The organism is Actinopolymorpha sp. B9G3 (assembly GCF_040120725.1).
Taxonomy (GTDB): domain Bacteria; phylum Actinomycetota; class Actinomycetes; order Propionibacteriales; family Actinopolymorphaceae; genus Thermasporomyces.
The window spans coordinates 225,069-282,739 of the sequence record NZ_JBEEAB010000003.1 but is presented as its reverse complement, the minus strand read 5'-3'; the positions used below and the strand labels follow the sequence as shown (position 1 = coordinate 282,739).

Here is a 57,671-nt window from a genome sequence, read left to right as displayed (position 1 = left end):
CCTCGCCGCGCTGGCGATCAACCTGGCGATTCTCGCGTTCGTCAATTACGTACTCGCTCTCCACGACCCGGTGTCGAACACGGTCGCCAACCTGGTCGGCATCGGACTCGGCACGCTCGCGAGGTTCTGGTCCTACCGCCGCTTCGTCTTCCGGGCAGCCCTTGCCGGAGCCACGCCCGCTCCACCGCCGGCCTCCGATCCCGATCCGGACGACCGGGTGTCCACCGCGGCCTGAGCTGGAGCTTCCGTACTCTTCTCGCCCGGCACGAAGACGGCGAACACGGCAGGGCGGCGCGAGATCAGCTCGAGGCGACCGCCGCCTGCCTCGGCGAGGTCGCGGGCCAGGGCGAGTCCGAGCCCGGTGCCGCTGCGCCCGCTCACGGCGCGTTCGAAGATCCGCTGGCCGAGCTCAGCGGGTACACCTGGACCTTCGTCGGCCACCTCGACCACGACCGAGCCGCCGGGCTGACTGCCGACCGATCCGCCGGATGGGCTGCCGGTCGTACGCCGGCGTACGACGACCGTGCCTCCCCCGTGATGCAGGGCGTTCTCCAGCAGGGTGGCGAGGACGTGGCCGAGCATGCCGGGCGTCGCCGCGACCGAGAGGCCGTCGTCGCCGGTGACCTCGACCCGGCGGTTCGCGCTGTCGAAGGCGGGCCGCCACTCGGCGACCTGTTGGCGTACGACCTGGTCGACGTCCACCAGCGTGTGCCGGGCGACGTGGGAGTCGCGGCTCTGGGAGAGCAACCGGTCGACGACATGCGAGAGTCGTTCGACCTGGCCGAGGGCGATCGCCGCCTCCTCGCGCACAACGGCGGAGTTCTTCGTGGCGAGGATCTCCTCCAGGCGCATCGACAGGGCCGTGAGCGGCGAACGCAACTGGTGCGAGGCATCCTGGGACAGTTGACGCTCGGCCGCCAGCATCTCCGCGATCCGGCGGGCGCTCGTGTCGAGGGCGTCGGCGACCCGGTCCAACTCGGGCAGGCCGTAACGGTGGCGGTGACCGCGCGGGTCACCTGAACCCAGCCGTTCGGCCGCTTCGGCGAGTTCGACGAGCGACCGCGACAGCCGGCGCGCCTGCCAGACACCGATCGCGACGGCGACCAGCACCGCGACCATGCCGAAGCCGAGCAGTGCGAGGCGTTCGGTCCACCCACTGCCGAGGTAGTGCCAGCTGAAGACGAGGATCGGCAGGGCGAAGAGGGTCGCGGTGACGAGGGCGATCACGACCGTGGTGACGACGAGGCGGGTACGCATGAGGTCCGGCCCGCCTCACTCGCGCTCGAACCGGAAGCCGACGCCACGAACCGTCGTGATGAAGCGTGGCTGGGAGGCGTCGTCGCCCAGCTTGCGGCGCAGCCAGGAGATGTGCATGTCGAGCGTCTTCGTCGAGGACCACCAGGTGGTCTCCCACACCTCGCGCATGAGCTGGTCACGCGTGACGACGCGCCCGACCTCGCGGAAGAGTACCCGCAGCAGGTCGAACTCCTTCGCGGTGAGGTGGAGTTCCGCACCGTCGAGGAACGCCTGCCGCGACTCGATGTCGATGCGTACGCCCTCGTCCGGAGAACCCGTCGGCTGGTCCGTCCGGGCATCCGGCGTACCCCGTCGCAGCAGCGCACGCACCCTCGCCAACAGCTCCGCCAGGCGGAACGGCTTCGCCACGTAGTCGTCAGCGCCGGCGTCGAGCCCGACTACCGTGTCCACCTCGTCGGCGCGGGCGGTGAGGACGAGGACGGGTACGTTGTCGCCGTCCTGACGGATCCGCCGGCAGATCTCCAAGCCGTCGACGTCGGGCAGTCCGAGATCGAGGACCAGGAGGTCGAAGCCGCCCCGGTCGAGACTGCTGAGCGCGTCCGCCCCGGCCGCGGTCACCTCGACGGTGTAGCCCTCGCGGCGCAGCGCCCGGGCAAGCGGATCGGAGATGGCCGGGTCGTCTTCGGCGAGCAGGATCGCGTGATGCTCACGCTCCGCGGTTCGCTCGCTCGACGTCATGGCCACTGATGGTAAGCCGCGATGCCGACAACGTCCCGCCCACCTGGTCGGGCGGTCTGGCCGCCGGCAACTGGCCGGCGGCTGCCGGGCCCGATCGTTTGTTCGACCGGAAGAGACCGGTTGCCCGCAGCCGCCGATGGGTAACTTCTCATCGGCACGAGAACGGCGAGCGCCGGTCCGCGGGGCCGGCCACGGGGGAGGTCGTTGCGTCGTGGGAAAGTCCTGCCCGCTTCGGGCGTCGGTCCGGCTGGGCGGCGTTGCCGTCGCGCTGGCCGCCATGATCATCGGGTGCACCGGCGGGGGAGCCGACAAAAATGACGACGGAGTGGCTGTGACCAAACCGGCCGTCCGGGTGGTCAACGCACCTGAGATCGGCAAGATCGTGGCCGACGCCAAGGGCATGCCGCTCTATGTCAATGACCTCGATACCGGGCGCAAGATCGCCTGCGGGGGAGAGTGCGCGATGACGTGGCGGCCGTTCGCCGTCGCGAGCGCGGCCGTCCCGCTGAAGCTTCGCGGCGTCAACGGCAGCTTCGGTACCGTGAAGCGGTCCAACGGCACCTTCCAGCTGACGCTGACCGGCCACCCGGTCTATACGTACACCAAGGAAGGGACGCGGGGAACGGCGAAGGGCAACGGCATGACCGACACGTACCAGGGCAGGAAGTTCACCTGGCACGTCGTCACGGCCACCGGGCGCGTGGAGCCCGCGGGCTCCGCGAGCCCGTCCGCAACGCCAGACCGCTGACCGAGCCGCGCCGCGGTGGACCGTTCGGCGCGGCGCGCTTCGGCGCGGTGTTACCGGGCCGCCGGCACGGTACGGCTGCGCGGCCCGGCCCGCAGTACCTGGGACGGGAGCTGACGGCCGACCAGCCGCTCCGCCTGGGCGGCGACGTCGAGCAGCCGATCGAGGTCGACTCCGGTCTCGACGCCCATGTCGGCGAGCATGTGGACGAGCTCCTCGGTGGCGATGTTGCCGCTCGCGCCCGGTGCGTACGGACAGCCGCCCAGTCCGCCGACACTCGCGTCGAATTCGGTGACGCCGATCTGCAGCGCTGCGAGGACGTTGGCGAGCCCCGTCCCCCGCGTGTTGTGGAAGTGCAGCGCCAGCGGAGTGTCGGGCAGGGTGGCGCGGGTGGCCTCGACGAGCCGTTCGACCCGGGTGGGCGTGGCCATGCCGGTGGTGTCGCCGTAGGCCAGGGAGTCCGCTCCCGCGGCGACGGCCGCCCGGGCAACGGACAGCACCTGCTCGAGGAGGATGTCCCCGTCGTACGGACAACCCCACGCGGTGGCGACCACGACCTGGCAGGTCGCTCCGCGTGCGTGGACGAGCGTGACGATCGGGGCGAGGCCCGCGAGGGACTCCTCGGTCGAGCGGTTGAGGTTGGCGCGGTTGTGTCGGTCAGAGGCCGACACCACGACCTCGAGAGAACGTACGCCGGCATCGAGTGCCCGCTCGGCTCCGGTGAGGTTCGGGACCAGGGCGGAGTAATCGATGTCGGGATCCTTGCTGATCCGCTTCCACACCTCCGTTGCGTCCCCCATCGCGGGGATCGCCCGAGGATGGACGAAACTGACCGCCTCGATCCGCTGCAGCCCGGTTCCGGACAGCGCGTCGATGAGCGCGACTTTGCCTTCGGTGGGCACGGGATCCTCGTTCTGCAGGCCGTCCCGTGGTCCGACCTCACGGATCGTCACCCGCTCAGGTAGCCGCATGCTGGCTCACCTCCCGGTACCAGTGTCCCCCGGCCACCTGGTGACTTCTGGCCAACTGGGCGGGCGCTTCTCGTTGAACGCGGCGATGCCCTCTCGCCGGTCGGCCGAGAACGCCGTCTGGCGCCACGCGGCGTCCTCGATCTCCAGCCCTTCGGCGAGCCCGGCGGCCGCACCGAGCCGGAGGGCCCGCTTCGCGCTGCGTACGCCGACCGGGGAGTTGCCGGCGATCTGCCGCGCCAGGTCGACGGCGGTTTCGCGTGCCTGGCCCGGCGGCACGAGGCGGTCGACGAAGCCGAGCCGTTCCCCCTCCGCCGCCTCCACCCGCCGGGCGGTGACGATCAGGTCGAACGCACGGGACCAGCCGATCCGGCGCGCCAGCAGCTGCGTACCGCCGCCGCCAGGCACGAGGCCGACCGACACCTCGGGCAGTCCGAAGATCGCGGTCTGGTCGGCCACGATGAGGTCACCGGCGAGGGCCAGCTCGAACCCGCCGCCCAGCGCGTAACGGTGCACGGCGACGACGACCGGCACCGGGAGGTCCAGCAGCCCGCCGAACGCCGCCCGCATGATCGGCCGCTGCGCCCACAGGTCGGCGTCGGTGAAGTCGCTGCGCTCCTTCAGGTCCGCACCGACGCAGAACGCCTTCTCACAGGCGCTCGACACCACGACCGCCCGGACACGGCGATCTGCGGCGAGGTCGGCGGAAGCGCGCCCGATCGACCGGGCGAGGTTCGTGGAGAGCGCGTTCAGCGCCTCCGGCCGGTCGAGAACGAACTCCGCGACGTTGCCGGCGTCGTCGAGGCGCCGCAGCCGCACACCGTCGTAGGCCGCCTCGTCGTACGTCCGCTCCCCCATGCCGGCAAGTCTCTCAGGTCACCTGCCGCCGCTCGCGGACCTCGTCGTCGTCGGCCTCCCGGGCGAAGACGAGTTCGGACAGGGCGCGCTGGACCTTCTCCACCTGCGGTACGTCGGGCAGGACGACCTTGCCCTGCTCTCCCGCGGACCAGATGACGAGCGTTCCGCAGCCGAGCATGCGGTCGAGGAGCCCGCGCTCGCTGGAGACGTCGTTGACCCGGGTGAGCGGGATGTCGCGGCCGGTACGCGTGATGACGCCGTGCCGGGTGATGATCCGTCGGTCGGTGACGGCGTAGGTGGAGGCGAGCCAGGTGAGCAGTGGCCAGATGGCGTAGACGAGGGCACCGATCACGGCGATGGCGACGAGCCCGATCCGGATCCACTGCTGGTACTCGCCCGCCGGGATGAGCGCGACGACGATCACGGCGGCCACCACCGTGGCGAGCAGGAGAAGCACCGGACCGATCATGATCTTCCAGTGCGTACGCATGCTCATGACGAGTTGCTCGTTCTCCCCGAGCAACTTGGCTGAGATGCCCATCGGTGCTCCTCACAGGTGTCGGCGAAGGTGTCCGCACGGGTGTCGGCAGTGCGTGACGGTCAGGCGAATCATGCCCGACGTCGGCGGGTCAACGCACGTGGACGACGTCGCCCGCGCCGAGCGGCCGGTCACCGGCGGCGGTCTCGACGACGAGCCGACCCTCGGAGTCGACCTCGCGGGCCAGTCCCTCGACCCACCGGTCGGGTCCGATCTGGACGCGCACCTGGCGGCCGATCGTGGCGCAGCGCCGGAGGTAGGCCTGGCGGATTCCGCCGCCGGCTCCCTCCGCGGGGTCGCCGTGGGCGTCCCGCCACGCGCGGTAGAGAGTCTCGAAGGTACGCAGGAGCGCGATCAGCAACGTGGAACGGTCTGTGTCGGCCGCCCCGGCGAGGCGCAGGGAGATGGCATGGTCGTCAGGCAGTTCGTCCGGGGCGCTGGTGACGTTGAGGCCGATCCCGACGACCGCCGCCGGATCTTCGGGGATCTCGATGCGCTCGACCAGGATTCCGCAGAGCTTTCGTTCGGCCAGGAGGACGTCGTTCGGCCACTTCAGCACGGGTCGTACGCCAGAGACCGCGGCGACGGCCTCGACGACCGCACAGCCGGCGAGCAGCGGGAGCCACGGCCAGCGGCGGGGCGGCACGGCGTCGCCGGGACGGAGCAGGATCGAGAACGTCAGACCGGAGCGGGGGGCCGAGGACCAGCCACGGTCGAGGCGTCCGCGCCCGGCACTCTGGTGCTCGGCGACGAAAACGCTGCCCTCCGGGGCGCCGGCGAGAGCACGGGTGCGGAGTTCGGCGTTGGTCGATCCGGTCTCGGTCACGACCTGCAGGTCGCTCACGAACCGGCCCGGTCCGGTGAGGGCACGCCGCAACTTGTCGGCGCGCAGGGACGGCCGGTCGAGGTCGACGTACGGCGAGCCCGAAGCCATGGCACCAGCCTATGGCGTCCGCGCCTCCCCGCAGTGCGGGACTTGTCAGAGGTTTCTCGTCATAGAAGACGAGAAACCTCTGACAAGTCCGCTGACGACCGAAGACGGCACCGCGTGCCGACAGGCGTGGCGGGCACCGCCTCAGGACAGGAACAGCTCCACGACGGGGACGAGTTCGTTCGGGCGCTGGATCGGCAGGTCCAGCGTCACCGTGCCGGCCGGGATACCGCGCAAGGAGGTGTTGCCGTCATCCTCTGAGCCGGCGTACTCCCGCCACCGGACCTCTGAGGCATCGTGGAGCAACTGCGCGTACTTCACCCTCCCTGCCAACCCCGGCAGGTGCACGTGCCGGAACGGCCAGGCGAACAGGTGCAGGTAGAGCCGGTCCCCCCGTTGGGTGTAGCGCGCGTCGGCCGGAGGGGTGAAGTCCGAACGGCCCGCGCCGTAGATCGCCCGCCCGTTGCGCCTGGTCCAGCGCCCGATCTCCTCCAGCGTGGCCAGAGCCCGCTCGTCGAACTCCCCGCGCCCGGTGGGGCCGACGTTCAGCAGCAGGTTGCCGTCCTTCGACACCGAGTCGACCAGCATCCGTACGAGCAGGTCGGGCGACTTCCAGTCGAGGTTGTCCCGGTCGTACCCCCAACTGCCGTTGAGCGTCTGGCACGCCTCCCACGGCACTTCCCGGCCGTCGATGGTCGGCGCGGTGTGCGGTTGGAACTGCTCAGGTGTCGTGAAGTCGCCGGGGTAGTCGAGCCGGTTGTTGATGAGGACGTCCGGCTGCAGGCCGCGGACCAACGTGACGAGCGCCTCGGAGTCCCAGTCCTCGCGGCCCTTGCCGGGCAGGCCGTACGCCTCTCGTCCCGGGTAGGAGAAGTCGAACCACATCACGTCGACGTCGCCGTAGCGGGTGAGCAGTTCCTCGACCTGCCCGTGGAGGTACGCCCGATAGACCGCGATGTCGCGTTTGCCGGGGACGGTCTCGCGGGCGCGGTAGTCGGCGTCCTCGATCCGCGGGTGCATCGTGTCGACGGTGTAGTGCGGGTGGTGCCAGTCGATCACCGAGTGGTAGAAGCCGACGCCGAGATCCTCCGCGCGGAACGCGTCGACGAACGGGCGCAGCAGGTCGCGCCCGGCGGGCGTCTTCGTCGCCTTGTAGTCGGTGAGGTCGGAGTCCCACAGGCAGAAGCCCTCGTGGTGCTTCGTGGTGAGCACGGTGTACTTCATGCCGGCCCCACGCGCCGCCTGCGCCCACACACGCGGGTCGTAGAGATCGGGGTCGAAGTGGTCGAAGTAGGGCTGGTACTGCTCGTCGGTCAGCTGCTCCCGCTTCTTCACCCACTCGTGCCGGGCCGGCAGGGCGTAGAGCCCCCAGTGGACGAACAGCCCGAACCGGCGTTCGCGGAGCTTGTCAATTGACGCTTGCGGTGCCGGCATGGTGGAGACCCTTCTCGCGCAGTGTGTTCTTAGGTCAGATGTCTATCCATATATCCGAGCCGATCGCAAGAGGCGGGGCATTGCCGATGCCGGCACCTCAGCCCTTGGATGAGGGTCACCCTGCGCCGAACCTATGGGCGGAAGGGCACCCTCATGCGAACCGCGACCCCCGAGGGCACCCTCATGCGAACGGCGACTGGGCGCGGCGGCGAATGACCACGCTGAGCATGCCTGTCGGCGCAGGACAGGCGTCGGTGCGCGGCCCGGATACCACAGGCATGCTCAGCGTGGTCATTCGCCACGGGGCGCGCCCTGCGCCGAGCCGCCCTGATTCGCCCGCAGGACCTTGAGCGCTCCCACGGTTGCGTACCCCCGCCACTCGAGGGCGCCGGCCGCGGAGTGGGAGGTGAAGTCGACGATCCACCCGCCGTCGTCCTGCTGGAGACTCGCGAGCCGTCGAAGGTCCGCGGCGATCACGTCGTGGCTCAGCGCGGCGCGGAGCGGACGGCCCGGCAACGGGGAGAAGTCCAGCGGGCGTAGGGCCTCGTCCTCGATGCCACCCTCGACCGGCAACGTTCCGGTGTCCGGAAGTAGCCGGCTCAGGCGGTCCAGCTCGGTCGCGGCCTCCGGGCGTACGTCATGGATCGCGTCGAGGAAGCACAGGACGTACCGGAGCTCGAGCGTGCCGCGCGGACCGTCACGGCTGGTGACGCGCCGCAGGCAGAAGTCGGTGGCACGCGCGAGCCACGGATGGTCGCGGACCGCCGGATCCTGTCGCGCGACGCCGTGGGCGGCAGCGACGACGGCCGCCGTGATGTGCAGCGACGAGGCGGACGGATCGGCCTCGGCCCAGAACGGCGCCGACCCCGCGCGGGCGGTGAGGGGCAGCGCGAACGGCAGTCCCCCGTCGGACAGGGTCACCGACGCCAGCCAGTCACACAGGTGGCTCGCCACCTCGCCCGTCCCGCGCCCCACCTCCTCCAAGACCTCGAAGGCGTGCAGCGCACCCGCCGGTTGGCTCTCCGGCGACCGCAGGTCCGGCTCGAGGCCCCAGCCGAAACCACCGTCGTCGTTCCGGTACGCCGTGACAGCGGCGAGGAGCGCCCCCGCCCTCCCCTGCCCGGTGATCAGGTCGAAGCGCCGGCGGTCGAGCAGCCGGGCATGGGTCGTCATGAAGGCCGCGGCCCGGTCCAGGTCGATGTCGAGATCGATGTCCATGCCCGTCATGCTGCCCGGGGCGGACGGGTTTCCACTTGAACGGATCGGACACGCCGGGCACGGGCAGCGCGGCCCGCGGCGAGGGCACAGCAGGTGCGGCTCAGCCGGTGTTCTGCAGACCGGCGGCCACGCCGTTGACGGTGAGGAGAACCAGCCGGCGAAGGCGCTCCGCCTCGCCCTCCGACAGCGTTTCCGTACGAAGGACTCGGAACGCCCGGAGCTGGAGGTAGGACAACGCGTCCACGTACGGATTGCGCAGCTCCACCGCGCGGCCCAGCACGCGGCGGTTCTCCAGCAGACGTTCGTGGCCGGCGACGGCGAGCACCCAGTGCGTGGTCCGGGCGTGCTCGTCGAGGACCTGCTCGGCGAGATCGGGCCGGCGGCCGAGTTCGAGATAGCGTCGGGCGATCCGGGCGTCGGTCTTCGCAAGCGACATCTCGACGTTGTCCAGCGTCACCGCGAACAGCGGCCACTCGGCGTACGCCTGGCGCAGCGCGTCGAGGTCGCCGACGGCCTCGAGTCCGGCACCCACGCCGTACCACCCGGTGAGGTTGACCCGCGCCTGCGTCCAGGCGAACACCCACGGGATGGCGCGGAGGTCCTCCAGTGAGGAGACCGCGAGGCCGCGCCGCGCCGGCCGCGAGCCGATCGGCAGCTGGCCCAGCTCCTCGACCGGGGTCACGGCGGTGAACCAGTCCGCGAACCCAGGGCTGCGGACCAGCCGGTGGTAGGCCGCCCGCGCCGCGTCGTCCATGGTGCGGGCCAGCCGGGCGAACCTTTCCGCCGCCGTCGCGGTGCGCTTCTCCACGGTCGGGGTCGACGCGAGGAGGGTCGCCGCGGCGACCTGCTCGATGTGCCGGCGCGCGATGACCGGGTCGCCGTAGCGGGCGAAGATGACCTCGCCCTGCTCGGTGAGCTTGAACCGCCCACTGACCGAGCCGGGCGCCTGCGCGAGCACGGCACGGTTGGCTGGTCCGCCACCGCGGCCGAGGGCGCCACCGCGACCGTGGAAAAGGGTCAGCCGAATGGAGTTCCGGTCGGCCCAGGCGGCGATCGCGGCCTGCGCGTCGTAGAGCGCGAGCGTCGCCGACAGCGGACCGGCGTCCTTCGCGGAGTCGGAGTAGCCGAGCATCACCTCGTAGCGGCGCCCGGTCTCGGCGAGTCGCGCCTGGACCGGATCCAGCCCGAGCGCGTCGTCAAGCACAGCCACCGCCCGGCGAAGATCGTCCTCGGTCTCGAAGAGGGGTACGACGTCGAGTGCGAGCGGTCGGTCGTCCATCGCGTACCGCGCCAGCTCATAGACCGCCGCGATGTCCTCGCAGGACTGTGTGAAGGATACGACGTAGCGCCGACACGCGTCGGCTCCGAAGCGCTGCTGGATCTGGGCCATCACCCGGAAGACCGCGAGGACCTCCTCGGTCGCGGCCGAGAGCTCACCACCGGAAGGCAGCGCCCGCAGCTCGGCGAGGGCATGGCTGTGCACCTTCGAGTGCTGGCGTACCTCCAACTCGGCCAGGTGGAAGCCGAACGTCTCGACCTGCCAGATCAGGTGCTGGAGTTCGCCGTACGCCTGCCGCCGGGCGCCCGCCGCCGCCAGCGACGACTGGACGATCCGCAGCTCTGCCAGCAGCTCGCCGGCACTGCCATAGGCGAAGTCGGCGTTGCGCTGCCGGGTCGCGGACAGTTTGCGGGCGGCAAGGAGCATGACCTGCCGGTGCGGCTCACCCGGCGACCGGGTCGCGGCGTCCTCTGCCAGGTCGGGGAAGGCGGCCCGGGCGTCGGCCAGCAGCCGGCGTACGGCAGGGGCGGGCGGGGTGGTCTCGGCGTCGGCGGTGAGCGCGCGGCCGACGCGCTCGCAGACGCGTTCGAGGGCACGGAGCACGTGGTCGGCCTGGATCGCCATCGCCCGCTGCGTGAACGCCGCCGTCACGAACGGGTTGCCGTCGCGGTCTCCGCCGATCCAGGACCCCAGCCGGACGAACGCCGGCACCTTCGGCGGCTGTGTGCCCGCCGCCTCGCCGGCGAGTTGGTCGTCGAGCTGGCGGTAGGTGGCCGGCAGTACCTGGAAGAGCGTGTCGTCGAACACCGTCATCGCCGTGCGCACCTCGTCCAGCGGGCCGGGTTTGGTGGTCCGGATCTGGGAGGTACGCCAGAGCAGGTCGATCTCCTCCAGCAGCCGGCGCCGGTTCTCGACCAGCTCACCGGCGCCCAGCTGGCTGTCGCGTGCGGAGAGCAGGCCCGAGATGCGCCGGATCGCCGACGCCACGGCCCGGCGGCGCGCCTCGGTCGGGTGCGCGGTGAGGACCGGACGGAACTCCAGTCCGTCGAGCAGGGCCAGTGCCTGCTCCTCGCCGTACTGCGCGCTCACCTCGGCGACCGCGGCGGCCATCGAGTCGCGGACCGGTTGGTCGCCGGTGTCATAGGCGCGGAGGGCGCGGACCCGGTGGTACTCCTCGGCGAGGTTGGTCAGATGGAAGTAGCAGGTGAACGCCCGAGCGACATTCTCGGCGCGCTCCAGATCCCAGGACGCGACCAGGTCCTCGCTCGCGGTGGCCGCGTCTTCGGCCGCGGCGTGATCATCATGGTGTGCGGCGATCGTCAGCTCGCGGAGCCGCTCGACGTCGGCGAGGAGGGTGGGGCCGCCGTACTCCTGCAGGACCTGGCCCAGCAGCTCACCGAGCAGGCGGACGTCGGCCCGCAGTGGAGCCGGGACCTCGAAGCGCGCGTGCACGCGGGAAGGCGGAGTGGTGGGCATGTTCGCAAGCGTAGTCCGCCCTCTCCCCCACCCCCGTCCCGCACGGACGCCCCCATCCCGTGATCATGATCGTGATCATGAACGTTTTGGGGGTCTATGGCCCCGATTCTCTTCATGATCACGGAAGGTGGGCGCGTCGCAGGACCGGCGGACGGCCGCATTTCGGGTATCAGGGGAGTAGCCCCGCCACGGCTGTACGTGCCGCCCGGCGGAGTAGGCTCGCTGGCCGGATCGACATGTGTGGGGAGGACCGACGAATGGGACCCGGGCAGCCGGAGACCGCAGCCGGGTCGGCGAGCGAGCCGGGGGACGGTGGGACGAGTCAACCCAGCGACGATCAAAAGGGGGCCGCCGGCCCAGGCACGACCGCCGACGCCGCCAGCCCCGCCGCCGGCCCCGCCGCCGGCAACGACGCCAACGGCCAGGTGGACACCCCCAGCGACATCCACACGACTGCTGGCAAGCTCGCCGACCTCGAACTCCGCCTCGACGAAGCCATCCACGCCGGCTCCGCCCGCGCGATCGAACGCCAGCACGCCCGCGGCAAGCTCACCGCCCGCGAACGGATCGCCCTCCTTCTCGACGAGGGTTCCTTCGTCGAGCTGGACGAGTTGGCCCGCCACCGCTCCACGAACTTCGGCCTGGAACGCAACCGTCCCGCAGGCGACGGCGTGGTCACCGGCTTCGGCACGGTCGCCGGCCGCCAGATCTGCGTCTTCAGCCAGGACGTCACGGTCTTCGGCGGCAGCCTCGGTGAGGTGTACGGCGAGAAGATCGTCAAGGTCATGGACCTCGCCCTCAAGACCGGTTGCCCGATCGTCGGGATCAACGAAGGCAGCGGTGCCCGGATCCAGGAAGGCGTGGTCTCGCTCGGCCTCTACGGCGAGATCTTCCGCCGCAACGTCCTCGCGTCCGGGGTGATCCCGCAGATCTCGCTCATCATGGGCACCTGCGCGGGCGGGCACGTCTACTCCCCCGCGCTCACCGACATCACCGTCATGGTCGACCAGACCTCGCACATGTTCATCACCGGACCAGGCGTGATCAAGACGGTCACCGGGGAGGACGTGTCCTTCGAGGACCTGGGTGGCGCGCTGGCGCACAACTCCAAGAGCGGCAACGCCCACTACATGGCGACCGACGAGCACGACGCCATCGACTGGGTCAAGACGCTGCTCGCCTACCTTCCGCAGAACAATCTCGAGGAGCCGCCCGCCTACGCCGCCGAGGACCCGGCGCCTGCGATCAACGACGAGGACCGCGAGCTCGACACCCTGATCCCGGACTCCGCCAACCAGCCGTACGACATGCACACGGTCATCGAGCACGTCCTCGACGAGGCGGAGTTCCTCGAGGTGCACCCGCTCTTCGCACCCAACATCGTCTGCGGCTTCGGCCGCGTCGACGGGCGCACCATCGGTGTGGTGGGCAACCAGCCGTTGCAGTTCGCCGGCTGCCTCGACATCGACGCCTCGGAGAAAGCCGCGCGGTTCGTCCGTACCTGCGATGCGTTCAACATCCCCATCCTCACGTTCGTCGACGTACCGGGGTTCCTGCCGGGTACCGACCAGGAGTGGAACGGCATCATCCGCCGCGGCGCGAAACTCATCTACGCCTATGCCGAAGCGACAGTCCCGCTGGTGACCGTCATCACCCGCAAGGCCTACGGCGGTGCGTACGACGTCATGGGATCCAAGCATCTCGGCGCCGACGTCAACCTCGCCTGGCCGACCGCCCAGATCGCGGTGATGGGGGCGCAGGGTGCCGTGGAAGTGTTGTACCGCAGGGAAATCGCGGGGACCGAGGATGCGGCCAGCGCCGATGCGGTGCGGAAGAAGCGGATCCAGGAGTACGAAGACGCGTTGGCGAACCCCTATATCGCTGCCGAACGCGGCTACGTCGACGCCGTCATCTTCCCGCACGAGACCAGGGTCGAGGTGGTCCGGGCGCTGCGCCTGTTGCGGAACAAGCGCGAGACCCGGCCGCCACGCAAGCACGGCAACATCCCGCTGTAGGGTCAGATCCACCATGAACGGCGAGGAGCGAGCGATGGCGACGCCCGTCGAAAGCGACGACGAGCCGCTGTTCCAGGTCGTCAAGGGAGACCCGACGCCGGCGGAGTTCGCCGCACTCGTCGCCGTGATCTCGGCGAAGCTCGAGGCCGGCGCGGCGGATCGGCAGCCGCACGACACAGCCACCTGGCACGCCGCCCCCCGCTGGGCGGCGTACTGGCGAAGGACCCGCCAGCCACTGCGGCCCGGTCCGGGCGCCTGGCGGGCGAGCGCCCTTCCCCGCTGAGGCGATCCCGCATCGCGAAGCACCCAGGGCCTATCCGCGGCGACCGCAACGTTTTCGAACACGAGCTGAGCAATTCCGGCCGTCGTCCCTCTTGTCACGACACGTGCAGGAGGACCACTATCTGGTGGGATGCGACGGGTACCGTCGCCCGTCGCCGTGGAACCGCGGAGGCTTGCCATGGCCGAAAGCGTCGAGACCACCGGTACCGCACAGGCCACCCACCCGCTGGGGGTGAGTCGCCCAGATCTCGCAGTCGCCGATCTCCCTACGCCTGAAGAGGTTTTCGGCGTACGCAGGCTCGGTTTTCGGGAGCTCGTCAAGTTCGCGATCGGCCCGAGCCTCATCGCGCTCGGCATCTCCATCGGCAGTGGTGAGTGGTTGCTCGGCCCGCAGGCGGTCGGTACGTACGGCTTCATCGGCGTCGGCTGGGTCATCACGATCTCCGCGCTGCTGCAGACGTTCTACAACGTCGAGTGTTCCCGCTATGTCGTGGCGACCGGCGAAGTTCCCGTCGTCGGTTGGGGGCGGGTGCCGCCCGGCTGGATCCTGTGGGTGCCGCTGTCGGTCTTCGTCATCATCTTCGCGTTCATCGCCGGTGGTTGGGCGGCGTCCGCGGGCCAGGGCGTCTACGCCCTCGTGCACGGAGAGATCGCGGCGAGCGGCGCGGAAGAGCCACGGATCTACGCGATCCTGCTGCTCGTGGTCGTCTTCCTCATCACCGCCACGGCCCGGCGGATCAGCCGGGCGCTCGAGCTCGCCAACTGGATCATGGTCGGCACGATCCTCGTCCTCCTGCTGATCCTCGACCTGCTGCTCGTGCCCGCGAGCCTTTGGTGGGAAGGGATTCGTGGCTTCGTCACCCCGGCCGCCCCGCCTGCCGGCATCACCGCCACCGAGCTCGGCGGCCTCGCGGGCTTCACTGCCCTCGCGTCCGGGCTGAACTGGTACATCATGAGCCACTACCGTGACAAGGGCTACGGCATGGGCCACCGGGTCGGTTTCCTGAGCGGTCTGCGTGGCGACCGGAACGCCGTCCTCGCAAGCGGCATCACGTTCCCCGACGACGCGAAGAACCGTGCCCTGTGGCGGCGGTGGTACCGCCTGCTGCTCACCGACATGTGGGGCGTCTTCTTCGTCGGTGCGATGCTCGGCATGCTTCTCCCCACTCTGTTGATGGCGCGCGCGGTGGAGATCCGGGGCGAAGGGCCGACCCCCGAGACCGTTCCGACGTTCGTCGCCGACGTCCTTCGCGGCGAGTACGGGACGTTCGTCTTCTACGTCGCCTTGCTCATGGGCGTCTTCGTCCTCTTCAGCACCCAACTGGGCATCTTCGAGGCGATGGTACGAACCACCACGGACGCCTCGCACGCGACGAGTTCGAGGCTGCGCGCGTGGATCGAGGGCGATCCACGGAAGTTCTACTACCCGTTCATGATCCTGCTGCTCGTGATCATCAGCATCGTCATCCACCTGGCGGTGCCGGTCGGCCTCGTCCAGTGGTCGGCGAACATGGCGAACTTCGGCGCCCTGATCTATCCGTTCATGCTCATCTATCTCAACCGGCAACTGCCGAAGCCCGCACGTCCGCGCCCCTGGCACACCGTGATCCTGCTGTTGAACGTCCTGTTCTTCGGTTTCTTCTTCGTCAACTTCGTCGCCGACCTGGTAGGCGACCCGCTCATCACCTTCTGAAAAGGCCGCTGCCGAGGCCCGCCCTGTGCTTCAGCCGGGCTGCAACGGTCCGTGGGCCCTGGGCGCTATGGTCGTAGGTGTGGTTGGTTCGCTCGACCGGCACGACCCTTCGTGACCGGCCGGGCGAGGTAAGAGGGAACCCGGTGGGATTCCGGGACTGCCCCGCAGCGGTGAGTGGGAACGACCGCCGTACGAACGCACTGGGCCGACATCATCGGTCGCCTGGGAAGCGACGGCCAGTAGGCAGAGCGCAGAGCGCCCACGAGTCCGAAGACCTGCCGACCGCCCGCGCGCCGCCCCGGCGTCGCGGTCCGCTATCTGAGTTCCCGAGGGAAGGACTCCATGGCAGTACGTACGACCGTGCTCGGATATCCCCGGATCGGCCCACGGCGCGAGCTCAAGCGCGCGGCGGAGGCATTCTGGGCGAGCCGATCCGATGCCGAGACTCTTCACCAGACCGCCGTCCAACTCCGCCGGCAGACGTGGGAGTCGCTGCGCGACGCCGGCGTCGACGACATCCCGTCCAACACCTTCTCGCTCTACGACCACGTGCTCGACCAGGCGGTACTTGTCGGCGCGATCCCGGAGCGGTTCGCCGGCCTGGAGGGGCTCGAGCGTTACTTCGCGATGGCCCGTGGCACCGCCGGGGTGCCGCCACTGGAGATGACCAAGTGGTTCGACACCAACTACCACTACCTCGTGCCGGAGCTCGGCCCGGAGACGGCGTTCCGGCTCGACCGCGACGCCGCGCGGAAGCCGGTCGCCGAGTACCGCGAGGCGGCGGCGCTCGGGATCGACACCCGCCCCGTGCTCCTCGGCCCGGTCAGTTTCCTGCTGCTGGCGAAGCCTGACACTGAAGCGCCCAAGGGGTTCCGGCCGCTCGACCTGCTGCCGGGCCTGCTCGACGTGTACGCCGACCTGCTGGCGGAGCTGGCGGCCGCCGGGGCGACCTGGGTGCAGCTCGACGAGCCGGTGCTCGCCGCCGACCGGACACCCGAGGAGATCCAGGCCGTCCGCACGACCTACGACCGGCTCGGCGGCCTGCCTCCGAAGCGGCGACCCAAGCTGGCCGTGGCCACGTACTTCGGCGCGATCGGCGACGCGCTGCAGACTCTCGGTCGTACGCCGGTGGAGGGCGTTGCGCTGGACCTCGTGACCAGCCGGGCCGACGTCGAACGCATCGCCGGCGCGGGACTCGCGCGGAAGACGCTCTTCGCCGGCCTGGTCGACGGCCGCAACGTGTGGCGTACCGACCTCTCCGGCGCTCTCGCCACTGCCGCCTCGCTCCTGGGTTCGGTCGGCGAGCTGGTCGTGAGCACCTCGTGCTCGCTGCTGCATGTCCCGCTCGACCTCGACCTGGAACACGGCCTGCCGGCGGACCTTCGCGAACGGCTGGCGTTTGCCCGGCAGAAGGTGGCCGAGGTGGTCCTGCTGGGCCGCGCGCTGCGGGAGGGTCGGTCCGCGATCGAGTCGGAGCTTTCCGCGGCCACGCGCGCCCGAGCGACGGCCCGGCAAGGTGCCGTTGACGCGCGGGTGCGAGCCCGGATCACCGCGCTGGGCCAGGGCACGCCACGAGGCGACTTCGCCGCCCGGGCGGCCACCCAGAAGGCGGTGGGGAACCTGCCGTTGCTGCCCACGACGACGATCGGGTCGTTCCCGCAGACGAAGGAGATCCGCGCCGCACGGGCCGATCTGCGGGCGGGTCGGATCTCCGCGGCCGACTACGACGCCGCGATGCGGGCGGAGATCGACCGGGTGATCGCCCTGCAGGAGGACGTCGGGCTGGACGTGCTGGTCCACGGCGAGCCCGAACGCAACGACATGGTGCAGTACTTCGCCGAACGCCTCGCCGGCTACGCGAGCACCGATCATGGCTGGGTCCAGTCGTACGGCAGTCGTTATGTCCGGCCACCGATCCTCGCAGGGGACGTGTCACGGCCCGAGCCGATGACGGTGGAATGGACGACGTACGCACAGTCGCGGACGACGAAGCCTGTCAAGGGAATGTTGACAGGCCCGGTGACCATGCTCGCGTGGTCCTTCGTCCGCGACGACCAGCCGCTCGCCGACACCGCGAAGCAGGTGGCGCTGGCGCTGCGGGACGAGATCCGCGACCTGGAGGCGGCGGGCATCCGCTACATCCAGGTGGAAGAGCCGGCCCTGCGGGAGCTGTTGCCGTTGCGAGCGGCGCAGCAACCGGACTACGTCGCGTGGGCGGTCGCGGCGTTCCGACTGGCGACGTCGGGGGTCTCCGACGGCACCCAGATCCACTCGCACATGTGCTATTCGGAGTTCGGGGAGATCGTCGACACCATCGACGCGCTCGACGCCGACGTCACCAGCGTGGAGGCGGCCCGGTCCCGGATGGAACTCGTCGCCGACCTCGCACGGGCGGGCTACCAGCGAGGTATCGGGCCCGGGGTGTACGACATCCACTCGCCGCGGGTGCCGAGCACCGACGAGATCGAGACCGCGCTGCGGCTCGCGCTGGAGGCGGTGGAGGTCGACCGGCTGTGGGTCAACCCCGACTGCGGACTCAAGACCCGCGGCTATGCCGAGGTCGAGCCGGCGCTACGGCACATGGTCGAGGCCACCCGCCGGGTGAGGTCCAGCCTGTCCACCTGAGATCTCGGACGGCCTAACCTGTCTGTTCGTGACATGCCGTGTGGTCGTCCGGATCGGTCCGGAGGTGGCGCACTACCCGCCTGGCGCCACCTTCGGACCACGGACGCTGGTCGACTACGAGTTCGTCTGGCTCCTCGCCGGGAGCGCGCGCTGGACCTGCGACGAGCCCGACAGCACGCGCCCGGAACCGCCGACGCGCCGCCACCTGCGACCCGGCACCCTGCTCCTCGCCCGCCCGGGGATGCGGGACCACTTCGCCTGGGACCCGACGCGGGCATCGCTGCATGCGTTCGTCCATTTCCGGGTGCTCGAAGCCGATCTCGACACGCTCGGACCACCGGAAACCTGGCCGATCTCCCGGGCGCTGACCCCGGCCGACCCGCTCGCGGCACTGTGCCGGTACTCCCTGTGGCTTGGCCGGGGAAGGGCTCGAGGGACCCAGCCGGGAACCACGCGCACGGGCCAGAGCGATCGCACGACCGACGTCCTGGGCTTCCTGCTCGACCTGTTCGTCCGTGGTCCCGTTCCGGCCGATGACGAAGGCGACGAGATCCATCCGTACCTCGCGCGGCTCGCCGACCACCTTCGTCGGACCTGGCGCGGCGGTGGGACCACACCGCTCGCGCTCACCGAGATGGCCGCCGCGGCGGGCATATCCACAGGACACCTGAGCCGGTTGTTCCGGGCGGAGTACGGGATCGGGCCGGTCGCGGCGATCGAGCTGGTCCGGCTGGCCCGGTCGGCCACCCTGCTCCAGCGCAGCAACCTCACCGTCGGGGCGGTCGCGAGCGCGTGCGGCTTCGCCAATCCGTTCCACTTCTCCCGCCGGTTTCGCGCGGTGTACGGCGTCCCGCCGCGCACCTACCGCACCGACCGGGGCTCCGACGATCCACTCGCACCGCTCACCCCGGCCGGCCTCCTGCCCCTCGCGCACCGCCTGCTCGTCGACGACGCGTAGACGTGGCCCGACCAGACCTGGTCAGGGGGAGGACCTGGTCAGGGGTGGAGGAACGCGCTGGGAGGAGTACGTACGAGCCAGTGCGAAGGTCCGTTGCGCAACGTCGCGGATGCTGCTCCGGTCGAACCCGTAGAGCCCGCTGCGCAAGGTGTCGGCAAATGGCGATGTCCAGTGCCGCGGCAACCCACCCCTTCCCACGAAAGCGCCGGCGACCGAACCCACCGTCGCGCCGTTGGAGTCGGTGTCAAGGCCGGCTTGCACGGTCAGCCCGATCGCCCTGGTGTAGTCGTCCTCGGCGTAGAGCAGTGCCAACACGCAGGCAGCAGCGTTGTTGATCGTGTGCACCCAGTGGTAACGGCCGTAGCGTTCCCGCAGCTGGGTCAACGCGTCGTCCCAACTGACCTTCGAGTCCCGGACCCAGACCGCCCAGGTGAGCGCCTCGACCAGCCGGGTCCGCTGCGGCACGTGGTTGATCGACTCCTCGACGGCCTCCCGCAATGTCCCGGCCGTGAACGCCGCCGCCACCAGCGCCGCCGCCCACATCTCGCCGTAGATCCCGTTGCGCACATGGGAAAGCGCCGCGTCCTCGAACGCCATCAGGGCCGCGTCCCTCGGCCGTCCGGCACACACGTACCCGAAGACGTCGCCCCGGATCTGCGCCCCGATCCACTCGCGGTACGGATTGTCCACCACGGCGGCGACGGACGGGTCGACGCCGTTGACGAGGTTGCGGTAGGTCGCCCGCTCAGCGGTGTAGGTGAGGTGGTACGGAAGCCGCAGGAGCCATTCGGCGGCCACGTCTGCGGTGGTGAAGTCGAAGCCCTTCGTCTCCAACAGGTGCAGGCCGAGCAGCGTGTAGTCGAGGTCGTCGTCGCGCGGTACGCAGGTGATCCGTCCCTTGGTCGTCTGTGTCCAGCACGGGTTGAGGACGTAGCCCTCGGGCATCGGGTCGAGCCGCGTCACGTAGTCGCGGATCGGGTAGTTGTGGGTCTGTTCGAGGTAGCTGCGCAGGCGTTCGGGCGTCCAGTGCTCGCCGTTCTCGACGGGTTTGCCGAGGCAGTTGCCGGCACATCTTCCGAGCCACGCGGCCTCGATCCGGTCCCGCAACTCGGCCGCCCCGATCGGCCGCTGGCCGCGGCTACGGATGCGCGTCGGCGGGAGTTCGGCCTCGATCTCGGCCCTGGTTGAGGGTTCGTGGTAGGGCCATTCCGCGGACTGTTTCAGCTCGGCCATCTGGTCGAGGAGAAGACGGGCGCGGGTGACCGTCATCTCGCCATGGTCGGCGTCAAGCTGGGCTTGCACAGCCGCCACGTCATATCCCGACTCGATGCGTTGTTCGATTTCGTACGCAAGAACGGTCGGAAGGTCAGCCGGCTCTTTCTCCACAGGTCTCCTCAGGGCAGATCTTGCCGACGTGACCCTACCGAGTCCGCGGGGTGACCGCACGCGACACTACCGACACGGACAGCAGGCGTCAGGGCGACCCTCGTAGGATGCGGCCCGTGCCCCATCCAAAGCAACCCAACCACCATCGCCTTGTCCTCGCCTCGGCCTCACCAGCCCGGCTCGCGACGCTGCGGGCCGCCGGTATCGAGCCCACCGTGATCGTGTCCGGGGTCGACGAGGACGGTGTGGCAGAAGAGAACGCGGCACAGCACGCACTCACGCTCGCCTGCCGCAAAGCCCTTGCGGTGAAGGACAATCTCCCGAATGAACCGGCCCTCGTCATCGGCTGTGACTCGGTCCTGGAGTTGGCCGGCGAGGTCCTGGGCAAGCCGGGGACCTCCACCGAGGCTGTCCGCCGGTGGCGTCAGATGCGCGGTCGCGCCGGCATCCTGCACACCGGGCACTGCGTTGTCGATGCCGTTTCCGGACAGACGGCCGCTGCCGTCGGCTCGACCGTCGTCCACTTCGCGGACGTGACCGACGCCGAGATCGAGGCGTACGTCGGCACCGGCGAACCGCTCGCGGTCGCGGGCGGGTTCACGATCGACGGACTCGGCGGTGCGTTCGTCGACCGGATCGAGGGCGACCACCACAACGTGGTGGGGCTCTCCCTGCCCCTGCTCCGGCGCCTTCTCGGCGACCTGGGGGTCAGCTGGCCGGACCTGTGGACGAAGGGAGCTTGACGACTTTCGTCACGTCCGCGGACGAAGGCGGAGGTTCTGCATCCCGCCGTCGACGAAGACCTCGACGCCCGTGCTGGCACCGGCCGCGGGCGACGCAAGGTAGATGATCGCCGACGCCACTTCGCGTGCGGAGACCAGGCGGCCCATCGGCTGGCGGGCCTCCAGGGCCTTGCGCTCGGCGACGGGATCGTCGGCCCGGTCGAGCAGCCGGCCGATCCACGGGGTGTCGGCCGTGCCCGGGTTGACGCAGTTGACCCGGATGCCCTCGTGGACATGGTCCGCCGCCATCGCCATCGTCAGCGAACGCACGGCCCCCTTGGACGCGCTGTAGAGCACGCGCTGCGGGATGCCCGCCGTCGCCGCAACGGAGCAGGTGTTGACGATCGCGGCCGACGGTGACTTCCGCAGGTGCGGGAGCGCCGCACGGCTCACCCGGGCCATCCCGACCACGTTGACGTCGAGGACACGGTGCCATTCCGAGTCGTCGTTGTCGGCCACCGTGCCCTGAGCCCCGATGCCGGCGTTGTTGACCACGATGTCGAGCCGGCCGAACTGCTCGACGACCGTCTCGATCGCCGTGCGTACGGACGCGTCGTCGGTGACATCGCACTGCACCCCGACGAGCGGCTCCCCCACCTCCTTGGCGTTGAGGTCGAGGCAGGCGACCTGCGCGCCTCGCGCGGCCAGGAGCTCCGCGACCGCCAACCCGATGCCCGACGCACCGCCGGTGACGGCCGCCGCCAACCCGTCGAAATCACCCATCGCCTTCTCCGCTGTACGTTGCGTTGGTCCGGTGGTCCGGTGGTCCGGTGGTCCGGTGGCCCGGGGTACCGTCGCCGCTCAGGCCTCGACCAGCCGCTGGCGCTGCCGGCCGAGCCCGTCGATCTCCAGCTCCATGACGTCACCCACCTGGAGGTACGGGAAACGCCCGGACAGCGCCACACCCTGCGGCGTTCCCGTGTTGAGCAGGTCGCCCGGCTCGAGGACGAGGTACTGCGACAGGTGCCAGATGAGATAGGCCACGTCGAAGATCATGTCCGTGGTCGTGGAGTCCTGGCGTACGTCGCCATTGACATACGAACGCAACCCCAGCTTGCCCGGCGTCACCTCGTCGGCCGGCACGAGCCACGGGCCGAGCGGGTTGAACGTCTCGGCGCACTTGCCCTTCGACCACTGGCCGCCGGACTGTTCCTGCTGGAACGCCCGCTCCGACACGTCGTTGGAGACGACGTAGCCGGCCACGTGGTCGAGCGCCTGTTCGGGCGAGTCGAGGTAACGCACCCTCTTGCCGATCACCACACCGAGCTCGACCTCCCAGTCGGTCTTCTCGGCGACACGCGGGATGCGTACGTCGTCGTACGGACCGACCACGGTGTTGGGGTGTTTGAAGAACAGAATCGGCGTGTCCGGCGGCGGGGACCCGGACTCGGCGGCGTGGGCAGCGTAGTTCTGGCCGATGCACAGCACGGCCGTCGGCCGGGCGATCGGCGCACCGATCCGCAGGCCGCTGCCGTCGCCCGGGTCGTCGAGCGCCGGCAACCCGCCATCCGTGACGGCGGCCCGGACTCGGCCGATCCCGTCGTTCGCCAGGAAGGCGCCGTTGATGTCGCCACCGGTGTCACTGGTCAGCGACGAGAGGTCGAAGAGCCTGCCGTCATCGGTGCGTACGGCGGGGCGCTCCTCACCGATGTTCCCCAAGCGCAACAGCTGCACGTCAATGCCTCCTTGACAGGTGAGGGTGGAGCCACGGGCACGGAGTGCGGGCGCCTACGGTCAGGCAGCCCAGGTGGAGTGGCCGTGCGCGACCAGCCAGTCGCCGCCGGCCTTCGCCACGTCGAACGGATCACCGGCGGCCTCGTCGAGCTCGATCACGTGGTAGCCGACATTGGTGCCGGCAGCGATCGCGGCGACGTTGTCGACCGACCCTTCGCCGACCGCCGTCTGGAGCTGGTCGCGGACGCCTGGGCCGTCCTTGACGTGCAGGGTGAACACCCGGTCAACGTAGGACGTGATGACCTCGGCCGGGTTCTGGCCCGCCGTGTGCGCCCAGTAGACGTCGACCTCGAGGAAGACCCGTGGGTCGAGGTTGTTCACCAAGAGGTCGTAGGCGGGCGTGCCGTCCTCGACGGGCTGCCACTCGAAGTCGTGGTTGTGGTAACCGACCTTGACTCCACGGGACTCGGCGCGAGCCGCCGCGGCGTTGAGCCCCTCGGCAAGCAGCTTCACGCCCCCGGCGGTGGCCAGCGCCTTGCCGTCGACGCCGGCGACCGCGCCCGGAACGGGGGCGATCAACCGGTCGGTGCCGAGGATCTCCAACTCGTCGTAGACCGCGTCGGCCTCCTCGCCCGCTGACACCGATCCGTGCACCGCCACGACCTTGAGGCCGTTGGCGTCGAGCTCGGCCCGGAACGTGCGCGCGTCGGCCAGCCGGTCGGCGACCTCCCGCTGCGCGTTGCCGATACCGAACGCCTCGACCGCGCGGAAACCCTGCTCGGCCGCGCGGGCAAGTGCCGCCGCACGGTCCGCGGCGAGTGCGTCGCGGACGGTGTAAAGCTGGAGGGCGAGGGGTGTCGCCATGGTTGTCACGCTCCGTTGTGGATGAGCTCGTGGTTGTCGAGCGCACAGACTGCCGGTCCCGCCCATCCTGCCTGAGTGCCCGCGGACCGAATACACCGTCCCAGTGCCTGAGACGTCACGTCCGGTCGAGGACGTACGTACGCCCAGGTCAGCGGCCCGCCGAGGGTCCCCGCCAAGCTCATGGCGGCGGGCGACGAGCCCACGTGGCGCACGCGACGGCCTCAGGGAGACCTTGATGCCCCGGTCAGCGGACCTGACGATGTTCGCGGTCCCAGCTCGGCGCCGGTGTCTTGGGTTGATTTGGATCCACGTCCGCCAACCCCCGATCCGCCGCTCCTGCCGATGTCGTGCCGACTGGGGTAGAGCCGATTAGGGCCGTGACCCATCAAGCCGGACCGACTGGTGGAGCGGAACCTGGTCGGTCGAACACTGTCAGGTCGGTACCGGTTGAGCCGGTGCCGGTTGGCACCTGATCGGTTCGGTGGGGTCGGCGGTGGGTGGGGGTTCGGGGTCGACGGTGTAGGTGTGGCCGAGGGGGCTTTGGGTGGTGAGGTGGCCAGGCCGGTTTTGCGTCCACCACCAGCCGGCTTGGTGTTTCGCGCGATGGTGCCGCCGACACAGTGGGGCCATGTTGCATAGGCAGCTGGGTCCGCCGAGTCGGTGTTCGATGGTGTGGTCGAGGTCGCAGGCGACGGCGGGACGGCTGCAGCCGGGCTGGCTACAGGTGCGGTGGGTGGCCTGGATGAGGCTGCGTTGGGCGGCAGTCGGTTTGTAGCGGCGGCTGGAAGCTTGGTGGTAGACCACCTTGCCGCCGACGGTGACGGTGCGGCAGTACTCGAACCCGCCGGCTGCGGCGTTCTTGATGTCGTCGATCACCGCCGGGGTGATGGCGCCGAGACCGGCGAGTTCGCCTGCCTTCTCGCCGAGACCGAGCCAGGTTTCCAGGTCGGCGACGAGTTCGACCTTCGCCACCAACTGTTCATCACCGGTCTCGGCCCACGCACCACCGTCGCCCGGAGCATCCCAGGCATCCATGTCATCGACGCCCTCGTCGTCGGCGCCGGTGCCGGACGCGCTGCTGGAAGCGGGGTCGCAGTCGGGGTCGCGGTGGAGGTTGCGGCCGGGGTTGCCGGGCGCCGGGTCGGGCCTGCTGGTCTGGTCCGCAGTAGTGCCCAGATCGGCAGCGGCGGCCGGATCGGTGGTGGCCGGACCGGCGGCTGTGGCTGCTGGGTTCCGGCCGCGGAGTAGGTCGAGGAACACATCGGCCTCGATCTGCGCCAACATCCGGACATCACCCTCGCTCTTGATCCGCCTGGCGAGGGCCTTGACGAACACCCGCGCCGCCGCGGTACCGGCCATCGGCAGGTCCTGACCCGTGATGCTGCCCGTGCCGTCGGGGTTAGCCCCGAACCGGATCCGACGTCCCTGCTGCGCCTCCCGCCGACGCTCCTCCGCACCGTCCGGGTCGAGCTCCAGCACCTTCCGCCGCAGCCGCCGCACCAACTGCGCCCGAGTCAAACCCAACCCGACCGCAGCATCAGCAGCAAGGATGAACTCCTCCGCCCGCCGCGCAAGCTCCGGCGCCAACCAGGACGTCTCCTCCGCGATCGTCCGCGCCTTGCCCAGATTGATGCTCCCCGCCGCGAGTGCGGCCCGAGTGCCAGGGAGTCGTTCGGTCAACTCGTAGGCGAAGGACAGTTCCCGATCAGCCGACCCCGGCGACAAACCCAACGCCGCACCCACCTCCGCAGACGCGAATTCACCAAAACACCGATCCAGCTCAGGCGGCGAATCCGGCTCACACGCCGGCGACCGCGCCACCATCCCCATCGCCCCATATAGCTGCGCGTTCGACCACGACACCTGCCGCTCCCACGCGGCCATCACCACCACACGCGCATGACCATTCACCGCAGCAACATCGATCCCCGCTAACACCGCGGCAAGCTCAGGACCCGGCGCAGCCGAAGCCAACGCACTGAGGTCAGGAACCCGAGGATCGAACATAGGAGCGAGTCTACCAGAAGTTGATCAGAACCACGGCCAGAACAGGCTTGTTTTCAAGAGGGTTCGCCGTCTGCCATTCACCCAGCCGACACGGATAGCGCTCATCGCGGAGCTCCGGCCAACGCCACTCACACCCATAGCGGAGCTCCGGCCGGTGCCAATAACGGACTTCGCCGGCGCGGTGAGGTCACCGCTCACACGGGAGGGACGCCGTGCCGCTTGTCCGGCGTACGACGGTCCTTGGTCTGGGCAGCCGCAAGCCGCGCCACCAGCTCACCACGCAGGGCGCCCGGTTCGACCACCGCGTCGATCACGAGGTCAGAGGCGAGCCGCAGAATGTCGATGTCGTCTTCGTACTCCGCCCGCAGCCGCTCCACATAGGCTTCCCGCTCGACCGGATCCTCGATCTCGGCGATCTTGTTGTAGTACACGGCATTGATCGCCGCCTCCGGTCCCATCACCGCGATCTTCGCCGTCGGCAGGGCGAGGCATGCATCGGGTGAGAATCCGGGCCCGCACATCGCATAGAGCCCGGCACCATAGGCCTTGCGCACAATCACCGACACGGTAGGAACGTTCGCCTCCGCCACCGCGGTGATCATCTTGGCGCCCGCGCGGATGATTCCCTGGCGTTCCACCTCGCTGCCGATCATGAATCCCGGAACGTCGGCGAGGTAGACCAACGGCACGTTGAACGCATCGCAGAGCCAGATGAACCGCGCCGCCTTGTCCGCACTGTCGACGAACAGCACTCCACCTTTGACCGCGGGATTGTTGGCGACGACCCCGACGACCTGACCTTCCAGACAACCGAACCCCACGATGAGCTCTGGTGCGTACAACGGCTTGATCTCGAAGAACGAGTCGCCGTCGAGAAGGGCGTCGAGCACCTCGTGCATGTCATAGCCGATGCTGTCCTGCTCCGGCACGAGGTCGGCGGTGAAGTCACGCGCGGGCGGACTCGCGGCGTACGACGGCGGACGATCGCGCCAATGTGCCGGTATATAAGAGAAGTACGTCTTGGCGAGGTCGATCGCCTCGGCGTCGTCGGCCGCCAGCAGGTCACCGCAACCTGAGATTGACGCGTGCATCCGCGCGCCGCCCATCTCCTCCAGTGACACCTTCTCGCCGACGACCATCTCGGCCATCCGGGGCGAGCCGAGATACATCGACGCGTTGCCCTCGACCATGATCACGAGATCGCAGAACGACGGGATGTACGCACCTCCGGCAGCGGACGGGCCGAACAGGCAACAGACCTGCGCGACCTTGCCCGACAGCGCCACCTGGTTGGCGAAGATCCTTCCCGCGCCACGACGACCTGGAAAGAGCTCCACCTGGTCAGTGATCCGGGCACCGGCGGAGTCGATGAACCAGAAGATGGGAAGCTCGTCACGCAAGGCGATTTCGGTCGTACGCACGATCTTCTCCACCGTGCGGGCACCCCAGGAGCCCGCCTTCACGGTGGGGTCGTTGGCCACCACCAGGACGGGGCGTCCGCCGACGAGGGCACGGCCGGTGACCACGCCGTCGGCCGGCAGGTCAGCGGCCGCTGCATTGGCCAACTGACCGTCCTCGACGAACGTGCCCGGGTCGACGAGCAGGGCAACCCGGTCACGGACATAGAGCTTCTGCGCGTTCGCAAGCCGCGCGGCACCTTTGTCGGACGGGCGCAACGTCGCCTCGCGGGCGGCCGCGACTGCCTTGGCGTGGTCCTTGCGTTCACCCATCGCGTCGCCCCCAGTGTCCTTAGGCCCTGTCTCCCAAATCGCGCCTGACTCGCGACGCCCCGCATCCCGGCTGGCTGCGTTCTCGTCGATCGGCGCACAAACCCAGTGCGCCTTCCTCCTCCGCCTAGCCAACCGGGCGCGGATGCGCCGCTCGCTTGACCGGCGCCATTTGGGAGACAGGGCCTAGTCAGAACACTAACGGACCGGCAGGCCCAGGTCGCGGGCGATCACGAGCCGTTGGATCTCGCTCGTCCCCTCACCGATCTCCAGGATCTTCGCGTCACGGTAGAACCTGGCGACCGGGTACTCCTCCATGAAGCCGTACCCACCGAAGACCTGCGTCGCCGTCCTCGCCGCAGCCACGGCGGCCTCGCTGGCGAACAGCTTCGCCATGGCGGCGGCGCGCTTGACCTCGGCGGCCGGTCGGCCGGCGTCCTTGGCCGCCGCGGCCTTGTACGTAAGGAGTCGCCCCGCCTCGACCGAGACCTGCAGGTCGGCGATCTGGAACGCCACCCCCTGGTTGGCACCGATCGGTTTGCCGAACGACGTCCGGCTCTTCGCGTAGTCCAGAGCGGCGTCAAGGCACCCTTGCGCGAGCCCCACCGACAGCGCCGCCAGGGCGATCCGCCCATGGTCGAGGATGGCGAGGAACTGCTTGATCCCCTCACCCCGCCGCCCCAAGAGGTGGTCGACAGGCACGCGGGCGTCCGTGAAGGTCAACGGATGCGTGTCGGACGCGTGCCAGCCCAGCTTGCGATAGGCCGGCTCGACGACGAAGCCTGGCGTGCCTGACGGAACGATGATCGCGGAGATCTCCGGACTTCCGTCCGGCAGGTCACCGGTCCGCGCCGTCACGGTGACGAGAGAGGTGATCGGCGTACCGGAGTTGGTGATGAACTGCTTCGACCCGTTGACAACCCAGTGGTCATCGGCAACGACGGCACGCGTCTTCGTCGCCGCCGCATCCGAACCCGACTCGGCCTCGGTGAGCCCGAAACCCGCCAACGCGGCCCCGGCGGCAAGGTCCGGGAGCCAGCGTTGTTTCTGTTCCTGCGTACCCCAGGAAAGGATCGGCCCGATCCCCAACCCCACCGCGGCCTCCAGCGTCAGGCCGAGCGACTGGTCCACCCGGCCGACCTCCTCGATCGCGACGCAGAGGCTGGTGAAGTCGCCGCCTGATCCGCCGTACTCCTCGGGCACCGGCAACCCGAAGAGTCCCAGCTTGCCCATCGCCTGGACGGTCTCGACCGGGAAGTGGTGCCGCTCGTCCCAGTCGGCGGCATGGGGCGCGATCTCCGCCTCCGCGAACTCGCGCACGACCTCACGGAAAGCTTCGTGCTCAGGTGAAAGCTCGAACGTCATGATCCCCAGAGCTCCCGCCGCCCGGTGGCCGCGAGGCCACGTTTCGCTTACGCTTACGTAAACGTAAGTCTGACTCTACCTCGGCGCAAGGGATATCCGATGAACGCTCCCGCCCGATCGACGCAGGAAACCTGGACCATCACGGAACTGGCCGCGGAGTATTCGGTGACACTGCGGACGATCCGGTTCTACGAGGACCAAGGCCTCATCTCGCCCGAGCGGCGTGGGAGCCAGCGGGTCTTCCGCGCCCGCGACCGGGTACGCCTGGGCCTGATCCTGCGCGGCAAGCGGCTCGGCTTCTCCCTCCAGGAGATCGCCAAGATCGTCGACATGTACGACGCGGAACCCGGGGAGGCCGGGCAGCTGCGGTATCTCCTGGAGCAGATCGCCGTACGACGGGAAGAACTCGAGCAGCGCCGCCGCGACATCGAGGAGACGCTGGACGAACTCGCCGAGGTGGAACGCCGCTGTCGCGAGGATCTTGCACGATTACCCTAGGGGGGTATGGTGTACCCATGACGCACGCCGACACCGGGCACCACGGGCACGACACGCAGGTTGGACAGGCCAGGCACGACCAGCACGCCGGCCATGACAAGCACGCGGGACATGATCCGGAGATGTTCCGCCGCAGGTTCTGGCTGAGCCTCGTCCTCACCATCCCGATCGTGGTGACCAGCGAGATGGTCATGGGCTGGTTCGGCTACTCCCTCGACATCCCGGGCGTCACCTGGATCGGCCCGGTGCTCGGCTCGGTCGTGTTCCTCTATGGCGGCTGGCCGTTCCTCGCCGGTGGCGTCACCGAGATCAGGGACCGCGCGCCCGGCATGATGCTCCTGATCTCCATGGCGATCGTCGTCGCCTACGTCGCCTCGCTCGCCAGCACCGCCGGGCTCTTCCAGCTGGAGTTCTGGTGGGAGCTCGCGGCCCTCGTCACCATCATGTTGCTCGGCCACTGGCAGGAGATGAAGGCGATCGGCCAGGCACAGGGCGCACTCAGCGCCCTCGCCGCACTGATTCCCGACGACGCCGAACGCGTCACCCCCGGTGGCGGCGTCGAACGCATCGACGTCACGGACCTGCGGCCCGGCAACGTCGTCCTCGTCCGCCCGGGCGCACGGGTGCCCGCCGACGGCACGATCGTCACCGGCGGCGCGGAGTTCGACGAGTCGATGATCACCGGCGAGTCCCGGCCGGTGGCACGCGGCGAAGGTGATCGCGTCGTCGCCGGTACCGTCGCCACCGACGCTGCGGTCCGGGTCGAGGTCACCGCTGTCGGCGACGACACCGCCCTCGCGGGCATCCAGCGTCTCGTCGCGCAGGCGCAGGCCTCCCGTGGCCGTGCGCAGGTCCTCGCCGACCGCTTCGCCGCCTTGCTCTTCTACGTCGCGACAGGTGCAGGTCTCCTCACGTTCCTCACCTGGTGGGCGCTCGGCAACCTCGGCGAGTCCGTCACGCGCACGGTCACCGTCCTCGTCATCGCCTGCCCACATGCCCTCGGTCTCGCCATCCCGCTCGTCATCTCGCTGTCCACCGCGGTCGCGGCCCGCTCCGGCATCCTCGTCAAGGACCGGTTGGCACTGGAACGCATGCGTACCGTCGACGCGGTTCTCTTCGACAAGACCGGCACACTCACCAGGGGCGAGCACGTCGTGGCCGGGGTCGCCGCCACCGACGGCACCACCGAGTCCGAGGCGCTCCGCCTCGCCGCCGCCGTGGAAGCCGACAGCGAACACCCCCTCGCGCGGGCGATCGTCGCGGCCGCCGCCCGCCGCGACGGAGCCACTCGGCCGCCCGCCGCGACCCGCTTCCGCGCGCTGACCGGTCGTGGTGCGCAGGCCGACATCGACGGTACGACGTACGCCGTGGGCGGCCCCGCGCTCATGCGGGAACACGGTGCGCAGGTCCCGCCGGACCTGCGTTCCGCGACCGAGACATGGGCCGAGCGCGGTGCCGCCGTCCTCTACCTCCTCCGCCTGCCGTCGCCGAGCGACTCCGCGGCCCCTGTCGTGCTCGGGGCGTTCGGACTCGAGGACGAGGTACGCCCGGAGGCGCGCGAGGCGATCGCGGAGCTGCGGCAGCTGGGGCTCGGCACGATCGCGATGATCACCGGCGACGCCCGCCAGGTCGCGGAGGCGGTTGCCGCCGACCTCGGATTCCGCGAAGGCGTCGACGAGGTGTTCGCCGAGGTCCTGCCCGCCGACAAGGACCGCGCGGTCGCCGAGTTGCAGGAGCGCGGCCTCACCGTCGCGATGGTCGGCGACGGGGTCAACGACGCACCGGCACTCGCCCGGGCCGACGTCGGCATCGCGATCGGCGCCGGCACCGATGTCGCGATCGAGTCCGCGGGCGTCGTCCTCGCCACCTCGGATCCGCGCGCGGTCACCGGCGTGATCCGGCTGTCCCGCGCGTCGTACCGCAAGATGATCGAGAACCTGGGCTGGGCGGCGGGTTACAACGTCGTCGCGATTCCGCTCGCGGCCGGCGTGCTCGCCTGGGCCGGCTTCAGTCTCAGTCCGGCCGTCGGCGCGATTCTGATGTCCCTCTCGACGATCGTCGTCGCACTGAACGCACAGCTGCTCCGCCGCGTCCGACTCGCATAGGCTTCTGCGATGGTGCAGAGCAAGGCCCTCACCGTCGACGACTATCTCGCCGACGTGCCCGAGGAACGCCACGCCGCCCTCGCCCGCCTGCGCGACCTGTGCCGGGCGGAGCTCGCGGACTTCACCGAGGCCATGGCCTACGGCATGCCCACGTACGAACGGAACGGCACCGCCGAGGTCGCGTTCGCCAGCCAGAAGCAGTACATCTCCCTCTACGTCCTGCGAAGCGACCTCCGCGAGGCGTTCGCCGACCGGCTGGCCGGACTGGACATGGGCAAGGGCTGCCTGCGCTTCCGCAGGGCGGACCAGATCGACTTCGACCTCGTACGTGACCTGCTGCGGGCCACCGCCGCCCACCCTGGAACGATCTGCTGATCGCGCAATACCCTAGGCTTGTCCGATGAGCGAGACCCGAGTCTCACATGACAAGACAGTGGCGGAGGCGTTCGGCGCAGCGGCAGGGACGTACGACGAGAGCCGGCGCCGCCTCGTGCCGTGTTTCGACGACTTCTACGGGACCGCGGTCCGGTTCGCGACCCTCGACCTGCCGGCCGCGGCGCCACGGGTGCTCGACCTCGGGGCGGGGACCGGGCTCTTCTCGCTCCTGTTGTCCGGCGTACGACCGGAAGCGTCGTGCACCCTCGTCGACTCGGCCGCACCGATGCTGGCCAAGGCCGAGCGCATGCTGACCGACCGCGGGATCACGCACGAGATCCGCCAGCAGGACCTCGCCGATCCGCTGCCGTCCGGTGCGTACGACGCGGTGATCTCCGCCCTGGCCATCCACCACCTGCCCGATGCCGGGAAACGCGACCTCATGCACCGGATCCGTGCGGTCCTCGCCCCCGGCGGCGTCTTCGTCAACGCCGAGCAGGTGGCGGGTGACACCTCCCGGCTCGACAAGCACTACGACGCGATGTGGGAGGCCGGCGCCCGCGCCCTCGGCAGCGACGACGGCGAACTTGCCGCGGCGCGCGCACGCATGGCGTTCGATCGGCCGGCGACCGTCGACGACCAGCTGCGGTGGCTGACCAAGGCGGGATTCAGCGACGTCTGCTGCCCGTACCGGAACCTCCGGTTCGCCGTCCTCGTCGGATGGACACCGCGGTCCTGAGTCGGCGTCGGGCCCAAGCGGATGGCGATGCGCGGGCCCAGCCGGCTGGCGAACGGTCGGCCTTTGCCGGATGGCAGAACTACCGCACTGTCTGGCAAGCTCCCCCACGTCCTCGTGATCACTGGCCATCCACGCACGGAGAACCATGTCGACCCCGCCGCCCAGACTCCTCGCGGCAGCCAGCACTCTCAGCCTGCTTGCCATGCTCACCGCCGTGCTCACCGTGTCCTCGGTGCCCGCGGCATCCGCCGATCCCACCTCCGACGAGGGACCACACAAGCTGCTGCTGTTGTTCGACTCGTCCGGGTCCATGCAGGAACCCGACGCCGACGGGTCGACGAAGATCGACGCCGCCCGCACCGCGTTCAACGCACTCATCCCACGGCTCCCTACCGAGGGTCGGGTGGGCCTGCGGGTCTACGGCTCCACGGTGCCCGGCGAGACCGATCCCGGCGCGTGTACGGACAGCCAGCTCTCGGTCCCGATCGGGCCCGCTGACAAGCCGGCGTTGACGAAGGCCGTCGCGGGCTTCACACCGTACGGCGAGACTCCCATCTCCCACAGCCTCCAGCAGGCCGCGAAGGATCTCGGCACGACCGGCAAGCGGACGATCCTGCTCGTCTCCGACGGCGAGGAGACCTGCGATCCCGACCCGTGCGCGACCGCGAAGAACATCGCCGGGCTCGGCATCGACCTCAAGATCGACGTCGTCGGGTTCCGGGTCGACGCCACCGCCCGGCACCAGCTGCGGTGCATCGCCGACGCCGGCAGCGGGACGTTCTACGAGACCGACGACGCGGCCAACCTCGCGGCGAGCCTGCACAGGTTGTCCATCCGCGCGTTCCGGCCGTTCCGGGTGAGCGGTCAGGCGGTCGCCGGCACGGGCGCGGTCGATGACGCACCGGTGCTGACCGCCGGCCAATACGTCGACACCGCTCCCCGCCGCGGTGAGGTGAAGCGCTACCGGATGAAGCGGTCTACGAAGGGCTCGACCCTGCACGTCGGCGCGAGTGCCCGCCCCGCGCCCGGCAACGCCGTCGCCTCCCTCGCGCTCGAGACCACCACCGTCGACGGGAACGTCTGCGGCTACGGCCTCGGCACGGCGGTCAGCTACGAACGCACGAACCCGATCGTCACGGCCTCGACGTCGAGCTATGACAAGTCCACGGCATTCGACGAGCGGTGTCAGAAGGCCGACGAGATCGTCCTGACCCTGCGGCAGTCCAACAGCACCGGGACGACGTTGGACGGCGTACCCATCGAGCTCGCCGTCATCGAGGAGCCACCCGTCACGTCGCGCGAAGGACTGCCGGGAGCGGCCAATGACCGGCCGTCGTGGGTCGGCCCACCGAGTGCTCCAGCCCGCCCGGTCGTCGCGGGCGCATCGTTCTCCGATGCTCCGCTCGTCACCGCCGGGCGGTACCAGTCGTCGCTGTTTCCCGGTGAGGTGCAGTTCTTCAAGGTCCGCCTGGGCTGGGGCCAGCGGCTCGAAGCGGCCGCTCGCGCACCCAAACCGTCACGGAAGCTCGCCAAGCTCACCGACAACCCGCAGCTCCTCGACATCTCGATCATCAGCCCGACGCGCGGCAAGGCGACGGCGCCGTTGAGTGAGGTGGCCGGCCAGAACCAGGCCGTCCTCGACGACACCGCCACCGCCATGGCTCGCACCACGACGGTCGACGTGCGTTATGAGAACCGCGACGGTGGAAGCGACGCGCAGCGGCGGCTCGCCGTCCCGGGCGACTACTACGTCGCGGTCGCGCTCGGCGAGGACCAGGACGGCGAGACCTATCTCGTCCCGATCGAGATCGTCCTCGGCGTGACCGGTCGTTCGGGCGCGGGCGCGCCGAGCTATCCGGACGGCGCCGCGATGCTCGTCCCCGGACCTGACGGCGAGGCGACCGAGTTCACCCCGGACGTCGCCCCGGTCTCGACGGGCGCAGACGACGACGGCCCGGCCGCCGAGGGGGTCGGACCCGCGGAGGACCAGGCCGCGCCGTCGGCGCCGAAGGAGCGGATGTCGCCGGGACGCGTCGCCGCGGTCCTCGCCCTCACCGGCCTCGTGCTGGTGCTGGTCGTCCTCTCCGGCGTACGTACTCTCCGGCTGCGGCGTGCGGCGGCACAGCGCCATCCGGCCGCGCCGTAGGCAGCACCGACGCGACCTGACCGCCCCATAGACTCACGGGAGTCGTGCGACCAGCTGGCTCGGTGAGGTGCAAACAGGTGTCGACCATCAGCAAGGTGCTCATCGCCAACCGCGGCGAGATCGCCGTCCGCATCGCCCGCGCGTGCCGCGATGCCGGCGTCGTGAGTGTCGCGGTCTACGCCGAACCCGACCGGGACGCACTTCACGTCCGGGTCGCCGACGAGGCCTACGCGCTCGGCGGCACCACGCCGGCGGAGACCTACCTCGCGGTCGACAAGCTCCTCGAGGTCGCGCAGCGCGCGAGCGCCGACGCCGTCCACCCCGGCTACGGCTTCCTCGCCGAGAACGCCGACTTCGCCCGAGCCGTCACCCACGCCGGCCTCACCTGGATCGGCCCGCCGCCGGAGGCGATCGACGCGCTCGGCGACAAGGTGCGGGCCCGCCACATCGCCGCCAAGGTCGGCGCCCCTCTCGTGGCCGGAACCCCCGATCCGGTGTCCGGTGCCGAGGCGGTGACGATCTTCGCCAGCCGGCACGGACTCCCCGTCGCGATCAAGGCGGCCTATGGAGGCGGCGGGCGGGGACTCAAGGTAGCCCGCACCGCCGAGGAGATCCCCGAGCTCTACGACTCGGCCGTGCGCGAGGCGGTGGCGGCGTTCGGGCGTGGTGAGTGCTTCGTGGAGCGCTATCTCGACCAGCCGCGACATGTCGAGACGCAGTGTCTCGCCGACCAGCACGGCAACGTGGTCGTGGTGTCGACGCGCGACTGCTCGCTGCAGCGTCGGCACCAGAAACTCGTCGAGGAGGCGCCGGCACCATTCCTCAGCGACGAGCAGGTACGCACGCTCTACCAGTCCAGCAAGGCGATCCTCGCCGAGGCCGGCTATGTCGGCGCCGGCACGTGTGAGTTCCTGGTCGCCCAGGACGGCACCATCAGCTTCCTGGAGGTCAACACCCGACTCCAGGTCGAACACCCGGTCACCGAGGAGGTCACCGGCATCGACCTCGTCCGCGAGCAGCTCCGGATCGCCGCCGGTGAGCCGCTCGGTTACGACGATCCCCCGCTGCGCGGCCACGCGATCGAGTTCCGCATCAACGCCGAGGACGCCGGCCGCGGCTTCCTCCCGGCGCCGGGCACGCTGACCCGCTGGCACGCGCCGTCCGGTCCGGGCGTACGCCTCGACGGCGGTTACGACCAGGGCGAGACCGTGCCAGGCGTCTTCGACTCGCTGATCGCCAAGCTCATCGTCACCGGACGCGACCGTGCACAGGCGCTGGAGCGGGCCCGGCGGGCACTCGCGGAGTTCGTCGTCGAGGGCATGCCGACGGTGATCCCGTTCCATCGGGCCGTCCTCGACACGCCCGCGTTCACGGCGCCCGGGGGCGCCTTCGAGGTGCACACCCGCTGGATCGAGACCGAGTTCGACACCCCCATTCCGGCGTACGACGGCACCGCCGAAATCGCCGCCACACCTCCGCGGGAACGCATCACCGTCGAGGTCGGCGGCAAGCGGCTCGAAGTCGTCCTCCCGGCCGGGCTCGGCGCCTCGCAGGCGGCCGACGCCGGCAGCCGGCGACCGCCGCGGCGCGGCAACAGCGCGAAGTCCCAGGCCACCGCGTCGGGCGACGCCCTCACCTCGCCCATGCAGGGCACCCTGGTCAAGGTCGCCGTCGAGGACGGCCAGACCGTGCAGCCCGGTGACCTCGTCGTCGTCCTCGAGGCGATGAAGATGGAACAGCCGGTCAACGCGCACAAGGCCGGCAAGGTCGCCGGGCTCGCCGCCCAGGTCGGCGCGACCGTGACGGCGGGCGCCGTACTCTGCGAGATCAAGGACTGACCTCCAGGCCCGGCAGGGCGGGAATGAGTGGGCGATGCCACGTCGTGCCTGGGCAGAGCTGCTCGCCCTCTCCGCCCTGTGGGGATCGTCGTACCTCTTCATCAGCATCGCGTTGCGCGACGTCGGACCGGCGTTCCTCGCGTTCGTACGGGTGGCGGGGGCGGCACTCGTCCTCCTCCCCCTCACCTGGCGGCGGCGGTCCGCGCTCGAGGGCCGGTGGAAGTACCTCCCGCTCGTCGGGCTCTTCCAGGTCGCGGTGCCGTTCGTCCTCATCTCCGCCGGGGAGCGGCACATCGACTCCGGGCTCGCGGGAACGCTGGTGGCCACGGCGCCGCTGTGGTTGGTCGTCCTCGGTCCGGTCATGGCGCTCGGGCGCCCGAGCGTCCAGGCGCTCGTCGGCACCCTCGTCGGCCTTGTCGGCGTCGCTCTCCTGCTGGGCGGGATCGGCACCGGTGCCTCCGTCGACCTCGGTGGCGCCGGCATGGTGGTCGCTGCCGCCATGTCCTACGCCGTCGCGCTGACCCTCGTCCGGCGCTTCATGCACGGGGTGCACGCCACCGCCCTCACCGGGGCGACCATGGGGACCGCGGCGGTGCTGCTGGTGCCGCCCGCGGCTCTCGACCTGCCCACCCGGGCGCCCGGGTGGACGGCTGGGGGCGCCCTCCTCGCCCTCGCCGTCGCCTGCACGGCGGGTGCGTTCGTCCTGTTCAACCGGCTGATCGCCGAAGTCGGGCCGCAGCGTGCCAGCCTGGTCGCCTACCTCGCGCCGGTGTTCGCCATCGGCTACGGCGCGGCGCTCCTGGACGAGCCGCTGGGAATCGGCACCTTCGCCGGACTTGCCCTGATCCTGGGCGGTTCCTGGGCGTGCAGCCGACCGCCGCGGATCACCCCGGGGAGCGGGGAACACGAGGGGAGGGTTCGAGCGTCTAAGCTGAAAGCAGGCTAAGGGAGGCCGCTCGTGGAGTTTCTACTTGTCGCAGTGGTGATCATCGGCATCGTCGCGTTCGTCGCCAACCGGCGGGCGCAGACGCAGCGCCGAGAGCTCGAGGCTGCCGAGCTGCAGAAGGTCAAGGCGTTCGCCGCCGAAGACGTCACGAAGTTCGGCGAAGAGCTGCAGCGCCTCGACACCGACGTCGCCGGGCAGGACCTCGACGAGGCCACCCGGCAGGACTACGAACGCGCGCTGGACGAGTACGACACCGCCAAGAAGGCCCTCGACACGGCCCAGCGGCCTGACGACATCAAGCACATCACGTCGATCCTCGAAGACGGCAAGTACGCCGTCGCCTGCGTGCGCGCGCGGATCAAGGGCGAAGGTCTGCCGCAGCGGCGGCCGCCATGCTTCTTCAACCCCCAGCACGGACCGTCGTTCGAGGACGTCGAGTGGGCGCCCGCCGGCGGTGCCTACCGCACCGTGCCGGTCTGCGCCGCCGACGCCGAGCGAGTCCGCGCTGGCGCCGAACCCGACATCCGCAAGGTGACGGGCCCTGACGGCGAGCGGGTGCCCTACTGGCAGGGCGGGCCCGCCTACGCCCCCTGGATGCAGGGCTACTTCGCCGGCTTCGCGACGTCCGGCCTGCTTCCGGCGTTCCTCATGGGCTCGATGATGGGCGGTATGTGGGGCGGCTACGGCGACGGCGGTTACGGCGATGAAGGCGGCGGCGACGGCGGCGACGCTGGTGGCGACGGCGGCGACGCTGGTGGAGATGCCGGCGGCGACGGCGGCGGCGACTTCGGCGGTGGCGGCGACGGCGGCGGTTTCGACTTCGGCGGCGACTTCGGCTTCTGACGATCCACCGGCGCCGGATGCGGAGACTCAGGTACCGGTGCCGGCACGCTGGTGCGAGGCGGAGCGGGCTATGTCCGGAGAGTCGGCGCCGGCGGCCGGCGTCACCTTTGCGGCGTACGTCAGGCCGAACATCAGGAGAGCGACGACGACCAGGACGACATAGTGCGCCCAGCGCCTCCGGATTATGGTGGTCTGCCGGCTGCTGTTCTCGGTGGATGGTCCCGTCGTGAGTGTCCCGCGCATCTCAGCTCCCCCGTTCGCTGAGGCGTTACGTCAGACCCTTGTCGGACCCAATTCCAGTTTTCCCTGACCTCTGGTGTCGCACACATGGCGGCGGCGTACGTCACCCATGTCCGGTACCAGGGGACTCGCCCCGAAGGTGCAGCCGCCTGGCCGCCTCGGCGACCGACCCGGAGAGGGACGGATAGACCGCGAACGCGTTTGCCACCTGGTCGACGGTCATGCGTCCCGACACCGCGATCGACACCGGATGGATCAGTTCGCTGGCGCGCGGAGCGACGACGACGCCGCCGACGATGATCCCGGTGCCCGGGCGGCAGAACAGCTTGACGAACCCGTCGTGGATGCCCTGCATCTTGGCGCGGGCGTTGCGTGCCAAAGGCAGCTTGACGCTCACCGCCTGCACCTGCCCGCTGTCGACGTCGGCCTGTGACCAGCCGACGGTGGCGATCTCGGGGTCGGTGAAGACGGTCGCGGACACCTGATCGAGGTCGAGCGGCTGGACCGCGTCGCCCAGCGCGTGGCGCATCGCGATCCGGCCCTGCATCGCGGCGACGGACGCGAGCATGAGCACACCGGTGCAGTCCCCCGCCGCGTAGACGCCGCGCGCGGTGGTCCGCGAGACCCGGTCGACCTCGACGAAGCCGGCGTCGTCCAGTCGTACACCTGCCTTGTCCAGGCCCATGTCGGCGGTGTTGGGAATCGAGCCGACGGCCAGCAGGCAGTGTGAACCCTCCACCACGCGCCCGTCGGTGAGCGTGACGACGACGCCGTCGCGGCCGCCCTCGACCGGACCACGCTGCACCGACGCCGCCCGCGACCGCGACAGGACCGTCATGCCGCGCCGGGTGAACACGTCCTCGATCACCGTGGCGGCGTCCGCGTCCTCGCTCGGCAGCACCCGGTCGCGGCTCGACACCAGCACGACGTCACAGCCGAGCGCGTTGTAGGCTCCCGCGAACTCCGCACCGGTCACACCCGAACCGACCACGATGAGGCGTTCGGGAAGCTCGTCCAGGTCATAGACCTGCTCCCAGGTGAGGATGCGTTCCCCGTCGGGTACGGCGTCGGGGAGCACCCGTGGATGGGCCCCGGTCGAGATGAGGATCACGTCGGCGTCGAGGAGTTCTGTGCCCCCGTCGGCGAGTGTGGCGATCACCCTGTCGGGTCCGTCGAGGCTGCCCGTGCCATGGAGGACCTGGATACCCTCCCGCTGGATCTGGCGCTCGATGTCAGCGGACTGGGTGCGGGCGAGAGCCTTGACCCGGGAATTGACCTTCGCGACGTCGACGGTGACGCCCCCGACCTCCGGTGACGCGCGGCCGATCCGCAGCCCCAGCTCGCCAGACTCGCGGACCTGGGCGATCACCTCGGCGGTGGCCACCAGGGTCTTGCTGGGTACGCAGTCGGTGAGGACCGCCGAGCCGCCGAGCCCGTCGCGGTCGACGACGCACACCTCCGCGCCGAGCTGCGCCGCCACCAGCGCCGCCTCGTAGCCGCCAGGTCCGCCTCCGACAATCACCACTCTGGTCACGGTGTCCCATCCTCTCTCACCGATACTCCGTCAGCCAGATAGGCGAGGTGACCCCGCAGTTCTCCCCCCAACCCTTGCGTGGGGCCGTTACCCTCAAAGATCGTGACCTTGTACGCCGCGTACGCAGCCAACCTCAGTCCGCTCGAGATGGCGGACCGCTGCCCGCACTCCCCCCTTCGTGGCACGGGGTGGCTGGTCGGCTGGCGGCTCACCTTCGGCGGCGAGGACCACGGCTGGGAAGGCGCACTCGCCACTGTCGTCGAGGACGAGAAGGCGCAGGTCTTCGTCGCCCTCTACGACGTCGCACCGGCCGACGAACCCACGCTCGAGGTGTGGGAAGGTGCGAACCTCGGTCTCTACCGCAAGATCCGCGTACTGGTGCAGACCCTCGAAGGTCCGGTGACGGCGGTCAGCTACGTCCTGGACGCGTTCGAGGGCGGGCTACCCTCGGCCCGTTATCTCGGCATCCTCGCCGAGGCGGCGGAGGCGGCCGGCGCCCCGGACGACTACGCCGCCGAGCTCCGCCGCCGCCCGTGCCGCAACGTCGGCCTCTGACGTGGCGACCACCCCACTACCTCACGACTCAGACAGCCGCCACGCTCGGTCGATGCGTTGGACCAGCAGTTCCCAGCGGCGTCGGTAACGGTCACGCGCACCGATCCCGCCTCGGCTCCGTCCGGCGCGGGCGGCAGCGTCACGCCGAAGGTTCCTCGCTTGCCGGGCACCGAACCGAGCAGTTGCCAGCTGATGCCGTCGTCGTACGACACCTCGGCGTCGACGCGGAAGTGACCCGGCCCACGAGCACCGGGCTGGTACGCAGGCGTGAGGACGATCTGCGCGGGTTCGTAGCGGCCGAGCTGGTTCGCGAGGTCGGTCTCGAGCGCGTAGTCCACCTGGATCAGGGGCAGCACCTCGCGCCCAGCCGCATGACCGGAACGAAACGTCCACACGCTGCGAGTGCTGTTCGACGTGGTGGACCAAGTGTCCGGTGCCCGTCGTGCGGTCATGTCGAGCTCATAGACTGCCGCCTCCGCCGGGACCAGGAACCGCGTCACCGACTGGTCGGCGCGTCCGACCTCGGCGCCGCCACGGCGAAGCACGACCTCGGTGTGGTCGTCGGGGTCGTCGGCCCACCCGTAGATCTGCCGGTCGCCGGAGACGAACGGCGGGATCAGCAGGCGGATTGCGTCGCCGAAGCGCGCCACCGGTGAGCCGTCCAGCTCGTCGCCGCTCTGGTCCAGGACGGCGGGCCGGGTGAGTGCGGGCCACCAGTGCTGGTCGACAGCATCGCCGCGTTCGTACTCTCGCGGCAGGTCGTACTCCAAGCCTCGCCACGGAGCATGCAGGGCGTCGCCGACCGAACGGCGGGCCCAGGCCGTGTCACCGGCCGTCGTGAGATGGTCGGTACGCCGCACCGGCGCGGCCACGGTCCGGGCGATCGGGAAACCGTCCCTGATGCCGGGGACGAAGGCGTCGCGGTAGGTCACCTCGCCGGGCAGCGACGGGACGGCGCGGCGGTGGAAGAACGTCGTCACCTCGGCGGTCGGCAGCCGCCCGGCATCATAGGTCAGCGGCCCGTCCACCTCGGGTTCGGTCAGCATGAGGTCGTAGCCGTAGGCACTGTCGCGGCGTCCGGTCACCCGCGCCGGCACAGAGCCGCCCGCCGGGATCAGGGCCAACAACCGCTGTGCCTCCGACTGCTGCAGGCCGTACGCGGGAAGGGCCGTGCCCACCGACCCGTCGGACCAGTAGCCCGGAGCGTCCTTGTAGAACAGGACCAGGCTCGCGCCAGCAGCCGCGGCCGCCGTCACCTGGCCAGCGCTCTTGCCCGGCCCCGCCCACCGGATCACGACGACGGCACCAGCCGCCGGCACTGCCGCGAGGTCCTCGGGTGTCGCGTCGCCCCCGTCGACCACGGGAAGCTCCTCGCTCCCGACGTACGCCGGTGTCGCGCTGCCACCGAGCTTCAGCGGCGTCGGGAGCCTGAAGCCACCCGCCCCCATGACGTCGACCGTCATCAGCGGCTGCGAGAACCCCCAACGGTGCGCGACCAGGAACGTGCCGGTACGGACCTTCGGGAACCGCTGGATGTAGACCTCCGGAGTCTGCTTCCCGGACAGCACCCAGCCGGAGAGTGCGCTCCGGTCGTCGATCGAGCGGTACCAGGAGAGGATGTACCGGTCCGGGTCGGCCGGTCGGGGGGTTCTGATCGTCATCCGTTCGGCGTCCCGCGCGTCGAACGCGAGCTTCATCGACGACGTCACCGTCACGTCGGGCCGACCCAGCAGGGTCACCGACCGGTCGAAGGTCCCGCCGTCGGATGTCTTGACGAAGACCATCACGGCGTAGCGCCCGGACGGGACCTGGAAGATGCGGGTGCCGGTCGCGTCGAATGCCCGCACCATGACCTGGCCGGTGTCGACGTTCCACAGCTGAGCTCCGCTGGCCGGAAGGGCAGGTCCGCCGTCCCTGTCGATGGCCGAGACCTCGACGGTGTGGGTCCGGCCGCCGACCGTGAAGCCGACGGCCGTACGCAACGTTCCGGCAGCAGCGCCGCGGGCGATCAGCTGGCCGGCGTAGCTCCCAGGCTCGGTGTCGTTCGGGGCCAGACGCAGAGTGGCCGTCGCCGTCATCCCGGGTGCGATCGTCAACCTCCGCGACGCCAGCACCAGGTCGGCGCGTGCGGTGCTCCCGGCGGCGAGTGGATCCACGTCGACGCTGAGGTCGAGGCGTACCGTCTTGGCGGTGGTGTTGGTGTACGTGACCTCGCGGGTGACGGGTGGTCGAGATTCTCCGGTCCAGGCGAGGTTGCCGAAGGCCACCGTCGCCGTACTCGGGTGGACGCGCTGGGCGAGGGCCGCGGCAACGTCGATCCGACCGGTGCCCTGGGCCGTGGCGGGCGCGTCCAACGCCGGCACCGCGCTGCTGGCGAGCACGCTCTTGAGCTGCGCGGCGGACCAGTCCGGATACCGCTGCGCCAGCAGGGCCGCCGCCCCCGCGACATGGGGGGTAGCCATCGAGGTGCCACTCAACGCGGTGGCGTACTCGTCCAGGTCGCGGCCGAGGTTGGTGCCGGCGGCCCGGGCGGCCACGATGTCGACGCCAGGTGCCGTGACCTCGGGTTTGACGGCTCCATCGCCGCGCCGCGGACCACGACTCGAGAAGCCCGCGAGGACGTCCTGCTTGTCCACGGCGCCGACGGTCAGGGCGGACGTGGCAGTGCCGGGCGCCCCCACCGTGCCTTCTTCCGGTCCAGAGTTCCCGGCCGCGGTAACGAACAACGCGCCGGAACGCGCACTCAGCTCGTCGACCGCCTGGCTGAGCGGGTCAGTGCCGTCGGAGGCCGTGCCGCCCAGGCTCATGTTCACGACCCTCGCGTCGTTGTCGACCGCCCACTCCATGCCGGCGATGATCTGCGAGGTCAAGCCGCGACCGCGGTCGTCGAGAACCTTGCCGACCAGCAGGTCGACGTCCGGGGCAACCCCCTTACGGCGTCCACCGGAGGGCGCACCGGAACCTCCGACGGTCGAAGCAACATGCGTACCGTGGCCGTTCCCGTCCACCACCGTCTCACCGGGAACGAACGTCTGGGCAGCCGCGACCCTGCCGGCGAGGTCGGGATGAGCCGCGTCGTAGCCGGTGTCGAGCACGGCCACCCGCACACCCTTGCCGGTGTAACCCGACTTCCACGCCTGCGGCGCACCGATCTGTGGGGCGCTCTCGTCCAGGGTGGCCCGCACCCGGGCGTCGAGCCAGACCTTGCCGATCCCTCGAGCCAGCCGCGGTAGGCCATCGGCCGGCGTGTCGTCGTCGATCGACTCCCAGAAGTCCCGAGCGTCCTCCCGACGCGGTGTTACCGCCAACGCAGACACGCTGCCCAGGCGGCGCTTGCGCGCGACCCCGGTCGGAGTCATCGGCACCTCGTCCGCCCGGGCGCCCGTGGCAGGGGCGGTGAGGATCAGCGGAAGGCTCGCGTCGTCGCGATAGCCCTGCGCGACGAGTTCGGTGAGGTTGAAGAGGCTCTCGTCGAGCTGGCCGCTCGCGAGATACGGCATCGCCTCCGCGGGAATCAGGCGTACGTCTCCGTCGTAGTCGCCGACGAAATAGGGCCGAGGGTCCGTGGCCGGTTGCTGCACGAGTTCGGCGAGCCTCCGGCCGCCGGGGAGCACGGTGAGTCTGGCAACGTCGCCGGTGATCAGCGTGACTGTGTAGGTCCCCCTGGTCGCTGCCGCGCTGACGTCGGCAGTCGCAGGACCCGCACCCGACACCACAACCGATGTCGCACCCAGCGCCGCGCCCCATGCCGGTCCCACGGCGGCAAGGGTGGCGACGATGACGACGGCGACTCGGTAAGCAAGGGGGCCCCGGCGGGCGCCACGCGGTGATCTCACCGTTCAACCTCCTGACTCCCCGCCAGCACACGGCGTTCCGGAAGCTTCACAGTGGAGATGATCCGGGTCCAGGCAGTTGCCGTGGCGCTGATGTGTCATGGCTCGATTCAGCCAAGCCGTCGCCGCTCGCCAGGCAACAAGTAGGGTCGGCTTCCGTGACGGACGTACGGACCGATCCATACGCCGTGGCGGCATCCGCGGCCGCGCTCCTCGCCGAACGCACCGGAGTAGCCAGCCACGACGTGGCCGTCGTACTCGGCTCTGGCTGGCGGTCCGCCGCTGACCTGCTCGGCGACACCGTGGCTGAGGTGGGATTCACCGAGCTGCCGGGGTTCGCACCCCCAGCGGTGGCCGGCCATGCCGGTCGGGTCCGCAGCATCGTCGCCGGCGGTCGGCGGGTGCTGGTGTTCCTCGGTCGTACGCATCTCTACGAGGGCCACGGCGTCGCGGCCGTCGTCCATGGCGTACGTACCGCGATCGCGGCCGGGTGCCGCGTGGTGGTGCTCACCAACGGGTGCGGCGGGCTCCGCGAGGAATGGGAGCCTGGCACTCCGGTCCTGATCGCCGACCATCTCAACCTCACCGGACAGTCGCCGCTCGTGGGCGCGCACTTCGTCGACCTCACCGATCTCTACGCCGGTCGGCTCCGCGCGCTGTGCCGCGAGATCGAGCCGGCGCTACCCGAGGGTGTCTACGCACAGCTGCCGGGACCGCACTACGAGACGCCGGCGGAGATCCGCTACCTGCAGACGATCGGCGCGGACCTCGTCGGCATGTCGACGGCCCTGGAGGCGATCGCCGCCCGCGAAGGTGGCGCCGAGGTGCTCGGCCTGTCCCTGGTGACCAACCTCGCGGCCGGCCTCAGTGGCGAACCCCTCTCCCACACGGAGGTGCTGGCCGCCGGCCAGTCCGCCGCGGACCGGATGGGCCGGCTCCTCTCCGCCCTCGTCGGACGGCTGTAGCCGGGCACGTGCCGCCGGGCGAGTAACGCCGGGGCGCCTGCGCCGGGGCGCCTGCGCCGGGGCGCGGAGAATGACCACGCTGCCCATGCCTCTGCGAACTCAGCCAGGCGTCGATGCCTGGTCAGAGTCCAGAGGCATGGGCAGCGTGGTCATTTGCGGTCTCTCGCCGACGGTGAGTCAGACGGCCCGGTTGCGCTGGGCCGCCCCTGGTACGCCGTAGGGGTAGTCGTCGACGATCGGCGTACTCGCGTCAGTCAGCAGGGCGGCCTCCTCCTCCGACAGGTGCAGGCCCGCCGCACCGAGGTTGTCGTCGAGCTGCTCGACCGTACGGGCACCGAGGATGACCGACGTGACGGCCGGGCGGTCGGCCAGCCAGGCGAGGGCCACCTGTGCCATCGAGACACCTCGACCTTCGGCGACCTTGCGTACGGCGTCGATCACCTGCCAGGTGCGTTCGGCCGCGTTGCGCTTGGCGTAGCCCTCCATGCCGCGCTCGGGGTTCTCGCCGAGGCGGGTCGCGCCGGTCGGCGTGGAGTCGCGGGTGTACTTGCCGGTGAGCCAGCCGCCCCCGAGCGGGGACCAGGGCAGGATGCCGATGCCTTCGTTCTCGCAGACGGACACCAGCTCGAACTCGATGTTGCGCTGGAGCAGGTTGTACTGCGGCTGCAGGGTGACGATCGGCGCGAGTCCGAGGTGCTCGGTCAGTAGCGCGGCCTTCTGCAGCTGCCAGCCGAGGAAGTTCGAAACGCCGACGTAGTGGATCTTGCCGGCACGTACCGCGTCGTCGAAGAACTGCAGCGCCTCCTCGATCGGCGTCAGTGGGTCCCAGGCGTGGGCCTGGTAGAGGTCGATGGTCTCCACCTGGAGCCGGCGGAGGCTGGCGTCGAGGGCGCGGGTCAGGTGCAGCCTGGAGAGGCCGAGCTCGTTGCGGACACCCGTGCGGGAGAATCGGCCCTTCGTGGCGATGACGAGGTGCTCGCGCAGTTCCGGGTGGGCAGCGAGCCAGCGGCCGATGATCTCCTCGGACGCGCCGGAGGAGTAGACGTTGGCCGTGTCGATGAAGGTGCCGCCCTGCTCGACGAAGCGGTCGAGCTGCGCGTGCGAGACGCGTTCGTCGCTCTCCGTACCGAACGTCATCGTGCCCAGGCACAGCGACGACACGATCGTGCCGGTGCCGCCCAGCGTGCGATATTCCATGCGTACCTCCATCCGAGGGGTACCGGACGTGCGGCTTGAGCAGGCACAGTCCGGACCCGAGCTTCGCGGTCAAGGGTGCCCCAGCACGATTAAGCTGTCCAACAGAAGAAACCGATCCAGCTGATCAGGCCAGGTGATGACCTGCCATGGAGCTACGCCAACTCGAGTACTTCGTGACCGTTGCCGAGGAACGACATTTCACCCGGGCGGCCCAGCGGTTGCACGTGGCGCAGTCCGGTATCTCCGCGTCCATTCGTTCACTGGAACGGGAGTTGGAGGCCGAGCTCTTCATCCGCAGCACCCGCAGCGTCGAGCTCACCGACGCCGGGCGGGCACTGCTCGTCGAGGCGCGACACACGCTCTGTGACGTGGCGGCCGCGCGCGAAGCCGTCGCCGCCGTCCGCGGGCTGGTGAGCGGCCGGCTTGTGGTGGGGACGCTGCAGTGCCTGTGCGCGCTGAGCGTCCCGGACCTGCTCGCCCGCTTCCACCAGGCACATCCGGGTGTGGAGATCCGGCTGAAGCAGGGCGGTACGCCAGAACTGCTCGCGCAGGTCCGGGCCGGCGACATGGACGTCGCCCTGGTGTCCGAGCCGCCCGGCGAACCGGCGGGGGTCGCTGTGACACCGCTGGCGCGCGAGCCGATGGTGCTGGCGTGTGGGCCCGGTCATGCGTTCGCCGGGAGGGACAGCCTGGACCTCGCCGACTGCAAGGACGAACGGTTCGTCGACTTCCACCCCGGCTGGATCACCCGCGACGTCACCGACCGATCGCTCGCCGACGCGCGGATCGAACGGCGAGTGGCGCTGGAGGTCAACGACGTCCACTCGCTGCTCGAGTTCGTCGGCGCCGGTCTCGGGGTGGCGCTGGTGCCGCACAGCTTCACGAAGAAGAAGACCCGGGCGCGCTTCGTACCCCTCCGGGCGCCGGTCCCCGAGTGGCGGACGGTCGTGGCGGTCCCCGCCGGGCGTAGGCCGAGCCCGGCGGCGGCGGCGCTGCTCACCGATCCGGCGTTGGCACCCCGGCGGAGTGCCGGCGCCGCTCGCCCATGATGCAGTGGCGGCGCCACTCGTCCATGATCATGAAGGATTTGTCGGCTGTCCGGCTGAAAAGCTTTCATGATCACGATCATGATCACCGGATTGAGGGGGCGCTGTGGGTCGGGTGAACGAGGTGGGCACGATGGAGCTCGGCGGTCTGGTCGAGAAGGCGCGGGAATGGCTCGCGGAGGATCCCGATCCGGTGACCGGTGCGGAACTCACCGCCCTCGTCGCCGCCGCCGAGAACGATGACGAAGCCGCGCGGGCAGAGCTTGCGGACCGGTTCGCCGGAACGTTGGAGTTCGGGACTGCCGGCCTGCGCGGCGCACTCGGCGCAGGGCCCAACCGGATGAACCGCGTCGTCGTCATCCGGGCCGCCGCCGGACTCGCCGCCTACCTGCGTACGCACGGACATGCAGGTGGCGCCGTCGCGGTCGGCTACGACGCCCGCCACAACTCCCGCACCTTCGCAGGCGACACAGCGGCCGTTCTCGCCGGTGCCGGGCTGCGCCCACTGGTGTTGCCCCGGGCGTTGCCCACACCCGTTCTGGCGTTCGCGATCCGACACCTCGGATGCGTCGCGGGCGTGATGGTCACGGCCTCGCACAACCCCGCTCAGGACAACGGCTACAAGGTCTACCTCGGCGACGGTACGCAGATCGTGCCGCCCGCTGACGCCGACATCGCGGCTGAGATCGCGGCGGTCGGACGGCTCACGTCCGTCTCCCGCGGCGAGGGGTGGGAGACACTCGACGACAGTGTCGTGGAGGCGTACCTCGCGCGGGTCGCCTCGCTGCCTGCCCCCGGTCCCCGGGACCTGCGCATCGCCTACACCCCACTGCACGGCGTGGGAGGTGCGGTCGTACGGACGGCACTGGAACGGACCGGGTTCTCCGCCCCCACTGTCGTCGCTGCCCAGGCCGAGCCTGATCCCGACTTCCCGACGACGGCCTTCCCGAATCCCGAAGAGCTCGGAACGATGGACCTCGCATTCGAGCTGGGAGGGCACATCGGCGCGGACATCGTGCTCGCGAACGATCCGGACGCCGACCGGTGCGCGGTCGCGGTGCCGAGCGACGGCGGGTTCCGCCGGTTGTCAGGAGACGAGGTGGGCGCGCTCTTCGCCGTCCATCTGCTGCGGTCGGGAATCCGCGGGACGCTCGCGACGACGATCGTCTCGAGTTCCCTGCTGTCGGCGATCGCCGCGCGCCATGATGTGCCCTACGTCGAGACGCTGACCGGTTTCAAGTGGCTCGGCCGCGTGCCGGGGCTGATGTTCGGCTACGAGGAAGCGCTCGGCTACTGCGTCGACCCGGGCGCCGTCGGCGACAAGGACGGCATCTCGGCGATCGTCCGGATAGCAGAGTTGGCGGCCGCGTTGAAGGCCGAGGGCCGGACGCTCATCGACCTGCTCGACGACATCGCCACGGAGTACGACGTCCATGCCACGCAGCAGCACGCGGTCCGGCTGCGTACCGTCGCCGACGCCACCCCCACGCTCGAACGCCTGCGGAAGGTTCCGCCCCGGTCGCTCGGCGGCCGGCCCGTCGAACGGGTCGACGACCTCGCCGCTCCCGAGCCCGGCGGTTTGCCTCCGACAGACGGGCTCCGCTTCGTTCTGGCCGACCGGGGACGGGTCCTCATCCGCCCGAGCGGTACCGAGCCGAAACTCAAGTGCTACGTCGAAGTCGTCGTACCGGTCGAGGATCCGGGAGCGGGCACGGTAGACCTGGCAGCTGCGAGAACCGCAGCCGACGAAGCCCTTGCCGCCATCGGCAGGGACATCCAGGACCTGCTGGGCGCCTGATGCGCAGCCGACGCCTCGGCCAATCCCTCGCGAGTCCCTCGGGACACCCTCAGACCGGCACAGCCTCAGACCAGCACAGCCCGGACCGTTGCGCTCTCAGACGGTGGCGATGGGGTTGGCAGGGGAACCGACTGCGCCGGGCAAGCGCAGGGGCGGAGCCGTCAACAGGAACCTCGATCGTTCGTGCTCGCGCAACCACAGCGCCAGCTCCTCGAGGTACCACATCTCCCCGAGGTTGAGGCCGAGCTTGAACAGGCAGTGGTGATGGATGGGCAACGCCGCATGCGGATCCGGCCCACCGTCCTTGGCGGGAAACGCCTCCACGCCGTAGTTGTCCGCGATCAGGGCCGCGATCTGGCTGTCGCTGATCCACTGCAGCAGGCGTTCGTCTCGCCCGTCGAGCACCGCGCACATCGCGTGCACCCGCTCCGGGTGCGGCGTACCACCCATCGCCAGTAACTCCGTCGCATAGCCCGTGTGCAAAAGCAGCATGTCGCCGGGCTCGACCACGACATCGTCGGCGTCCATGACGGCGGCCAACTGGTCGTAACCGACGTAGGTCTGCGTACGGCCGAAATGCTTCTCGAGGTCGACGAGGACGCCGCGACCCTGGATCGGCTTCTCGGCCATGTTCTCGACACCGAGCTTGTACGCATAGCAGGCATGGCCGTCGGCGCCCACCGCCGCCAACGGGCCCACCACATCGGCTCCCGACCGGAAACCGTTGTAGAAAAGGGCTTCCGGTGCACCGTCACCGTCCGCGTCGAACATCGCCCCGACATGGCAGAGGCTGTCCCACTGGGAGGAGTACTGCAGCGTCAAGGTGACCTTGTCATCACAGACGACGTCGAGGTGCCGCGCGTCCAACCGTCCGGTACGGAAGTTGTAGCGGAAACCGTTCTCGTCACTCGTCGGCGACAGCACCGGAGCCACCCGGCGGGGATTGACCACGTTGCCGCCAGGTGCGTCGAGTGGAAGGCTGAGGCAGAACGTCAGGCCCTCCCGCACCTCGGCAATTCCCTCGCGGACCTTCGCGGGCGTCAGCAGGTTGAGCCGGCCGAGCTGGTCGTCCTCCCCCCAGTCGCCCCAGGTCGAACCGTCGGGTCGGTGCGTCCACCGCGTCATCGGTTGCCTCCACTTGTCAGAGCCGTACGACTGTGCCCGGCCTCCGCGAGCAATGGCCAGGGCTCGCATAGTGCCGGTTCTGGGGCGCGAAGAACCAGAGGCTGCCCACGAACGCCGACGCTGCGAAGGCCAGCGCCGCGAAGTTTGGCGCCACGAAGGTCAGACTGCGCGTGACCCTGGCACGCCGACGAAGGCGCGCGCCCTCGTCGGCTTCAGCCGAACTGGCTCGCCACCACGGCGACCAGGATCGCGGCGGCGATCACCCCGAACTCCGGCCACCGCCAGTGCCGCTCGACCTTCGCCGATCCGCCGGTCTGTTGTGCGGTCGTCTCCGCATACTTCCGCGACAGCCCGTCGATCCGCTGGAGGGTGTAGTCGGACGGCGAGACACTGGCGCCCGGGCCCGTCGCGTCGGCCGGTTCCAGGAGTCCGCCCTCGGCGATCCGCACCGCGTCGCGCTTCGATCGGCGTCGCAGCGACCGCCGGTCGGCGCCGGTCAACGCGACCGCCACCGAGCGGTGTTCCGCGCCGGCCACCTTCACCTGGAGGACCGGGGCGATGGCGACCGACTCGATCAGGTGCCACGGTATCCACGTGTCGCTCAGGATGTTGCGTAGGACCAGGGCTTCTTCGTACGCGACGACGCAGGGGCGGACCAGCGCGAGCCAGACGACCGCGCTCACCGCGATGACGACCGTGGCGGCCGTGAACCCGTCCCAGGTACGCCACTCGAGAACGATGTCGACGAGGATCAGGGCCCCGATCGCCAGGGTGAGCACGCCGAGCACCCGACCCGCGGTCGGAGCGAAGCTCTCGATCTTGGACGCCTTGTCCGCCGTACGCACTGAAAGCCGGCTCACTGGTTACCCTCCCGACATCATGATCGCCCGCGTGCTCCCTCCCGTGGGGCCTGCTCAAGGCGGGCCAGCTGGGCGGGCGCATCGGGCGTTCGGTGAGTCGATTGTGCCGTGCTGTTGACGGCACTGGAAGCACCTGCCAATAATTTCTAGCATGTGCAAGGTCGATCATGCGTGAGAGTGAGCTGACCGGAGACCAGCTGCTCCAGGCGTTGAGCACGCTGGCCAACCCGCACCGGCTGCGGGTCGTCGCGGCGCTGAGGCCGGGCCGGCAGTACGTCAGCGCGATGGCCCGCCAGCTCGGGATCAGCCGACCACTGCTGCAGATGCACCTGCGCAAGCTCCAGGCCGCTGGCCTCGTCACCGCGCAACTCGAGCTTGCCGACGACGGAAAGGCGGTCAACTACTACAGCCTCACCCCGTTCGCGCTGCACCTCTCCCCCGACACCATCGCCCGCGCCGTCCACACGCTCAGCGACGGCAAGGAAGGACGGTAACCGTGTCCGACGCACAGAGACGTTCCATGTTGACCGCCCCGACGTAGACGAGCTGAAACGGAAACCACCGCTCAGGGCCGTCCCGGAGCGTGCGCCTCAGACCGGTTGGGCGAAGACGAACGTGTTCCCGGTGAAGCGTGAGCCGTCGTACCAGCAGGTGATGAGGACCAGCCTCCCGCCCGGGAAATGCCGGTCGTCGATCGTCTTCGCCTCCTCGGCCACCTGCTCGAACGCCTTGTCCGGGACCACCCTGGTGACCTCGTACCTGACCACACCGCGGTTGGTGTAGACGTCGACGTCGTCGCCTTGCCGCAACCGGGCGGCATATCCGAGGGCTCCGCCACCCACGCCTTCGACACCTCGTCGCTTCAGGGTGTGACCCACGATCAGCGAACTGCCCACGCCTGCACCAGGTATCGGACCGTCCTGCCACCAGCCGACGGTGGCGGGATCACTGGGCGGGACAAGAGTGCGGTACTTCTTGCTCGCCGGGTCATTACTCATGCTGATGCCCTGGACCGGAGCACTGACGTGCAGCCGGGGAATCTCGATCCGGGACGGGACACCTGCCTCAGCTCGATCTCGATGCACCGTGGCCTGGCCTTCAGCCTCCGCGGCCCCTGACCTGGCATTGCCCCCGGAGTTCGGGTCTTCCCCGGAGTGGGTCCCGGGCAGGGACCCACTCGCGAGGAAGCATCCCGTCACCGCCAGCACGATGCCGACGGCGAGGAACAGCCAACGCGCTGCCTTAGGCGGCGCCATGTCCACCCTGGTGCGCCGGCTTGAGGAGCCGGAATCCGCCGAGCGCCATCACCGCCAGGCCGGTGAACAGGACAACCCAACCGAGAAGGGCAACCGAACCGAGACCCCCTGCCGGGCCGTCACCACTACCGCCGAAACCACCCTCGAACGCGGTCGGACCCGGGCCCGGCACGGGTGTGCTTGTCGGTGCCGGGCTGTCCGAAGGTGTCGGCTCAGGACTGTCGGTCGGCTCCGGCGTCTCTGTCACCGTCGGCTCCGGGCTCGGTGTGTCGGTCACCGTTGGCTCCGGGGTGGGCGTGTCGGTCGGCTCCGGCGTCGGCTCCGTGCCGCACGCCTGCACCCAGAACACCTTGTACTTGTGGAACGCCACCTTGCCGCCCGCGTCGGTCACGGTGACGTCGACCTTGATGTGCACCTGGCCCTTGGTGTTCACCTCGAGACCGGTGAGGTCGAGTTCGTAGGACTCGCTGTGGTTGAGGACGTTGCTCGGATCGTTTCCACCCACGAAGTCGAACGACGAGCGCCCCTTGTCCGCAAGTGGCACCACCACCGGAGGCGTGGGATTGGTCGGGGACCATACGTTGAAGGTCACGTCGGCCGTGTTGGTGCCGGGTTCAGGATCGAACCCGAAGAACTGCAGGTCGAAGCCACAGACCACGTGCGGTTCGTTGGACGGATCCGCATCGACCGGAGTGCCGTCGATCTTGACCGAGCCATTGGCGCCCGCCGGCTGGTGGTCGGCTGCCGCGGGCTGGACGAGGAGGAGTGCGCCGATGACGGCGAGGAGGAGGCCGAGCATCAGCGTGCCGATGCTGCGTGCGGCGCCAGAGAGGCGACGCTGAACAGGAGGACGGGCGTTCATGGTTCCCTTTCGAGGAAACTGAGATGATCCGTGAACCCCCGTGAGAAACGTCCAGCCGCCGGCGCCAGGCGCCACGTGCGTGACGGATCTTTATACACGCCTGCTCGGCACCCGGTTGCAGAGAATCCGCGCTTGCTCGGCTGTGGCCACTTTCGGCCAGTCCGAGCGTGTCTCACGCTCACGGACTGTCCGGTTCCCGACACGTTGAGCGCCGATCAGGTCGACCGCGGCGGACGCGGAGCACTGAGTCGGAACCTGTACGCGACATAGACTCTGGCGGGTGACCATGACCGCCGCGCTGTCGCCGGAACGGATCTCGGCGATCACCGGTTCCGATGCGAGTCTGCGCGCGTTTCTGGCGGGCTTGCCAGGCGTCGACCAGGTGGGCGCGGAGGCGCGGGCGGCCACGCTGGCCACCCGGTCGATCAAGACGTCGGCGAAGGAGTACGCCCTCGACCTGGCCGTGACGATGATCGACCTCACCACGCTGGAGGGCCAGGACACGCCCGGCAAGGTGCGGGCGCTCTGCGCGAAGGCCCAGCGTCCGGACCCGGCCGACCCGACCTGCCCACCCGTCGCCGCCGTGTGCATCTACCCCGACCTCGTACCCACCGTGAAGGCCGCCCTCGCCGGCAGCACCGTCAAGGTGGCGAGCGTCGCCACGGCGTTCCCGTCGGGGCGGTCCAGCCTCGACGTCAAGGTGCGCGAGACGGCTGACGCGGTAGCGGCCGGCGCCGACGAGATCGACATGGTGATCGACCGTGGAGCGTTCCTCGCCGGCCGGTTCGCCGCGGTGTACGACGAGATCGTCGCCGTCAAAGCGGCCTGCGGCGAGGCGCATCTCAAGGTGATCCTGGAGACCGGCGAGCTGGCGACCTACGACAACGTACGCCGCGCGAGCTGGCTCGCCATGCTGGCCGGGGCCGACGTCATCAAAACCAGTACGGGCAAGGTGTCGCCGGCCGCGACCCTGCCGGTCACGCTGGTGATGCTGGAGGCGGTGCGCGACTTCCGCGACGCCACCGGCCGGCTGGTGGGGGTGAAGGCGGCGGGCGGCATTCGTACGGCCAAGGACGCGATTCGCTACCTCGTCCTCGTGAACGAGACCGCCGGCGAGGACTGGCTCGATCCCGCTGGCTTCCGGATCGGGGCGTCCAGCCTGCTCAACGACCTGCTGATGCAGCGAACCAAGATGCGGACGGGCCGGTACGCAGGTCCTGACTACTTCACCCTCGACTGACCAGGAACGTCGCGGCTGCGGTCGCGGTCCTGGACTGCTTCGCGGGGCCGGCGACCAGTGGCACGTCCACCGGAAGCAGCCCGAAGACAGGCCGCCCCGCCATGATCATGCGGGAGAAACTGGGCGTTTCCCACCCTGAACCCGCCCCGTTTCTCCCGCATGATCATGGTCGAACGCCGCCAAGGTCGACGTCCGCGAGGCGGCCCCGCGGCGCGGTCCGGCGCCGCACCCTCACCGGTCGTACCGCCGGGCTTAGGGTGGTAGACACGGGTCCGTTCCCGTTCACCGCGGGATCACCCTCGAGCCGACATGCTGCACCACGCCGGACATCGGGTTGGTTGTAAAGGGGGCGCCTGCCATGCCCAGGTTCGACTACGCCCCAGCACCGGAGTCGCGGGCGATCGTCGACATCGCCTCGTCGTACGGACTGTTCATCGGCGGTGACTTCGTCGAGCCGGTCGACGGCGGTCCGTTCAAGACCGTGAGCCCGGCGACCGCGGAAGTGCTGGCTGAGGTGACGGGGGCCGGGCCGCGCGACGTCGACCGCGCGGTCGCTGCCGCGCGCACCGCCTACTCCGGTACCTGGTCCACGATGTCCGGCCGCGACCGCGGCAAGTACCTCTTCAGGATCGCGCGTCTGATCCAGGAACGGGCCCGCGAACTCGCCGTGCTCGAGTCGCTCGACAACGGCAAACCGATCCGCGAGTCCCGCGACGTCGACATCCCCCTGGTTGCCGCGCACTTCTTCTACTACGCCGGGTGGGCGGACAAACTCGCGTACGCGGGCGTCGGCCCGAATCCGTTGCCGATCGGCGTCGCCGGCCAGGTCATCCCGTGGAATTTTCCCCTCCTCATGCTGGCCTGGAAAATCGCGCCAGCCCTGGCGTGCGGCAACACCGTCGTACTGAAGCCGGCCGAGACGACACCACTTACCGCGTTGATGTTCGCCGAGATCTGCCAGCAAGCCGACCTGCCGCCCGGTGTGGTCAACATCGTGACCGGTGCGGGCGAAACCGGGCAGGCACTCACCACTCATCACGGGATCGACAAAATAGCCTTCACCGGATCGACCGAGGTGGGAAAGGCCATTGCCCGCGCTCTCGCCGGCACCCGGAAACGCCTCACCCTCGAACTCGGCGGAAAGGCCGCCAACATTGTCTTCGACGACGCAGCACTCGACCAGGCCGTCGAAGGCATCGTCAACGGCATCTTCTTCAACCAGGGCCACGTGTGTTGCGCCGGCTCCCGCCTCCTCGTGCAGGAGAGCGTCTACGACGACGTGCTCGCCAGGCTCAAACGGCGGATGGGCACACTGCGCGTCGGTGATCCGCTCGACAAGAACACCGACGTCGGCGCGATCAATTCTCCCCAGCAACTGGAGAAGATAAGGATGCTCAGCGACGTCGGCGAATCCGAAGGAGCCGAACGCTGGTCAGCACCCTGCGCACTACCCGATCGTGGCTACTGGTTCGCGCCGACCATTTTCACCGGAGTGACCCAGGCACACCGGATCGCGCGCGAGGAAATCTTCGGGCCGGTGCTTTCCATTCTCACCTTCCGTACGCCGGAAGAGGCGGTCGAGAAGGCCAACAACACGCCGTACGGGCTGTCCGCCGGCGTCTGGACCGAAAAGGGTTCGCGCATTCTCTGGATGGCCGACAAGCTCCGGGCCGGGGTGGTGTGGGCGAACACGTTCAACCGGTTCGATCCCTCGTCGCCGTTCGGCGGTTACAAGGAATCCGGCTATGGACGCGAAGGCGGCCGGCACGGCCTGGAGGCCTACCTCGATGCCTGAAGACCAGACACCAGAAAAGCGGCAGCCGACCGAGACACCCCGGACGACCGAAACCGTCCGGACCGCGGAACGACTGGACGTGCGCAAGACGTACAAGCTCTTCGTCGGCGGCGCCTTCCCGCGCAGCGAGTCGGGCCGTAGCTATCCGGTCCACGACGCCGGCGGCCGGTTCGTCGCCAACGCCGCGCTCGCATCGCGCAAGGACGCCCGCGACGCCGTGGTGGCAGCGCGGAAGGCGTTCGGCGGCTGGTCGGGGGCGACCGCCTACAACCGCGGCCAGATCCTCTACCGGATCGCCGAGATGCTGGACGGTAGGCGCCAGCAGTTCGTCGCCGAAATTGCCGCCGGTGAGGGACTCGACACCGAGCGCGCCATCGCGCAGGTGGACGAGAGCATCGACCGCTGGGTGTCCTACGCCGGATGGTCGGACAAGATCGCCCAGGTCGTCGGCGGGGCGAACCCGGTCGCCGGGCCGTACTTCGACTTCTCCCTCCCCGAACCCACCGGGGTGGTGGCCGTCGTCGCCCCACAGGACTCCAGCCTGCTCGGCCTGGTCAGCGTCGTCGCACCGGTGATTGTCACCGGCAACACCTGTGTCGTCCTCGCCGCCGAACGCACCCCCCTCCCGGCGGTCACCCTGGCCGAGGTGCTGGCGACGAGCGACCTGCCCGGCGGGGTCGTCAACCTCCTCACCGGGCGGGTCGCCGAGGTCGCTCCGTGGCTCGCCAGCCACATGGACGTGAACGGCATCGATCTCACCGGAGTCGACGATCCGGAGGTGGCGGCTGAACTCGAGGGGGCGGCTGCCGATAACCTCAAGCGCGTGACGCGGCCGCCGCTCGACCACGAACGTCCGGACTGGTACGCCGAGCCGGGCCTCGATCGGATGACGGCCTACCTCGAGACCAAGACCGTCTGGCACCCCATCGGCAGATAAGACCGGGATGTAACGCTGTGACGACAGAATTCCTGAACGATCCGATCGTGCCGCTCGAGCTGACCATCACCGGCGGCAAGCGATTCACGTTGTACCAGCCGGGGTGGTACACCGCCGA

General features: G+C 69.8%; 49 protein-coding genes and 1 riboswitch (2 of these 50 cut by a window edge). Of the genes, 25 read left to right on the top strand and 24 right to left on the bottom strand.

Features of this window, described 5'->3' with window-relative positions; translation table 11 throughout:
* Positions 1-235 carry the end of a GtrA family protein gene (locus tag ABNF93_RS07505; protein WP_349326981.1) on the top strand. It extends 287 nt beyond the left edge of the window, so 235 of the gene's 522 nt are visible here — the last part of the coding sequence; its start codon lies off the left edge, out of view; it ends in the stop codon at positions 233-235.
* Here the strand turns inward: ABNF93_RS07505 and ABNF93_RS07500 are convergent.
* Both ABNF93_RS07500 and ABNF93_RS07495 read right to left on the bottom strand, forming a co-directional pair.
* Positions 133-1,257 (bottom strand): HAMP domain-containing sensor histidine kinase, encoded by a 1,125-nt coding sequence (locus ABNF93_RS07500; protein ID WP_349326980.1) that lies wholly within the window; start codon positions 1,255-1,257, stop codon positions 133-135. The two genes, ABNF93_RS07505 and ABNF93_RS07500, sit on opposite strands and share 103 nt — an antisense overlap.
* 15 nt (positions 1,258-1,272) lie before the next feature.
* Complete coding sequence (locus ABNF93_RS07495; RefSeq protein WP_349326979.1) at positions 1,273-1,995, bottom strand: response regulator transcription factor; 723 nt, start codon at positions 1,993-1,995, stop codon at positions 1,273-1,275.
* A 211-nt stretch (positions 1,996-2,206) separates the two neighbouring features.
* On the opposite strand from ABNF93_RS07495, the gene ABNF93_RS07490 reads away from it, so the two are divergent.
* Complete coding sequence (locus ABNF93_RS07490; protein ID WP_349326978.1) at positions 2,207-2,743, top strand: COG4315 family predicted lipoprotein; 537 nt, start codon at positions 2,207-2,209, stop codon at positions 2,741-2,743.
* A 50-nt stretch (positions 2,744-2,793) separates the two neighbouring features.
* Here ABNF93_RS07490 and ABNF93_RS07485 read toward each other — a convergent pair whose 3' ends face one another.
* From ABNF93_RS07485 to ABNF93_RS07455, 7 genes are all read right to left on the bottom strand, one after another.
* Positions 2,794-3,711: a hydroxymethylglutaryl-CoA lyase gene (locus ABNF93_RS07485; RefSeq protein ID WP_349326977.1), complete on the bottom strand. Its 918-nt coding sequence runs from the start codon at positions 3,709-3,711 to the stop codon at positions 2,794-2,796.
* A gap of 6 nt (positions 3,712-3,717) precedes the next feature.
* Entirely contained in the window at positions 3,718-4,566 is an 849-nt protein-coding gene (locus ABNF93_RS07480) for an enoyl-CoA hydratase/isomerase family protein (RefSeq protein ID WP_349326976.1), read from the bottom strand.
* 13 nt (positions 4,567-4,579) lie between these two features.
* A complete protein-coding gene (locus tag ABNF93_RS07475) occupies positions 4,580-5,107 on the bottom strand; it encodes a PH domain-containing protein (RefSeq protein ID WP_349326975.1) in 528 nt (175 codons plus the stop codon).
* Positions 5,108-5,195: 88 nt separating this feature from the next.
* The gene (locus ABNF93_RS07470; RefSeq protein WP_349326974.1) at positions 5,196-6,038 is read right to left on the bottom strand and encodes a biotin--[acetyl-CoA-carboxylase] ligase; all 843 of its coding nucleotides are present in this window, start codon (positions 6,036-6,038) and stop codon (positions 5,196-5,198) included.
* A gap of 141 nt (positions 6,039-6,179) precedes the next feature.
* A complete protein-coding gene (locus ABNF93_RS07465; RefSeq protein ID WP_349326973.1) occupies positions 6,180-7,469 on the bottom strand; it encodes an alpha-L-fucosidase in 1,290 nt (429 codons plus the stop codon).
* A 291-nt stretch (positions 7,470-7,760) separates the two neighbouring features.
* Positions 7,761-8,687 (bottom strand): hypothetical protein, encoded by a 927-nt coding sequence (locus ABNF93_RS07460; protein ID WP_349326972.1) that lies wholly within the window; start codon positions 8,685-8,687, stop codon positions 7,761-7,763.
* Between the two features lie 100 nt (positions 8,688-8,787).
* On the bottom strand, positions 8,788-11,442 hold the full coding sequence (locus tag ABNF93_RS07455; protein WP_349326971.1) for a phosphoenolpyruvate carboxylase: 2,655 nt from the start codon (positions 11,440-11,442) through the stop codon (positions 8,788-8,790).
* 257 nt (positions 11,443-11,699) lie between these two features.
* On the opposite strand from ABNF93_RS07455, the gene ABNF93_RS07450 reads away from it, so the two are divergent.
* From ABNF93_RS07450 to ABNF93_RS07430, 5 genes are all read left to right on the top strand, one after another.
* Entirely contained in the window at positions 11,700-13,457 is a 1,758-nt protein-coding gene (locus ABNF93_RS07450) for an acyl-CoA carboxylase subunit beta (protein WP_349326970.1), read from the top strand.
* 34 nt (positions 13,458-13,491) lie between these two features.
* Complete coding sequence (locus ABNF93_RS07445; protein ID WP_349326969.1) at positions 13,492-13,740, top strand: acyl-CoA carboxylase subunit epsilon; 249 nt, start codon at positions 13,492-13,494, stop codon at positions 13,738-13,740.
* A 177-nt stretch (positions 13,741-13,917) separates the two neighbouring features.
* The gene (locus tag ABNF93_RS07440; RefSeq protein ID WP_349326968.1) at positions 13,918-15,432 is read left to right on the top strand and encodes an Nramp family divalent metal transporter; all 1,515 of its coding nucleotides are present in this window, start codon (positions 13,918-13,920) and stop codon (positions 15,430-15,432) included.
* A gap of 67 nt (positions 15,433-15,499) precedes the next feature.
* A riboswitch (cobalamin riboswitch) is annotated at positions 15,500-15,729 on the top strand.
* 45 nt (positions 15,730-15,774) lie between these two features.
* Positions 15,775-18,057, top strand: a complete 2,283-nt coding sequence (gene metE, locus ABNF93_RS07435) for a 5-methyltetrahydropteroyltriglutamate--homocysteine S-methyltransferase (protein WP_349326967.1) — start codon at positions 15,775-15,777, stop codon at positions 18,055-18,057.
* A 28-nt stretch (positions 18,058-18,085) separates the two neighbouring features.
* Positions 18,086-19,015 (top strand): helix-turn-helix transcriptional regulator, encoded by a 930-nt coding sequence (locus tag ABNF93_RS07430; protein WP_349326966.1) that lies wholly within the window; start codon positions 18,086-18,088, stop codon positions 19,013-19,015.
* 21 nt (positions 19,016-19,036) lie between these two features.
* On the opposite strand, the gene ABNF93_RS07425 is transcribed toward ABNF93_RS07430, so the two are convergent.
* The gene (locus ABNF93_RS07425; protein ID WP_349326965.1) at positions 19,037-20,401 is read right to left on the bottom strand and encodes an ADP-ribosylglycohydrolase family protein; all 1,365 of its coding nucleotides are present in this window, start codon (positions 20,399-20,401) and stop codon (positions 19,037-19,039) included.
* Between the two features lie 116 nt (positions 20,402-20,517).
* On the opposite strand from ABNF93_RS07425, the gene ABNF93_RS07420 reads away from it, so the two are divergent.
* Positions 20,518-21,144: a Maf family protein gene (locus ABNF93_RS07420; RefSeq protein WP_349326964.1), complete on the top strand. Its 627-nt coding sequence runs from the start codon at positions 20,518-20,520 to the stop codon at positions 21,142-21,144.
* A 9-nt stretch (positions 21,145-21,153) separates the two neighbouring features.
* On the opposite strand, the gene ABNF93_RS07415 is transcribed toward ABNF93_RS07420, so the two are convergent.
* The 6 genes from ABNF93_RS07415 to ABNF93_RS07390 form a co-directional block, all read right to left on the bottom strand.
* Positions 21,154-21,906 (bottom strand): SDR family NAD(P)-dependent oxidoreductase, encoded by a 753-nt coding sequence (locus ABNF93_RS07415; RefSeq protein ID WP_349326963.1) that lies wholly within the window; start codon positions 21,904-21,906, stop codon positions 21,154-21,156.
* Between the two features lie 78 nt (positions 21,907-21,984).
* Positions 21,985-22,857, bottom strand: coding sequence for a fumarylacetoacetate hydrolase family protein (locus ABNF93_RS07410; RefSeq protein WP_349326962.1), 873 nt, complete (start codon positions 22,855-22,857; stop codon positions 21,985-21,987).
* A 60-nt stretch (positions 22,858-22,917) separates the two neighbouring features.
* The gene (locus ABNF93_RS07405; protein ID WP_349326961.1) at positions 22,918-23,721 is read right to left on the bottom strand and encodes a sugar phosphate isomerase/epimerase family protein; all 804 of its coding nucleotides are present in this window, start codon (positions 23,719-23,721) and stop codon (positions 22,918-22,920) included.
* Positions 23,722-24,153: 432 nt separating this feature from the next.
* Positions 24,154-25,728: an HNH endonuclease signature motif containing protein gene (locus tag ABNF93_RS07400; RefSeq protein WP_349326960.1), complete on the bottom strand. Its 1,575-nt coding sequence runs from the start codon at positions 25,726-25,728 to the stop codon at positions 24,154-24,156.
* 194 nt (positions 25,729-25,922) lie between these two features.
* Entirely contained in the window at positions 25,923-27,458 is a 1,536-nt protein-coding gene (locus ABNF93_RS07395; RefSeq protein WP_349326959.1) for an acyl-CoA carboxylase subunit beta, read from the bottom strand.
* Between the two features lie 195 nt (positions 27,459-27,653).
* Positions 27,654-28,820, bottom strand: coding sequence for an acyl-CoA dehydrogenase family protein (locus ABNF93_RS07390; protein ID WP_349326958.1), 1,167 nt, complete (start codon positions 28,818-28,820; stop codon positions 27,654-27,656).
* Positions 28,821-28,919: 99 nt separating this feature from the next.
* Here ABNF93_RS07390 and ABNF93_RS07385 point away from each other — a divergent pair, with 99 nt between their 5' ends.
* The 8 genes from ABNF93_RS07385 (at position 28,920) to ABNF93_RS07350 (ending at position 38,310) form a co-directional block, all read left to right on the top strand.
* Entirely contained in the window at positions 28,920-29,318 is a 399-nt protein-coding gene (locus ABNF93_RS07385; protein WP_349326956.1) for a MerR family transcriptional regulator, read from the top strand.
* A 17-nt stretch (positions 29,319-29,335) separates the two neighbouring features.
* Positions 29,336-31,423 carry a heavy metal translocating P-type ATPase gene (locus ABNF93_RS07380; protein ID WP_349326954.1) on the top strand — a complete coding sequence of 696 codons (2,088 nt, stop codon included), beginning with the start codon at positions 29,336-29,338 and terminating at the stop codon, positions 31,421-31,423.
* Between the two features lie 9 nt (positions 31,424-31,432).
* Positions 31,433-31,798 (top strand): iron chaperone, encoded by a 366-nt coding sequence (locus ABNF93_RS07375; RefSeq protein ID WP_349326953.1) that lies wholly within the window; start codon positions 31,433-31,435, stop codon positions 31,796-31,798.
* A gap of 25 nt (positions 31,799-31,823) precedes the next feature.
* Positions 31,824-32,537, top strand: coding sequence for a class I SAM-dependent methyltransferase (locus ABNF93_RS07370; RefSeq protein ID WP_349326952.1), 714 nt, complete (start codon positions 31,824-31,826; stop codon positions 32,535-32,537).
* Between the two features lie 145 nt (positions 32,538-32,682).
* Positions 32,683-34,683 carry a VWA domain-containing protein gene (locus ABNF93_RS07365; RefSeq protein WP_349326951.1) on the top strand — a complete coding sequence of 667 codons (2,001 nt, stop codon included), beginning with the start codon at positions 32,683-32,685 and terminating at the stop codon, positions 34,681-34,683.
* A gap of 77 nt (positions 34,684-34,760) precedes the next feature.
* Entirely contained in the window at positions 34,761-36,521 is a 1,761-nt protein-coding gene (locus tag ABNF93_RS07360) for an acetyl/propionyl/methylcrotonyl-CoA carboxylase subunit alpha (protein WP_349326950.1), read from the top strand.
* 34 nt (positions 36,522-36,555) lie between these two features.
* Complete coding sequence (locus tag ABNF93_RS07355) at positions 36,556-37,467, top strand: DMT family transporter (RefSeq protein WP_349326948.1); 912 nt, start codon at positions 36,556-36,558, stop codon at positions 37,465-37,467.
* A gap of 12 nt (positions 37,468-37,479) precedes the next feature.
* Positions 37,480-38,310 carry a hypothetical protein gene (locus tag ABNF93_RS07350; RefSeq protein ID WP_349326947.1) on the top strand — a complete coding sequence of 277 codons (831 nt, stop codon included), beginning with the start codon at positions 37,480-37,482 and terminating at the stop codon, positions 38,308-38,310.
* 27 nt (positions 38,311-38,337) lie between these two features.
* Here the strand turns inward: ABNF93_RS07350 and ABNF93_RS07345 are convergent, their stop codons facing one another.
* On the bottom strand, positions 38,338-38,553 hold the full coding sequence (locus ABNF93_RS07345; protein ID WP_349326946.1) for a hypothetical protein: 216 nt from the start codon (positions 38,551-38,553) through the stop codon (positions 38,338-38,340).
* Between the two features lie 100 nt (positions 38,554-38,653).
* Positions 38,654-40,084 carry an NAD(P)H-quinone dehydrogenase gene (locus tag ABNF93_RS07340; RefSeq protein ID WP_349326944.1) on the bottom strand — a complete coding sequence of 477 codons (1,431 nt, stop codon included), beginning with the start codon at positions 40,082-40,084 and terminating at the stop codon, positions 38,654-38,656.
* Between the two features lie 102 nt (positions 40,085-40,186).
* Here ABNF93_RS07340 and ABNF93_RS07335 point away from each other — a divergent pair, with 102 nt between their 5' ends.
* On the top strand, positions 40,187-40,639 hold the full coding sequence (locus ABNF93_RS07335) for a gamma-glutamylcyclotransferase (RefSeq protein WP_349326943.1): 453 nt from the start codon (positions 40,187-40,189) through the stop codon (positions 40,637-40,639).
* On the opposite strand, the gene ABNF93_RS07330 is transcribed toward ABNF93_RS07335, so the two are convergent.
* Positions 40,591-44,475 carry a S8 family peptidase gene (locus ABNF93_RS07330; protein WP_349326942.1) on the bottom strand — a complete coding sequence of 1,295 codons (3,885 nt, stop codon included), beginning with the start codon at positions 44,473-44,475 and terminating at the stop codon, positions 40,591-40,593. The two genes, ABNF93_RS07335 and ABNF93_RS07330, sit on opposite strands and share 49 nt — an antisense overlap.
* A 155-nt stretch (positions 44,476-44,630) precedes the next feature.
* On the opposite strand from ABNF93_RS07330, the gene ABNF93_RS07325 reads away from it, so the two are divergent.
* On the top strand, positions 44,631-45,437 hold the full coding sequence (locus ABNF93_RS07325; RefSeq protein WP_349326941.1) for a purine-nucleoside phosphorylase: 807 nt from the start codon (positions 44,631-44,633) through the stop codon (positions 45,435-45,437).
* Between the two features lie 177 nt (positions 45,438-45,614).
* Here ABNF93_RS07325 and ABNF93_RS07320 read toward each other — a convergent pair whose 3' ends face one another.
* On the bottom strand, positions 45,615-46,634 hold the full coding sequence (locus ABNF93_RS07320) for an aldo/keto reductase (protein ID WP_349326939.1): 1,020 nt from the start codon (positions 46,632-46,634) through the stop codon (positions 45,615-45,617).
* Between the two features lie 146 nt (positions 46,635-46,780).
* Here ABNF93_RS07320 and ABNF93_RS07315 point away from each other — a divergent pair, with 146 nt between their 5' ends.
* Positions 46,781-47,683: a LysR family transcriptional regulator gene (locus ABNF93_RS07315; protein ID WP_349326937.1), complete on the top strand. Its 903-nt coding sequence runs from the start codon at positions 46,781-46,783 to the stop codon at positions 47,681-47,683.
* A gap of 130 nt (positions 47,684-47,813) precedes the next feature.
* Entirely contained in the window at positions 47,814-49,478 is a 1,665-nt protein-coding gene (locus ABNF93_RS07310; RefSeq protein ID WP_349326936.1) for a phospho-sugar mutase, read from the top strand.
* Between the two features lie 96 nt (positions 49,479-49,574).
* Here the strand turns inward: ABNF93_RS07310 and ABNF93_RS07305 are convergent, their stop codons facing one another.
* Both ABNF93_RS07305 and ABNF93_RS07300 read right to left on the bottom strand, forming a co-directional pair.
* Positions 49,575-50,603: a cyclase family protein gene (locus tag ABNF93_RS07305; protein WP_349326934.1), complete on the bottom strand. Its 1,029-nt coding sequence runs from the start codon at positions 50,601-50,603 to the stop codon at positions 49,575-49,577.
* A 212-nt stretch (positions 50,604-50,815) separates the two neighbouring features.
* A complete protein-coding gene (locus tag ABNF93_RS07300) occupies positions 50,816-51,463 on the bottom strand; it encodes a hypothetical protein (RefSeq protein WP_349326932.1) in 648 nt (215 codons plus the stop codon).
* 167 nt (positions 51,464-51,630) lie between these two features.
* Between ABNF93_RS07300 and ABNF93_RS07295 the strand changes: the two genes are divergently transcribed.
* Positions 51,631-51,957 (top strand): ArsR/SmtB family transcription factor, encoded by a 327-nt coding sequence (locus ABNF93_RS07295; RefSeq protein WP_349326930.1) that lies wholly within the window; start codon positions 51,631-51,633, stop codon positions 51,955-51,957.
* Between the two features lie 96 nt (positions 51,958-52,053).
* Here the strand turns inward: ABNF93_RS07295 and ABNF93_RS07290 are convergent, their stop codons facing one another.
* Together ABNF93_RS07290 and ABNF93_RS07285 are read right to left on the bottom strand one after the other, a co-directional pair.
* Positions 52,054-52,719 (bottom strand): class F sortase, encoded by a 666-nt coding sequence (locus ABNF93_RS07290; protein ID WP_349326929.1) that lies wholly within the window; start codon positions 52,717-52,719, stop codon positions 52,054-52,056.
* Positions 52,706-53,581 carry a hypothetical protein gene (locus ABNF93_RS07285; RefSeq protein ID WP_349326928.1) on the bottom strand — a complete coding sequence of 292 codons (876 nt, stop codon included), beginning with the start codon at positions 53,579-53,581 and terminating at the stop codon, positions 52,706-52,708. Before ABNF93_RS07285 ends, ABNF93_RS07290 begins: the two co-directional genes overlap by 14 nt.
* A 286-nt stretch (positions 53,582-53,867) precedes the next feature.
* Here ABNF93_RS07285 and deoC point away from each other — a divergent pair, with 286 nt between their 5' ends.
* The 4 genes from deoC to ABNF93_RS07265 form a co-directional block, all read left to right on the top strand.
* Positions 53,868-54,821: a deoxyribose-phosphate aldolase gene (gene deoC / locus ABNF93_RS07280; protein ID WP_349327329.1), complete on the top strand. Its 954-nt coding sequence runs from the start codon at positions 53,868-53,870 to the stop codon at positions 54,819-54,821.
* 358 nt (positions 54,822-55,179) lie between these two features.
* Positions 55,180-56,616 (top strand): aldehyde dehydrogenase family protein, encoded by a 1,437-nt coding sequence (locus ABNF93_RS07275; RefSeq protein ID WP_349326927.1) that lies wholly within the window; start codon positions 55,180-55,182, stop codon positions 56,614-56,616.
* A complete protein-coding gene (locus ABNF93_RS07270; protein ID WP_349326926.1) occupies positions 56,609-57,553 on the top strand; it encodes an aldehyde dehydrogenase family protein in 945 nt (314 codons plus the stop codon). Before ABNF93_RS07275 ends, ABNF93_RS07270 begins: the two co-directional genes overlap by 8 nt.
* Positions 57,554-57,570: 17 nt before the next feature.
* Positions 57,571-57,671, top strand: the 5' end (the start) of a protein-coding gene (locus ABNF93_RS07265; protein WP_349326925.1) for a SatS C-terminal domain-containing protein. It continues 1,147 nt past the right edge of the window; the window shows 101 of its 1,248 coding nt (coding positions 1-101); the start codon lies at positions 57,571-57,573; the stop codon falls past the right edge of the window.

Excerpts from the sequence above, each read along its gene's own strand:
- metE (WP_349326967.1), top strand. The coding sequence starts at position 15,775 with ATGGCAGTACGTACGACCGTGCTCGGATATCCCCGGATCGGCCCACGG.
- ABNF93_RS07455 (WP_349326971.1), bottom strand. The coding sequence starts at position 11,442 with ATGCCCACCACTCCGCCTTCCCGCGTGCACGCGCGCTTCGAGGTCCCG.
- ABNF93_RS07495 (WP_349326979.1), bottom strand. The coding sequence starts at position 1,995 with ATGACGTCGAGCGAGCGAACCGCGGAGCGTGAGCATCACGCGATCCTG.
- ABNF93_RS07355 (WP_349326948.1), top strand. The coding sequence starts at position 36,556 with ATGCCACGTCGTGCCTGGGCAGAGCTGCTCGCCCTCTCCGCCCTGTGG.
- ABNF93_RS07385 (WP_349326956.1), top strand. The coding sequence starts at position 28,920 with ATGAACGCTCCCGCCCGATCGACGCAGGAAACCTGGACCATCACGGAA.
- ABNF93_RS07405 (WP_349326961.1), bottom strand. The coding sequence starts at position 23,721 with ATGGCGACACCCCTCGCCCTCCAGCTTTACACCGTCCGCGACGCACTC.
- ABNF93_RS07270 (WP_349326926.1), top strand. The coding sequence starts at position 56,609 with ATGCCTGAAGACCAGACACCAGAAAAGCGGCAGCCGACCGAGACACCC.
- ABNF93_RS07470 (WP_349326974.1), bottom strand. The coding sequence starts at position 6,038 with ATGGCTTCGGGCTCGCCGTACGTCGACCTCGACCGGCCGTCCCTGCGC.
- ABNF93_RS07370 (WP_349326952.1), top strand. The coding sequence starts at position 31,824 with ATGAGCGAGACCCGAGTCTCACATGACAAGACAGTGGCGGAGGCGTTC.
- ABNF93_RS07315 (WP_349326937.1), top strand. The coding sequence starts at position 46,781 with ATGGAGCTACGCCAACTCGAGTACTTCGTGACCGTTGCCGAGGAACGA.
- ABNF93_RS07320 (WP_349326939.1), bottom strand. The coding sequence starts at position 46,634 with ATGGAATATCGCACGCTGGGCGGCACCGGCACGATCGTGTCGTCGCTG.
- ABNF93_RS07290 (WP_349326929.1), bottom strand. The coding sequence starts at position 52,719 with ATGGCGCCGCCTAAGGCAGCGCGTTGGCTGTTCCTCGCCGTCGGCATC.
- ABNF93_RS07380 (WP_349326954.1), top strand. The coding sequence starts at position 29,336 with ATGACGCACGCCGACACCGGGCACCACGGGCACGACACGCAGGTTGGA.
- ABNF93_RS07480 (WP_349326976.1), bottom strand. The coding sequence starts at position 4,566 with ATGGGGGAGCGGACGTACGACGAGGCGGCCTACGACGGTGTGCGGCTG.
- ABNF93_RS07400 (WP_349326960.1), bottom strand. The coding sequence starts at position 25,728 with ATGTTCGATCCTCGGGTTCCTGACCTCAGTGCGTTGGCTTCGGCTGCG.
- ABNF93_RS07365 (WP_349326951.1), top strand. The coding sequence starts at position 32,683 with ATGTCGACCCCGCCGCCCAGACTCCTCGCGGCAGCCAGCACTCTCAGC.
- ABNF93_RS07450 (WP_349326970.1), top strand. The coding sequence starts at position 11,700 with ATGGGACCCGGGCAGCCGGAGACCGCAGCCGGGTCGGCGAGCGAGCCG.
- ABNF93_RS07310 (WP_349326936.1), top strand. The coding sequence starts at position 47,814 with ATGGAGCTCGGCGGTCTGGTCGAGAAGGCGCGGGAATGGCTCGCGGAG.
- ABNF93_RS07285 (WP_349326928.1), bottom strand. The coding sequence starts at position 53,581 with ATGAACGCCCGTCCTCCTGTTCAGCGTCGCCTCTCTGGCGCCGCACGC.
- ABNF93_RS07460 (WP_349326972.1), bottom strand. The coding sequence starts at position 8,687 with ATGGACATCGATCTCGACATCGACCTGGACCGGGCCGCGGCCTTCATG.
- ABNF93_RS07305 (WP_349326934.1), bottom strand. The coding sequence starts at position 50,603 with ATGACGCGGTGGACGCACCGACCCGACGGTTCGACCTGGGGCGACTGG.
- ABNF93_RS07295 (WP_349326930.1), top strand. The coding sequence starts at position 51,631 with ATGCGTGAGAGTGAGCTGACCGGAGACCAGCTGCTCCAGGCGTTGAGC.
- ABNF93_RS07415 (WP_349326963.1), bottom strand. The coding sequence starts at position 21,906 with ATGGGTGATTTCGACGGGTTGGCGGCGGCCGTCACCGGCGGTGCGTCG.
- ABNF93_RS07445 (WP_349326969.1), top strand. The coding sequence starts at position 13,492 with ATGGCGACGCCCGTCGAAAGCGACGACGAGCCGCTGTTCCAGGTCGTC.
- ABNF93_RS07475 (WP_349326975.1), bottom strand. The coding sequence starts at position 5,107 with ATGGGCATCTCAGCCAAGTTGCTCGGGGAGAACGAGCAACTCGTCATG.
- ABNF93_RS07395 (WP_349326959.1), bottom strand. The coding sequence starts at position 27,458 with ATGGGTGAACGCAAGGACCACGCCAAGGCAGTCGCGGCCGCCCGCGAG.
- ABNF93_RS07500 (WP_349326980.1), bottom strand. The coding sequence starts at position 1,257 with ATGCGTACCCGCCTCGTCGTCACCACGGTCGTGATCGCCCTCGTCACC.
- ABNF93_RS07375 (WP_349326953.1), top strand. The coding sequence starts at position 31,433 with ATGGTGCAGAGCAAGGCCCTCACCGTCGACGACTATCTCGCCGACGTG.
- ABNF93_RS07440 (WP_349326968.1), top strand. The coding sequence starts at position 13,918 with ATGGCCGAAAGCGTCGAGACCACCGGTACCGCACAGGCCACCCACCCG.
- ABNF93_RS07390 (WP_349326958.1), bottom strand. The coding sequence starts at position 28,820 with ATGACGTTCGAGCTTTCACCTGAGCACGAAGCTTTCCGTGAGGTCGTG.
- ABNF93_RS07345 (WP_349326946.1), bottom strand. The coding sequence starts at position 38,553 with ATGCGCGGGACACTCACGACGGGACCATCCACCGAGAACAGCAGCCGG.
- deoC (WP_349327329.1), top strand. The coding sequence starts at position 53,868 with ATGACCGCCGCGCTGTCGCCGGAACGGATCTCGGCGATCACCGGTTCC.
- ABNF93_RS07485 (WP_349326977.1), bottom strand. The coding sequence starts at position 3,711 with ATGCGGCTACCTGAGCGGGTGACGATCCGTGAGGTCGGACCACGGGAC.
- ABNF93_RS07275 (WP_349326927.1), top strand. The coding sequence starts at position 55,180 with ATGCCCAGGTTCGACTACGCCCCAGCACCGGAGTCGCGGGCGATCGTC.
- ABNF93_RS07465 (WP_349326973.1), bottom strand. The coding sequence starts at position 7,469 with ATGCCGGCACCGCAAGCGTCAATTGACAAGCTCCGCGAACGCCGGTTC.